This is a genomic window from Ructibacterium sp. SJQ-7, assembly GCF_054696575.1.
In genome coordinates this window covers 922,744-980,414 of sequence record NZ_CP195193.1, presented here as the reverse complement: position 1 = coordinate 980,414, position 57,671 = coordinate 922,744, and the positions used below count along the sequence as shown (strand labels likewise).

General features: G+C 38.8%; 54 protein-coding genes and 1 pseudogene (1 of these 55 running past the window's edge). 35 read left to right on the top strand and 20 right to left on the bottom strand.

Annotation, left to right across the window (positions count from 1 at the left end):
* Positions 1 to 137: 137 nt before the first annotated feature.
* From ACSAMO_RS04360 to ACSAMO_RS04345, 4 genes are all read left to right on the top strand, one after another.
* On the top strand, positions 138 to 344 hold the full coding sequence (locus ACSAMO_RS04360) for a hypothetical protein (RefSeq protein WP_499209923.1): 207 nt from the start codon (positions 138 to 140) through the stop codon (positions 342 to 344).
* Entirely contained in the window at positions 344 to 1,045 is a 702-nt protein-coding gene (locus ACSAMO_RS04355; protein WP_499209922.1) for an AbiTii domain-containing protein, read from the top strand. The genes ACSAMO_RS04360 and ACSAMO_RS04355 overlap by 1 nt, the downstream gene beginning before the upstream one ends.
* 187 nt (positions 1,046 to 1,232) lie before the next feature.
* Entirely contained in the window at positions 1,233 to 1,691 is a 459-nt protein-coding gene (locus ACSAMO_RS04350; RefSeq protein ID WP_499209921.1) for a low molecular weight protein-tyrosine-phosphatase, read from the top strand.
* A gap of 122 nt (positions 1,692 to 1,813) precedes the next feature.
* Entirely contained in the window at positions 1,814 to 3,421 is a 1,608-nt protein-coding gene (locus tag ACSAMO_RS04345; protein ID WP_117968026.1) for an MBL fold metallo-hydrolase RNA specificity domain-containing protein, read from the top strand.
* A gap of 371 nt (positions 3,422 to 3,792) precedes the next feature.
* Here ACSAMO_RS04345 and ACSAMO_RS04340 read toward each other — a convergent pair whose 3' ends face one another.
* The 4 genes from ACSAMO_RS04340 to hisZ are packed head-to-tail and all read right to left on the bottom strand — an operon-like array spanning position 3,793 to position 7,257.
* Positions 3,793 to 4,512 carry a tRNA lysidine(34) synthetase gene (locus tag ACSAMO_RS04340; protein ID WP_022230348.1) on the bottom strand — a complete coding sequence of 240 codons (720 nt, stop codon included), beginning with the start codon at positions 4,510 to 4,512 and terminating at the stop codon, positions 3,793 to 3,795.
* An 18-nt stretch (positions 4,513 to 4,530) separates the two neighbouring features.
* Complete coding sequence (gene hisA, locus ACSAMO_RS04335; RefSeq protein ID WP_308456666.1) at positions 4,531 to 5,244, bottom strand: 1-(5-phosphoribosyl)-5-[(5-phosphoribosylamino)methylideneamino]imidazole-4-carboxamide isomerase; 714 nt, start codon at positions 5,242 to 5,244, stop codon at positions 4,531 to 4,533.
* Complete coding sequence (hisG, locus tag ACSAMO_RS04330) at positions 5,241 to 5,879, bottom strand: ATP phosphoribosyltransferase (RefSeq protein WP_117968022.1); 639 nt, start codon at positions 5,877 to 5,879, stop codon at positions 5,241 to 5,243. The genes hisA and hisG overlap by 4 nt, the downstream gene beginning before the upstream one ends.
* A 22-nt stretch (positions 5,880 to 5,901) precedes the next feature.
* Entirely contained in the window at positions 5,902 to 7,257 is a 1,356-nt protein-coding gene (gene hisZ / locus ACSAMO_RS04325) for an ATP phosphoribosyltransferase regulatory subunit (protein ID WP_022230351.1), read from the bottom strand.
* 278 nt (positions 7,258 to 7,535) lie between these two features.
* Here hisZ and ACSAMO_RS04320 point away from each other — a divergent pair, with 278 nt between their 5' ends.
* The gene (locus tag ACSAMO_RS04320) at positions 7,536 to 8,771 is read left to right on the top strand and encodes an NAD(P)-dependent oxidoreductase (protein ID WP_499209920.1); all 1,236 of its coding nucleotides are present in this window, start codon (positions 7,536 to 7,538) and stop codon (positions 8,769 to 8,771) included.
* 182 nt (positions 8,772 to 8,953) lie between these two features.
* On the opposite strand, the gene ACSAMO_RS04315 is transcribed toward ACSAMO_RS04320, so the two are convergent.
* The 4 genes from ACSAMO_RS04315 to ACSAMO_RS04300 form a co-directional block, all read right to left on the bottom strand.
* The gene (locus tag ACSAMO_RS04315) at positions 8,954 to 9,337 is read right to left on the bottom strand and encodes a metal-dependent transcriptional regulator (RefSeq protein WP_308456669.1); all 384 of its coding nucleotides are present in this window, start codon (positions 9,335 to 9,337) and stop codon (positions 8,954 to 8,956) included.
* Between the two features lie 182 nt (positions 9,338 to 9,519).
* On the bottom strand, positions 9,520 to 11,418 hold the full coding sequence (feoB, locus tag ACSAMO_RS04310; protein WP_499209919.1) for a ferrous iron transport protein B: 1,899 nt from the start codon (positions 11,416 to 11,418) through the stop codon (positions 9,520 to 9,522).
* Entirely contained in the window at positions 11,419 to 11,649 is a 231-nt protein-coding gene (locus ACSAMO_RS04305) for a FeoA family protein (RefSeq protein ID WP_308456671.1), read from the bottom strand.
* Positions 11,650 to 11,652: 3 nt separating this feature from the next.
* A complete protein-coding gene (locus tag ACSAMO_RS04300; RefSeq protein WP_499209918.1) occupies positions 11,653 to 14,229 on the bottom strand; it encodes a calcium-translocating P-type ATPase, PMCA-type in 2,577 nt (858 codons plus the stop codon).
* 141 nt (positions 14,230 to 14,370) lie between these two features.
* Here ACSAMO_RS04300 and ACSAMO_RS04295 point away from each other — a divergent pair, with 141 nt between their 5' ends.
* From ACSAMO_RS04295 to ACSAMO_RS04285, 3 genes are all read left to right on the top strand, one after another.
* The gene (locus tag ACSAMO_RS04295) at positions 14,371 to 14,886 is read left to right on the top strand and encodes a hypothetical protein (protein ID WP_147513751.1); all 516 of its coding nucleotides are present in this window, start codon (positions 14,371 to 14,373) and stop codon (positions 14,884 to 14,886) included.
* A gap of 65 nt (positions 14,887 to 14,951) precedes the next feature.
* Entirely contained in the window at positions 14,952 to 15,704 is a 753-nt protein-coding gene (locus ACSAMO_RS04290; protein WP_412614736.1) for a polysaccharide deacetylase family protein, read from the top strand.
* Between the two features lie 72 nt (positions 15,705 to 15,776).
* A complete protein-coding gene (locus tag ACSAMO_RS04285; protein ID WP_412614734.1) occupies positions 15,777 to 16,718 on the top strand; it encodes a glycoside hydrolase family 43 protein in 942 nt (313 codons plus the stop codon).
* A 60-nt stretch (positions 16,719 to 16,778) separates the two neighbouring features.
* Here the strand turns inward: ACSAMO_RS04285 and ACSAMO_RS04280 are convergent, their stop codons facing one another.
* Together ACSAMO_RS04280 and ACSAMO_RS04275 are read right to left on the bottom strand one after the other, a co-directional pair.
* Positions 16,779 to 17,777, bottom strand: a complete 999-nt coding sequence (locus tag ACSAMO_RS04280; RefSeq protein WP_499210085.1) for an IS30 family transposase — start codon at positions 17,775 to 17,777, stop codon at positions 16,779 to 16,781.
* A 421-nt stretch (positions 17,778 to 18,198) separates the two neighbouring features.
* The gene (locus ACSAMO_RS04275; RefSeq protein ID WP_499209917.1) at positions 18,199 to 19,839 is read right to left on the bottom strand and encodes an oleate hydratase; all 1,641 of its coding nucleotides are present in this window, start codon (positions 19,837 to 19,839) and stop codon (positions 18,199 to 18,201) included.
* Between the two features lie 177 nt (positions 19,840 to 20,016).
* Between ACSAMO_RS04275 and ACSAMO_RS04270 the strand changes: the two genes are divergently transcribed.
* The 14 genes and pseudogenes from ACSAMO_RS04270 to ACSAMO_RS04205 all read left to right on the top strand — a co-directional run bounded on the left by ACSAMO_RS04270 (position 20,017) and on the right by ACSAMO_RS04205 (position 33,515).
* Positions 20,017 to 20,919, top strand: coding sequence for a DUF2238 domain-containing protein (locus ACSAMO_RS04270; RefSeq protein ID WP_499209916.1), 903 nt, complete (start codon positions 20,017 to 20,019; stop codon positions 20,917 to 20,919).
* Positions 20,843 to 21,256 (top strand): annotated as a pseudogene (locus ACSAMO_RS04265) (copper amine oxidase N-terminal domain-containing protein); the annotation flags it as partial. The gene ACSAMO_RS04270 and the pseudogene ACSAMO_RS04265, both read left to right, overlap by 77 nt.
* 126 nt (positions 21,257 to 21,382) lie before the next feature.
* Positions 21,383 to 21,880: a peptidylprolyl isomerase gene (locus ACSAMO_RS04260; protein WP_499210084.1), complete on the top strand. Its 498-nt coding sequence runs from the start codon at positions 21,383 to 21,385 to the stop codon at positions 21,878 to 21,880.
* 77 nt (positions 21,881 to 21,957) lie between these two features.
* Positions 21,958 to 23,490: an AbgT family transporter gene (locus ACSAMO_RS04255; RefSeq protein WP_499209915.1), complete on the top strand. Its 1,533-nt coding sequence runs from the start codon at positions 21,958 to 21,960 to the stop codon at positions 23,488 to 23,490.
* Between the two features lie 326 nt (positions 23,491 to 23,816).
* Complete coding sequence (locus ACSAMO_RS04250) at positions 23,817 to 24,215, top strand: ATP synthase subunit I (protein ID WP_022230365.1); 399 nt, start codon at positions 23,817 to 23,819, stop codon at positions 24,213 to 24,215.
* The gene (locus ACSAMO_RS04245) at positions 24,202 to 24,924 is read left to right on the top strand and encodes a F0F1 ATP synthase subunit A (RefSeq protein ID WP_308456678.1); all 723 of its coding nucleotides are present in this window, start codon (positions 24,202 to 24,204) and stop codon (positions 24,922 to 24,924) included. The genes ACSAMO_RS04250 and ACSAMO_RS04245 overlap by 14 nt, the downstream gene beginning before the upstream one ends.
* Positions 24,925 to 24,976: 52 nt before the next feature.
* Positions 24,977 to 25,231, top strand: a complete 255-nt coding sequence (gene atpE, locus ACSAMO_RS04240) for an ATP synthase F0 subunit C (protein ID WP_022230367.1) — start codon at positions 24,977 to 24,979, stop codon at positions 25,229 to 25,231.
* Positions 25,232 to 25,256: 25 nt separating this feature from the next.
* Complete coding sequence (gene atpF / locus ACSAMO_RS04235; RefSeq protein ID WP_147513744.1) at positions 25,257 to 25,751, top strand: F0F1 ATP synthase subunit B; 495 nt, start codon at positions 25,257 to 25,259, stop codon at positions 25,749 to 25,751.
* Between the two features lie 9 nt (positions 25,752 to 25,760).
* The gene (gene atpH, locus ACSAMO_RS04230; RefSeq protein ID WP_499209914.1) at positions 25,761 to 26,285 is read left to right on the top strand and encodes an ATP synthase F1 subunit delta; all 525 of its coding nucleotides are present in this window, start codon (positions 25,761 to 25,763) and stop codon (positions 26,283 to 26,285) included.
* A 14-nt stretch (positions 26,286 to 26,299) separates the two neighbouring features.
* Complete coding sequence (gene atpA / locus ACSAMO_RS04225; protein ID WP_412577935.1) at positions 26,300 to 27,796, top strand: F0F1 ATP synthase subunit alpha; 1,497 nt, start codon at positions 26,300 to 26,302, stop codon at positions 27,794 to 27,796.
* Positions 27,797 to 27,809: 13 nt separating this feature from the next.
* Complete coding sequence (gene atpG / locus ACSAMO_RS04220; protein ID WP_412577934.1) at positions 27,810 to 28,652, top strand: ATP synthase F1 subunit gamma; 843 nt, start codon at positions 27,810 to 27,812, stop codon at positions 28,650 to 28,652.
* 15 nt (positions 28,653 to 28,667) lie between these two features.
* The gene (gene atpD / locus ACSAMO_RS04215; RefSeq protein WP_022230372.1) at positions 28,668 to 30,062 is read left to right on the top strand and encodes a F0F1 ATP synthase subunit beta; all 1,395 of its coding nucleotides are present in this window, start codon (positions 28,668 to 28,670) and stop codon (positions 30,060 to 30,062) included.
* A gap of 2 nt (positions 30,063 to 30,064) precedes the next feature.
* Positions 30,065 to 30,466 (top strand): ATP synthase F1 subunit epsilon, encoded by a 402-nt coding sequence (atpC, locus tag ACSAMO_RS04210; RefSeq protein WP_484110672.1) that lies wholly within the window; start codon positions 30,065 to 30,067, stop codon positions 30,464 to 30,466.
* Positions 30,467 to 30,569: 103 nt separating this feature from the next.
* Positions 30,570 to 33,515: a glycoside hydrolase family 2 TIM barrel-domain containing protein gene (locus tag ACSAMO_RS04205; RefSeq protein ID WP_499209913.1), complete on the top strand. Its 2,946-nt coding sequence runs from the start codon at positions 30,570 to 30,572 to the stop codon at positions 33,513 to 33,515.
* A 43-nt stretch (positions 33,516 to 33,558) separates the two neighbouring features.
* On the opposite strand, the gene ACSAMO_RS04200 is transcribed toward ACSAMO_RS04205, so the two are convergent.
* A complete protein-coding gene (locus ACSAMO_RS04200) occupies positions 33,559 to 34,584 on the bottom strand; it encodes a sugar kinase (protein WP_308456684.1) in 1,026 nt (341 codons plus the stop codon).
* Positions 34,585 to 34,727: 143 nt separating this feature from the next.
* Here ACSAMO_RS04200 and ACSAMO_RS04195 point away from each other — a divergent pair, with 143 nt between their 5' ends.
* Together ACSAMO_RS04195 and dinB are read left to right on the top strand one after the other, a co-directional pair.
* Positions 34,728 to 34,904, top strand: a complete 177-nt coding sequence (locus ACSAMO_RS04195) for a DUF6472 family protein (RefSeq protein ID WP_022230376.1) — start codon at positions 34,728 to 34,730, stop codon at positions 34,902 to 34,904.
* Positions 34,904 to 36,115: a DNA polymerase IV gene (dinB, locus tag ACSAMO_RS04190; RefSeq protein WP_499209912.1), complete on the top strand. Its 1,212-nt coding sequence runs from the start codon at positions 34,904 to 34,906 to the stop codon at positions 36,113 to 36,115. The genes ACSAMO_RS04195 and dinB overlap by 1 nt, the downstream gene beginning before the upstream one ends.
* A 186-nt stretch (positions 36,116 to 36,301) precedes the next feature.
* Here the strand turns inward: dinB and ACSAMO_RS04185 are convergent, their stop codons facing one another.
* Positions 36,302 to 36,637 carry a DUF3784 domain-containing protein gene (locus ACSAMO_RS04185; protein ID WP_021982867.1) on the bottom strand — a complete coding sequence of 112 codons (336 nt, stop codon included), beginning with the start codon at positions 36,635 to 36,637 and terminating at the stop codon, positions 36,302 to 36,304.
* A 37-nt stretch (positions 36,638 to 36,674) separates the two neighbouring features.
* On the bottom strand, positions 36,675 to 37,094 hold the full coding sequence (locus tag ACSAMO_RS04180) for a GNAT family N-acetyltransferase (RefSeq protein WP_412276157.1): 420 nt from the start codon (positions 37,092 to 37,094) through the stop codon (positions 36,675 to 36,677).
* 162 nt (positions 37,095 to 37,256) lie between these two features.
* Between ACSAMO_RS04180 and ACSAMO_RS04175 the strand changes: the two genes are divergently transcribed.
* A complete protein-coding gene (locus tag ACSAMO_RS04175; RefSeq protein ID WP_499209911.1) occupies positions 37,257 to 39,425 on the top strand; it encodes a putative bifunctional diguanylate cyclase/phosphodiesterase in 2,169 nt (722 codons plus the stop codon).
* A gap of 80 nt (positions 39,426 to 39,505) precedes the next feature.
* Here ACSAMO_RS04175 and ACSAMO_RS04170 read toward each other — a convergent pair.
* The 4 genes from ACSAMO_RS04170 to ACSAMO_RS04155 all read right to left on the bottom strand — a co-directional run bounded on the left by ACSAMO_RS04170 (position 39,506) and on the right by ACSAMO_RS04155 (position 42,956).
* Positions 39,506 to 40,926, bottom strand: a protein-coding gene (locus ACSAMO_RS04170; RefSeq protein ID WP_303693311.1) for an IS3 family transposase whose coding sequence is annotated in 2 segments (ribosomal slippage) — positions 39,506 to 40,404 and positions 40,404 to 40,926 — 1,422 coding nt in all. Because the reading frame shifts where the segments join, the coding sequence is not laid out codon by codon here.
* Between the two features lie 85 nt (positions 40,927 to 41,011).
* Entirely contained in the window at positions 41,012 to 41,704 is a 693-nt protein-coding gene (locus ACSAMO_RS04165; protein ID WP_412332097.1) for an ATP-binding protein, read from the bottom strand.
* Between the two features lie 95 nt (positions 41,705 to 41,799).
* Positions 41,800 to 42,372, bottom strand: a complete 573-nt coding sequence (locus tag ACSAMO_RS04160) for a chromate transporter (protein ID WP_147513735.1) — start codon at positions 42,370 to 42,372, stop codon at positions 41,800 to 41,802.
* Positions 42,372 to 42,956 carry a chromate transporter gene (locus ACSAMO_RS04155; RefSeq protein WP_118446545.1) on the bottom strand — a complete coding sequence of 195 codons (585 nt, stop codon included), beginning with the start codon at positions 42,954 to 42,956 and terminating at the stop codon, positions 42,372 to 42,374. The genes ACSAMO_RS04160 and ACSAMO_RS04155 overlap by 1 nt, the downstream gene beginning before the upstream one ends.
* A gap of 187 nt (positions 42,957 to 43,143) precedes the next feature.
* Between ACSAMO_RS04155 and ACSAMO_RS04150 the strand changes: the two genes are divergently transcribed.
* A complete protein-coding gene (locus tag ACSAMO_RS04150) occupies positions 43,144 to 44,130 on the top strand; it encodes a diaminopimelate dehydrogenase (RefSeq protein WP_022230860.1) in 987 nt (328 codons plus the stop codon).
* A gap of 54 nt (positions 44,131 to 44,184) precedes the next feature.
* Positions 44,185 to 46,689 (top strand): DNA topoisomerase, encoded by a 2,505-nt coding sequence (locus ACSAMO_RS04145; RefSeq protein WP_499209910.1) that lies wholly within the window; start codon positions 44,185 to 44,187, stop codon positions 46,687 to 46,689.
* 20 nt (positions 46,690 to 46,709) lie between these two features.
* On the opposite strand, the gene ACSAMO_RS04140 is transcribed toward ACSAMO_RS04145, so the two are convergent.
* From ACSAMO_RS04140 to ACSAMO_RS04130, 3 genes are all read right to left on the bottom strand, one after another.
* A complete protein-coding gene (locus tag ACSAMO_RS04140; RefSeq protein WP_499209909.1) occupies positions 46,710 to 47,177 on the bottom strand; it encodes a hypothetical protein in 468 nt (155 codons plus the stop codon).
* A gap of 338 nt (positions 47,178 to 47,515) precedes the next feature.
* Entirely contained in the window at positions 47,516 to 48,502 is a 987-nt protein-coding gene (gene mgrA, locus ACSAMO_RS04135) for an L-glyceraldehyde 3-phosphate reductase (protein ID WP_499209908.1), read from the bottom strand.
* A 20-nt stretch (positions 48,503 to 48,522) separates the two neighbouring features.
* The gene (locus ACSAMO_RS04130; protein ID WP_499209907.1) at positions 48,523 to 49,524 is read right to left on the bottom strand and encodes a LacI family DNA-binding transcriptional regulator; all 1,002 of its coding nucleotides are present in this window, start codon (positions 49,522 to 49,524) and stop codon (positions 48,523 to 48,525) included.
* Between the two features lie 275 nt (positions 49,525 to 49,799).
* Between ACSAMO_RS04130 and ACSAMO_RS04125 the strand changes: the two genes are divergently transcribed.
* The 8 genes from ACSAMO_RS04125 to ACSAMO_RS04090 all read left to right on the top strand — a co-directional run.
* Positions 49,800 to 51,692 carry a class I adenylate-forming enzyme family protein gene (locus ACSAMO_RS04125; RefSeq protein WP_499209906.1) on the top strand — a complete coding sequence of 631 codons (1,893 nt, stop codon included), beginning with the start codon at positions 49,800 to 49,802 and terminating at the stop codon, positions 51,690 to 51,692.
* A gap of 134 nt (positions 51,693 to 51,826) precedes the next feature.
* Positions 51,827 to 52,018 carry a DUF6514 family protein gene (locus ACSAMO_RS04120; RefSeq protein ID WP_499209905.1) on the top strand — a complete coding sequence of 64 codons (192 nt, stop codon included), beginning with the start codon at positions 51,827 to 51,829 and terminating at the stop codon, positions 52,016 to 52,018.
* Between the two features lie 207 nt (positions 52,019 to 52,225).
* Entirely contained in the window at positions 52,226 to 52,774 is a 549-nt protein-coding gene (locus ACSAMO_RS04115) for an RNA polymerase sigma factor (protein ID WP_022230867.1), read from the top strand.
* Positions 52,758 to 53,102 carry a hypothetical protein gene (locus ACSAMO_RS04110; protein WP_412276252.1) on the top strand — a complete coding sequence of 115 codons (345 nt, stop codon included), beginning with the start codon at positions 52,758 to 52,760 and terminating at the stop codon, positions 53,100 to 53,102. The genes ACSAMO_RS04115 and ACSAMO_RS04110 overlap by 17 nt, the downstream gene beginning before the upstream one ends.
* Positions 53,083 to 53,718 (top strand): hypothetical protein, encoded by a 636-nt coding sequence (locus ACSAMO_RS04105; RefSeq protein WP_412276254.1) that lies wholly within the window; start codon positions 53,083 to 53,085, stop codon positions 53,716 to 53,718. The genes ACSAMO_RS04110 and ACSAMO_RS04105 overlap by 20 nt, the downstream gene beginning before the upstream one ends.
* Complete coding sequence (locus ACSAMO_RS04100; protein ID WP_412276256.1) at positions 53,703 to 54,344, top strand: PrsW family glutamic-type intramembrane protease; 642 nt, start codon at positions 53,703 to 53,705, stop codon at positions 54,342 to 54,344. Before ACSAMO_RS04105 ends, ACSAMO_RS04100 begins: the two co-directional genes overlap by 16 nt.
* 113 nt (positions 54,345 to 54,457) lie before the next feature.
* Complete coding sequence (locus ACSAMO_RS04095) at positions 54,458 to 54,763, top strand: hypothetical protein (protein WP_337599185.1); 306 nt, start codon at positions 54,458 to 54,460, stop codon at positions 54,761 to 54,763.
* On the top strand, positions 54,760 to 57,671 hold the 5' portion of the coding sequence (locus ACSAMO_RS04090) for an S-layer homology domain-containing protein (protein WP_499209904.1). 2,491 nt of this gene lie beyond the right edge of the window; 2,912 of the gene's 5,403 nt are visible here — the first part of the coding sequence; it begins with the start codon at positions 54,760 to 54,762; its stop codon lies off the right edge, out of view. The genes ACSAMO_RS04095 and ACSAMO_RS04090 overlap by 4 nt, the downstream gene beginning before the upstream one ends.

The window sequence follows — 57,671 nt, the reverse complement described above, 5'->3', positions numbered from 1 at the left end:
AATAATAGAAGTACTGATAACAAAAGTTGCCTAATGAAGATATTATGACAGTATAGTGTTTTTTGGTTTAATAATGAATACATTCTTTAATATATTCAGGATATGTTTCAAGAATTAGGTAAAAATTTGGAGGGAATATGTCTATAAATATTGGTAACAACAATAAAATAAAGAATTCAAATATCATAGAAAAATTAGAAGTAAAAGAATCTCCAACTATAAAGAAAACTTTTTATGAAAAACATCCTGTTATATGTGGATTTTTAATATCTTTAATAGCAGGTATTGTTCTTCTGTTTTCATTTTGGAGTAAAATAATATGTTTTATAGAGGGGGCGTTTTAATGCCTAAAAGCAAAATAATCAAAGAGTTAGCCAATGGAACTGTAGATACACTCACTGCTTTGAAGAGAACTAAAGTGTTATTATCAGAATTCGAAAACGAAGAGTTAAACACGTGGATTAATTATGAAATTACAGGTTATTCTGAAAAATCGACAATACCAGATTACAGAATTGTTCAAGGGCAACTTGTGGGGTCATATTTTAAAGGTTCTATGGTATCTCATATGAAATGGAATAATGTCTCCATACCACTTGGGAAGATGCCAGAGGAACTTAAGGATGATTTATTAACGGTATATTTCAAAGAAGGGGTTGAAGCCTTGAGTCAGCTTGCGAAAAAATGTAATTCTTCGGATGGCAATATTGGTAAAACTGTTAATGCTGATTTTTTTCCTATAATAGCACATTATAATAATGACCCGTATATGATAATTACATCCGCAAGAGTTGAAATAGGTAATCATTGTATACATAATATATTTTCTATCATTGAGAATAAATTACTTGACATTTTAATTCTTTTAGAAAAAGAGTTCGGTGTTTTGGATGATTTAGACATTGATGTAGATTCAAAATCGGCTGATGAGAATGAAAGAATAGTTAATCAATTACAACTAATAATATTTAATGATAATAGAGTAAATATTGGAGACGGAAATAAGATAAAGGATTCTAATATTGCATCTAGCATAGAAAATTGAAATCCCACAGTAGTAACCACCCCCAATTCCTACTACGTTTTTACTACGATTGACGGCATCAATTTGCCGTATTTTGCCCCGTTTCGGATTTTGGTGACAGAGTTCAGGGCAAAATAACCGCTCTGCTACACTCGGCAAATCGGGGCAAATCAGGGCAAAACTTAGCATTTTAGGAGGCACTTGAAAAATGATAAAGATACTATTTGTCTGCCACGGCAATATATGCAGGTCGCCGATGGCGGAGTTTGTGATGAAAGATTTAGTTAAAAAGGCAGGGCTTAGTGATGAGTTTTACGTAGCGTCTGCGGCGACGAGTACAGAGGAAATCGGGAACGGTGTACATTATGGTACGCGCAAAAAGCTTGCGGAATTCGGTATTTCCGTTGACGGAAAATATGCGGTTCAATTAAAAAAATCCGACTATGCCAAATATGACTACATTATCGGTATGGACAGTTACAATTTACGCAATATGAAACGTATGTTACCGAATGATACCGAAAACAAAATACACCTTTTACTTGATTGGTCCGACAATCCGAGAGATATTGCGGATCCATGGTACACAGGTGATTTTGATGTGACATACAATGATGTACTTGAAGGTTACACTGCTTTACTCAAGGAAATAAAAAAAGAGCTTTAAAGCTCTTTTTTTATACCAAACACCTCAAAAATATTATACATTAAAATATAAAAAAATACAATTTATTTGTTACTAAAGCCGAAATCGGTGGTATAAATAAAATAGAAAGGAAGTGAGTTAGTATGAAAATCACATTTTTAGGTGCGGCACACGAAGTTACGGGCAGTTGTACGCTAATAGAAACGAACGGAAAAAATATTCTTGTTGACTGCGGAATGGAACAAGGTGCTGATATATTTGAAAATCAAGAAATCCCCGTAAATCCAAATGATATTGAATGTGTATTGCTTACTCATGCACATATTGACCATTCGGGTAATTTGCCGTTACTTTACAAAAACGGTTTTCGCGGTAAAATTTACGCGACGAATGAAACATCCGATTTATGCGAAATAATGTTGCCGGACAGTGCGCATATTCAAGAAACTGAGGCGAAATGGCGAAACAGAAAAGCAAAGCGTGCCGGCAGGGAAGAATATGTTCCGATTTATGATATGGACGATACTATCGGTGTGCTTCAGCAATTCCGTCCGTGTAATTATGATGAGAAAATAAGAATTTTGGAAAATGTCGAAATAAGATTTCACGATATAGGTCACTTGCTCGGCTCGTCTTGTATAGAAATTTGGATAACAGAAAGCGGTATTACAAAGAAAACAGTTTTCAGCGGTGACGTGGGAAATACAAATCAACCGATTATAAAAGACCCGACTCCGATTTATGATACGGACGATACCGATTATCTTGTTATAGAGTCCACCTATGGAAACAGATTTCATACGGAAGTACCTGATTATATAACATTGCTTGCGGGGGAATTTCAGAGAACATTTGACAGGGGCGGAAATGTTGTTATACCGTCATTTGCTGTAGGCAGAACGCAAGAACTTTTATACTATATACGTCAGATTAAAGAACAAAATCTTGTAAAAGGTTACGGTGATTTTTCTGTGTACGTGGACAGTCCTTTGGCGAATGAGGCTACCGCGATATTTTTACAGTGTGACGTAAAATGTCTGGACGAAGAAGCAAGAGCGTTGGTGGACAGCGGTATAAATCCGCTTACATTCAGCGGATTAAAACTTGCCGTTTCAACTGATGAGTCTGTTGCAATTAATTTTGACGAAAAGCCGAAAGTTATAATATCGTCAAGCGGTATGTGTGAGGCGGGAAGAATACGGCATCACTTAAAACACAATTTGTGGCGAAGAGAATGTTTGATTTTGTTTGTCGGCTATCAGGCAGAGGGAACGCTCGGCAGAATGTTGTGTGACGGTATTAAGAATGTAAAATTGTTTGGTGAGGATATAGAAGTAAATGCCGAAATTAAAATGCTTGACGGAATAAGCGGACATGCAGACAAGAACGGTCTTATAAAGTGGCTTAAAACATTTAAGAAAAAGCCTGAAATTGTTTTTGTTAATCATGGCGAGGAAAAGTCTTGCGATGAATTTACCGATTGTATCAGAAATGAATACGGCTATAATTCTGTTGCACCGTACAGCGGTACTTGTTACGATTTGCTGACAGGTGAAGTGGTTGTACAGACGTACGGCATACGCGTGCAGAAAAAGAAAACTACAAAACGTGCTGCGACTGTATTCGGCAGACTTATTGCCGCGGCGGAAAGATTGCTTGCAGTTGCAAGAAGTTGTGAGGGAATGGCCAATAAAGATTTGGCAAAGTTCGCAGACCAGATTGATATGTTGTCTGAAAAGTGGAAAAGATAGATAACCACCCCACAGTCGACTGCGTCGACAACTCCCCTCAATGGGAGCCATACAAAAAACCTTTCCTTGAGGAGAGGTGTCACGAAGAGACGGAGTGGTGGCAAAAGCATAAAGCATAAGAAAGCCACCCCACAGTCGACTATGTCGACAGCTCCCCTCAATGGGAGCCATACAAAAAGCCTCTCCTTGAGGAGAGGTGTCACGAAGAGACGGAGTGGTGGCAAAAGCATAAAGCATAAGAAAGCCACCCCACAGTCGACTATGTCGACAGCTCCCCTCAATGGGAGCCATACAAAAAACCTTTCCTTGAGGAGAGGTGTAACGAAGTGAAGGAGCGGCGGCAAAAAAACAAGGACGGTCAATGACCGTCCTTATTTTGTATAATCGCTCCAACCGTCTATTGCACTGTCTTGAATTGCTCTGAAAAGTCTTTTTCTAAGTCCGGGATACATTTCCTTTTCAAGACGTTTAATAAGATCTTTCATATATTGACGTTGCGTATATCCGTCAGCAGGACAAGGATTGTGAACAACGGGAATATCATAATTTTTAACCACACCCCTAATATCACGTTCGCGAACGTAAATCATAGGTCTGATTTGATACATATCAGTGCGGTCGAGATATGTAACAGGCGAAAAACAATGTATTCTGCCCTCGTGCATAAGGCTAAGGAAGAATGTTTCAAGCACATCATCATTATGATGACCGAGTGCAACTTTATTGCAACCGTTTTCGATTGCCATATCATTTAACGCACCGCGGCGCATTTTTGCACACAATGAGCAAGGATTGGATTCTTTTCGTATATCAAAAATAATCTCTTTAATATTTGTTTTCTTAACCTTATATTCAACGCCCAAATCATCACACATTTTTTGTACTTTTGAATAATCGGCATCATATCCCATATCCAAAGTCAATCCCATAACGGTAAATTTTTTCGGATAGTATCGCGAAAGTTCCGCAAGCACATTAAGCAGTACAAGACTGTCCTTACCGCCGGAAACACCGACGGCAATTTTATCGCCGTCCTCAATCATATTATACTGTTCAATAGCACGCCTTGTAAGACTTACTACCTTTTTCATATTATTCAGCCTTTCCTGTTATTTTACCGCCTTGATAGCTTCGGTTAAGTCAACCTTATCCGTATAAAGTGCCTTTCCAACGATAACACCCTCAACACCTGTTGTAACAAGTGACTTGATGTGGTCAAGACTTCCGACACCGCCCGAGGCGATAATATCGGCATTTACCGCACTTGCCATTTCAGCCATTGCGTTTACGTTAGGACCGGCAAGTGTACCGTCGGTTGCAATATCCGTATAAACGATTGTCTGTACGCCGATATTTACCATTTTCTTTGCAAATTCAACAGCGGTAAAATCGCTTGTTTTTTCCCAACCCTCGATAGCAACCATACCGTCTTTTGCGTCAATACCGATAACGATTTTTTTGCCGTATTTATCAACGGCACGTTTAACAAATTCACTGTCTGAAACGGCTTTTGTACCTATGATTACTCTGTCAATACCGCAGGCAAGTTTTGCCTCAATATCCTCCATAGTACGAATACCGCCGCCCGTTTGTACGGGAACATTGACGCTTTCGCATATTTCTTTGATTTTTGCGGCATTTACGCCATGACCTTTTAAAGCACCGTCAAGGTCGACAACGTGGATATATTCACCGCCAAGACTTTCCCATTTTTTAGCCATTTCGGCAGGGGAGTCACCGTATACGGTAACGTCCGAAAATTGTCCCTTGAACAATCTCACGCATTTACCGTCTTTTATATCAATCGCAGGGTAAATTCTCATTTTGTAATTCTCTCCTCAAACTGTTTTACAATATTCATAATACGTTCTGTTTCCATTTTCATACTAACCTTGTTTACAACAAAACGTGCACTTAGAGGGCATACATCCTCAAGAACGTCAAGACCGTTTTCGTAAAGTGTTTTACCTGTTTCGACAATATCGACAATGACGTCCGAAAGTCCGACAAGCGGAGCAAGCTCAACAGAGCCGTTTAGTTTTATAATTTCAATAGTCTGACCTTTGTCGTCTTGGAAATATTTCATTGCGATGTGCGGATACTTTGACGCAACACGAAGATTTGTCATAGTGCCAAGCTTACCTTTTAATTCTTTCGGACCGCATACAGCCATTTTACATTTTCCAAAACCCAAATCAACCATTTCATATAGGTTACGGCTTTCTTCCAAAAGTGTGTCCTTACCGACGATACCGATGTCAGCCGCACCGTATTCAACGTAAGTAGGAACGTCAGACGCTTTTACAAGGATAAATTTCATCTTGTTTTTTTCGTCAGTGAAAATAAGTTTTCTTGTTTTTTCTTTCATTTCGGAACAATCCATTCCGATTGAAATAAATAATTCCATTGCAAGTTCGGCAAGTCTGCCCTTTGCAAGAGCAACTGTTAAATATCTCATTATAATCTCTTCCTCCCTAAAATCAGTGTTCGTGACCGCAGTCGCAGTGGTCGTGGTGATGTTCATGCTCGTGGTCATGGTCACAACCGCAGCCGCAATGGTCGTGTTCGTCAAACATCATAGATTCGTCATAGTAGCCTAAAAATTCGTTTGCGGTTGTTTCTATAATTTCGTGTTTTGCAAAATCGTTAATCATAAGCTGACCGTTAGGGAAAACTCTAAGCATTGCACCGATATTTTTACCTTTTGAATATTCCTCTGCTGCTTTATAATCGCCGTCACCGATATACATTTCAACAAGGCAGCCGTTTACACGAAGATTGTATGCAATGTCATAGGCAATGCCTTCGGCGTTCTTTTCGGCAAAAACAAGTGATGCGGAAACATCATGTACCTCCTTGTCGCTTAGTACAGAAATAAGTCTGTTTATACCGATTGCCGCACCGACAGCACCTTTATTGTCACCAAATTGTCCCATAAGGTTGTCATAACGTCCTCCGGCACAAATAGGAAATCCGACACCGTGTGTGTAGCACTTAAAGATTGAGCCTGTGTAGTAGTCGATACTTTCAAGCATACCAAGGTCAATAGAAACGTACTTTTCAAAACCGTACAGACACAAAAGCTCATATATACGCTTTAAGTTGTCAAGTGCGTTTTTGGATTCTTCGTTAAGGCCGTCAACATAAGCCTTTTTGAAAACCTCTTCACCGCCGAAAAGGTAAGGCAAATCAATCATAAGATTTTTGATATTGTCATCAATATCAAGTTTGTCCGTAATTGTCTTAATACCGACAGAGTCTTTTGAATCAATACGTTCACGAAGTTTTTCGATAGATTGTTCGTCAAGTCCTGCTTGCTTTACAAGTCCGTTGAAGAATGCAATCTGACCGATTTCCATTGAAAATTCTTCAATACCTACCGCAAGAACAGCCTCCATAGCTGCTGAAATAACTTCAGCGTCTGCGGCAGGTGAGTATGAGCCGATAAGCTCGATACCGCTTTGTGTAAATTCTCTTTGACGTGCGCCTTGTGTTTGCTCAACTCTGTATACGTTGCCTGTGTATAGGTAGCGCTGAGGCTTGTCTGAATTTGCAACCTTTGTTGCCGCCATACGGGCGATTGATGTTGTAAAGTCCGGTCTTAGTGCAAGAATACGTCCTTGCTCGTCAAAAAACTTGAACATATGCTCTTGTGAAATCTGACCGCTAAGACCTAAATAACAGTCGTAATATTCAAATGTAGGTGTTTCAACTTCTTTGTAACCGATTGAAGAAAAAACAGACCATATTGTTGATTCAATTTCTTTTTTTACTGCACATTCGTCCGGCAGTATATCATTTACACCGTTCGGTGTATGCAATTTCCAATTAGACATAAAACTAATCCTTTCAATATATTTTTGAATTTTAACTTTATTATGCTAAAGCGATAAAGTTATTATACAACTTAATTTGTAAATTGTCAAGTAAACAATATAATTTTATCACTAAAACGGTGTATTTTCAAGGATAAGGAATGTAGTATTAAGTCGAAATTTGTAATTGAGAAAAAATTAACAAATTGTCAACAAAATTTATTATTTAAACTGTTGAATGTTCACATAAAATGTGTTAAAATCAAATTAGTAAATATATTGCAGAAAGGAAATATGAAATGGCGATACACGTTATTAATGAAGCAAAAAGATGCTTGAACTGTAAGAAACCTATGTGCAGAGAGGGATGTCCGATACATACACCGATACCGGATATGATACATACGTTTTTAGAGGGGGATATAAATCAAGCCGGCGAGATGGTGTTTGAGAATAATCCGCTTTCAATCGTCTGTTCGCTTATATGTAATCATGAAAATCAATGTGAGGGACATTGCGTTTTGAACAGAAAAGGCTCACCGGTTCATATAAGCAGTATTGAAAATTATATTTCCGAAAACTATTTTGATAAACTTAGTTTTTCGGGGATTGAAAAAAACAGCTTGAAAGCAGGTATAATCGGCTCAGGTCCTGCCGGTATAACCATTGCGGTAATACTTGCACAGCGCGGATATGATATTACGATATTTGAATCAAGAGAAAAAATCGGCGGTGTGTTGAGATACGGTATTCCCGAATTCAGATTGCCGAAATCAATTTTGGAAAGATATAAGGAAAAATTGATTGAGCTTGGTATTAAAATCAGACCGAATACGGCAATAGGTACGACTATAAGCGTTGACGATATGTTCCGTGACGGTTACAGTGCAATATTTATCGGTACAGGCGTATGGAAACCGAACACACTTCATATAAAAGGCGAAACGCTCGGAAATGTGCATTATGCGATTAATTATCTTACCAATCCCGATGTTTATAGACTTGGCGATACGGTTAATATTATCGGTGCTGGTAACTCGGCAATGGACGTTGCAAGAACTGCTTTAAGACACGGTGCTAAAAAGGTTACGGTATTTTCAAGAAGTGACCATTTGGCAGCAAGTCAGCGTGAAGTGGATTATGCAAAGATTGACGGTGTTGAATTCGTGGTACACGTTGAGCCTGTGGAAATTGTAGATGACGGAGTTATATTTGTTGAACTTGAATGTGACGGAAAAGGAAATCTTTCGCCGATAAGAGGGACGGAAAATCTTTATCAGGCAGATTCAACGATTATTGCGATAAGTCAAGGCCCGAAGGACAGAATTGTTTCAACAACGACAGGCTTGGAAGTTAATGAAAAAGGTTTGCTTGTAACAAACACGTTCGGAGAAACTACGCGTGACGGTATTTTTGCGTCGGGCGATGTTGTCCGCGGTGCGAAAACGGTTGTTGAGGCGGTTGCGTATTCAAAGCAAGTTGCAGACGCAATGGACGATTATATGAAGGGTTTAATGCACGAAAGAGATTTATAAATTCAGGAGGTCGATAAATTGTCCGAACAGTGCAAAATATTATTTTATATTTGAATTTAATTTACGGATATTATAAACAAAGGCAAGCCTATCTTTGATATACGGCTTGCCTTTGCACTTTTTGTGAAAATAAACTCTAACGTACAAATGTACGTCGATGAGTTCATTTTCGGTACTCCTTTTTAGTTTTCCATAAAACTTTTCATTTTTTCAACTGTATTTTGGCTTATATTATGCTCAATTTGGCAAGCCTCTTTTTCGGCATCATCTTCGGGAATATGAAGAACATTTACAAGGAATTTTTTAATCATCGTATGACGGTGATATACTGCTTCACCGAGCTCAAAACCCTTTTCCGTAAGAATTATATCGCCGTAAGGCTCGTGAGAAACAAGACCTTGCTTTTTTAGAGTATTTACCGCTCTGTTCACACTTGGTTTTGATATTTTGAGTGCAAGGGCAATATCCGTTATGCGCACACTCGTCTTTTGCTTTGAAATTTCATATATTGATTCAAGATAATCTTCCAGTGCGCTTGAGATACAAATATCATTATCAACTAACATATTAATCACCATAGCCTTTCTGTCCGCAAACTAATAAAAAAATAAAGAGGGTATAGAAACATTACTGTTTCTAAAACCCTCTTTGGTTTCGAAAATTAATATCAATTAAATTATGCCTTTATTATAACCTAAATCACTTTAATTTGCAATAGCTAACATAAAAAAATTTAATTTTGTGAAGTCTATACAAATAAATTACCGATTTGGAATACAAGCGTTGACATTATCCACGCAACAGAAAGCTGATATAATACCGAAAATGCGGTTAATTTTCGTGAGTTGAGTTCACTGCGGAGTGTTGACACTGCGGCGATACAAGGCACATAAAGCAGTACAAACGTTAAAAACGAATATGCCGACAGGGGAGTGAATGAAGTCGTAAGGCACGATACAAGGTCGGCGGTGTTGTATGCTCCGTATAGGATTGACATAGTTGACACGACTGCCTCTTTTGCGGCAAAACCTGAAATAAGGCTTACCGCAACTTTCCAATTACCGAATCCGCAAGGTTTAAATATCGGTGCGATAAGTTTTCCTAAAGTGCCGATAATGCTGTATTCGCTGTCAGCGGTTAAATGCAAATGAAAATCAAGATTTTTCAAAAGCCAGATGATTATACTTGCAAGCAAAATTACAGTACCTACTCTTGTAAGGAAGTCCTTGACTTTATCCCACATATGATTAAATGTCGATTTGAAAGTCGGCATTCGGTAGGGTGGAAGTTCAAGTACAAAAGGCGGTTCATCGCCTTTGAATACCGTATTTGACAAAATCAATCCCGAAATTACCCCTAAAGCTATCCCTAAAATGTATAAACTGAATGTGACGATACCTGCATTATTCGGAAACAGTGCCGCTGTAAATACCGCATAAACCGGCATTTTTGCACCGCACGACATAAACGGTATCAACAGCATTGTCAGTTTTCTGTCACGTTCGTTGTCAAGCGTTCTGACTGCCATTGTCGCAGGAACACTGCACCCAAATCCCATTATCATAGGTACAAACGACTTGCCCGAAAGACCGATTTTTATAAAAAGTTTGTCCATAATAAAAGCCGTTCGTGCCATATATCCCGAATCTTCAAGAAAGGAAAGGAATAAAAATAACAGCATTATCTGCGGAAAAAATGTTATGACACTGCCTATTCCGGATATTATTCCGTCAAGCAAAAGTCCTTTGAAAAATGCACCGACTTCGGCTGATGTTAAAATATTTTCAAGCATATTTGCAAACTGAACGTTAAACAGGGTGTCGAGCATATCGGACATCATCGAACCAAAAGTTCCGAACGTTATCTGAAAAACACAAAACATTACAAGTATAAAAATCGGTATCGCAAACAATGGGTGCATAGCGATTGAATCTATTTTTTCGGTCAGAAGAAATTGTCTGTTTTGACCGATTATTTTTACGCAGTCGGCTGCGACTGATTTTATGAATTTGTAGCGAGCTTGCGCTATATGTGTTTCGGTATCATTTTTTTCTGTAAGTTGTATGGCGTAAAAACGGCTTATTTTATTTTTTAAGCATAATGCGGAAATTGCCCTTTCAATTTCCGCATTGTATTTAATTTGATTTTGTGTATTACCGCCTAAGTTACATTCTTTGATGAGTTTTTCAATCCCGATACATTTGCTTGCCGAAATCGGAACAGACGGTATATTAAGACGTTTTGTCAACATATTTGCATTAATTTCAAAACCGTTTTTCTTAACTGCGTCCGCCATATTCAGTGCGATTACCATAGGCACGCCTGTTTCGGCAAGCTGTGTTGTAAGGTAGAGATTGCGTTCGAGGTTGGTTGCGTCAACTATGTTGAGTATTAAATCGGGCTTTTCATTTATAATGAAGTCGTGCGTTATAATTTCCTCCGCACTGTTCGGTGAAAGGGAATAGATACCCGGAAGATCGACTATAAGCATATTTTTGTTGTAACGGCATATGCCTTTTTTGCTTTCAACAGTAACGCCTATGCGGTTGCCGACATCATAATTACTGCCTGTGAGTTCGTTGAAAAGAGTTGTTTTTCCGCAATTCGGATTGCCGACAAGAGCAACGACTGTTTTTGTATCGGACATTCATTTCACCACCTTGTGAATAAAAATTTTTTCGGCGTCCTTTTTTCGTATACCTATGTTACAGTTGAGTACACGAAATTCGACAGGATCGCCGAGCGGTGCTAATCTAAGCATTTTTACGGTTGCACCGGGCGTCATTCCCATATCGGAAAGACGGCGTTTAATTGAACCGCTTAACCGTATTGCGGATATAACGCCGGATTCGTTTTTCTTTAAATTGCTTAAATTCATATATCAGTCCTTTCGCCATACAAACGAGCTGACAAACTTTTGAAGCTCAACGATTATAAGAGGCATAACGGACAGTACCGTTACAACAATCCAGCCCATAGCATTGAGCGGAATAACTCCGAAAATATTTGCAAGGTACGGAACGGAAATTACCGACACCTCCAAAATAAGTCCCGAAATCAGTGAAAGCACAAGGTAAGGATTTTTAAATATACCGGCTTTAAAAACGGAGTGTTCACTTCTCATATTAAATGCGTGTACCAACTGAGAAATACTAAGCACCGCAAATGCCATTGTACGACCTGCTGTAATACCGCCGAAGATGTTTGCACCTATGGTGAATGCCAAAAGTGCGAGTGCACCTATCATCAAGCCCTCAAATATGATTGTCAGCCAAAGTCCGTCGGCAAATAAACCTTTTTTCGGTGAACGCGGCGGTTTATCCATTATATCGCTGTCGGGAGTGTCAAGTCCCAAAGAAATAGCAGGAAGTGAGTCGGTGACGAGATTTACCCATAAAAGCTGTATAGCGGTAAGCGGTGACGACCAACCGAACATAATACCCGAAAATACGGTCAGAATTTCGCCTATGTTGCTTGAAAGCAAAAATTGTACCGCTTTTTTGATGTTTGAAAAAATACTTCTGCCCTCACGGACTGCATATATAATAGTAGCAAAATTATCGTCCGTAAGCACCATATCAGATGCTGATTTTGCAACGTCCGTACCTGTTATGCCCATACTGCATCCAATATCGGCGGCGGAAAGTGCAGGCGCGTCATTTACACCGTCACCTGTCATTGCGACAATTTCACCGTTGGCTTTAAGCGCTTTTACAATTTTCATTTTATGGCTCGGAGTAACGCGTGCAAATACGTTGTATTGATTTATTGTGAGTGCAAGTTCGTTATCCGATATTTTTTCAAGAATATCGCCTGTCATAACCTTTGAATTATCGTCCGCAATTCCGATTTTTTTCGCAACAGATAAAGCCGTTTCTGCGTGATCGCCTGTTATCATAATAGGACGAATACCTGCTCTTTTACAAAGTTCTACGGATTGCTTTGCCTCTTTTCGCGGCGGGTCTTCAATGCCGATAAGACCGATAAATACCATATTGTTTTCGTTGATTGCTGTCTTTGTGTAATCATCACGATAACAAACGGCGATTACACGCAAACCGTCCGAAGTCATTTTTGAATTTTCGGATACAATTTTTCGCTTGCTCTGCGAAGTAAGCGGAATAGCCTTTTTACCGTTATAAATATCGGTGCATAGCGGAAGTACAAATTCCAATGCACCCTTTATTATTGTTTTATAACCTTTTATGTCCCTGTGCATTGTAGTCATTCGTTTGCGTGTTGAGTCGAAAGGAATTTCGTCAATACGTCTGTATTTTTTGTCAAGTACGGACTTGTCAAAACCGTGTTTTTTTGCAGCGGCGAGTATTGCACTTTCTGTCGGACTTTTGTGTCCCTCATCACAGTCGCAACACATTGAACAAAGTCGTATCAGCTTTTTTTCATCGTGCGTATAAAATGAAGTTACGGTCATTTTGTTTTGCGTTAAAGTACCTGTTTTGTCGGAGCATATTACGGATGCACTGCCGAGCGTTTCGACAGACGGAAGGTTTCGTACTATTGCGTTATGCTTTGACATACGCATTACGCCGATTGCAAGCATAATCGTAACTATTGCCGGAAGTCCCTCCGGTATTGCGGCAACCGCCAAAGAAACGGCTGTCATAAACATATCAAACGGCGGAAGATGACGGAACAGTCCGACAATAAAAATAACAAGGCATACGAAAAGTGCGGCAATACCGAGCGTTTTGCCTGTATCGGCAAGCTTTAGCTGAAGCGGTGTCTGCGGTGTTTCATCATCAAGGAGCATATTCGCAATGTGTCCGACTTCCGTATTCATTCCCGTACCCGTAACTATCGCGGTGGCTTTTCCGCCTGTTACGGAGGTGGAAGAAAGGATTATATTTTTTCTGTCCCCAAGTGCCGTGAATTCTTCAAGTACAACCGATGCGTCTTTTTCGGCGTTTACAGATTCACCGGTAAGAGAGGATTCGTCTGTTGTGAGGTTGTTAGATGTGACAAGACGGCAGTCTGCGGCAACAAGATCGCCTGCCGATATTATAAGTATATCACCGGGAACAACGTTCGCGGCAGGAATATTAAGCTCATTGCCGTTTCTGAGTACACAGGCATGGGGTGAGGATAGTTTCTTTAAAGCCTCAAGACTTTTTTCGGCACGTTTTTCTTGAATAACTCCGAGCAATGCGTTTAATATGACGATTGCAAGAATTATTACAGGCTCTGTTACATCCGCGTCACCTTGCATAATTGACGTTATAAATGATACCGCAGCGGCGGCAAGAAGTATAATTATCATAAAATCATTAAATTGTTCAAGGAATTTTATAAATATGTTCTTTTTCTTTTTTTCGATAAGTTCGTTTTTGCCGTAATGGTGAAGTCGTTTCTTTATCTCGTCATGTGTAAGTCCTGTTTTTATATCCGTACCGAGCAATTCGGCGGTTTGCTGTACGGTTTTATTGTGGTATGTCTGCATTTTTATACCTCCTCTGTTTTATACGATATAACTATTCCGTATTGCCTGTATTTATAACCAACTTGTCTTTAAATTGTAATTAAAATGTTTTAGTGTCCCCTCCGAAAATGTGTTATAATATAAGAAAAGGAGGGACACTAAATGGCAAGAAAGGCAAGAGAGATAAGTAAAAGTGGTAATTATTATATTACGCTGAAAGGCAATGAACTTTTTGTGACAGACGAGGATAAAAAAATGTTTGTTGAAATTCTTGAAAAGAATTTCGCAACAGGTATTGTACATGGCTATTATCTTACAAAGTCGGAAATTCGTCTTGTTGTAAAAGAGGGTGAAAAGGGAATTTCAATGACAATGAAACCTGTCACGACAAGTTATGCGAGATATTTCAACAGAACGCACGAAAGAGAGGGCAAGCTTTTTGCGGACAGATTTAAAAGTGAGCCTCTTGAAACTGACGAAGAAATAGAAGAATGTATCAAAAATTTAGAAAACGATACACCGAAAAAGCAGGCAAAACCTAAGAGAACCGCACCGAAGAAAAAAGACGTGACAAAGGTTAAAAAGACTGAAATTAAAATCGAGAAAACAGAAGAAACAAAGCCGATCGAGGAAAAGAAAGAAGAAAAGAAAAATAAACTTCCGTCATGGCTTTTGTGATGTCATAAACATATGCCGACGCGAATAAGATATATTAAGCAGATATATTTTAGGAGGTCGGCATTTTGAATTTTTATGTTATTAAATTAAAGCATATTATAATAGCATTACTGATTTTTGCGGTTATACCGATAATTTGGTTTACGACTTCAAGAGCGGTAAGCGTGTTTAACGTAAACGGCAGAGAAATTCCGATTTACAGCGTAGAGAGGTGCGACAATAAAATCGCACTGACATTTGACTGTGCGTGGAACGATGATGATATTGACTCGATTCTTGATACGTTGGACAAGTATAATTGCAAGGCAACGTTTTTTGTCGTGGGTGATTGGGCGGAAAAGTATTCCGAAAGTTTGAAGAAAATTTATGACAGGGGACATGAAATCGGCAATCATTCATATAATCACGCGGATTATACGAAAATGTCGGCAGAGGCGATTACAGCCGACCTTGATAAATGTGACGGAACTGTTGAAAGCATAACCGGTGAAAGACCGTACCTTATGCGTGCGCCGTCAGGCGGATATAATAACACTGTCGTGAAAGCGGCGGAGGATAGCGGAAGAATGTATATTCAGTGGTCGGTGGACGGAATTGATTACGGTGATGCGGAGGCACAGGATATATATGAAAGAAGCGTAAGACGCACGCAAAACGGCGACATAATTCTTTTGCATAACGGCACAAATAATACGGCGGCAATTCTGCCGAAAATATTGGAGGCATTGGAGTGCAAATATGAATTTGTAACAGTGTCGGAGCTTATTTACAAAGATAATTATGTGATAGACAATACAGGCAGACAATTTCAAAAATAATTATTTACAAAACCGTTGTAAGCTATTATAATAGATAATATGAAAATATAAAAGCGAAACGGAGAAAATAATATGGATAAGAAATATGAATATAACAGTCCTTTGGTGTATCAGCGAGCAGATCCGTTTGTGTATCTGCATACTGACGGATATTACTATTTCACAGGTACAATGCCGCAGTATGACTGTATTGAGATAAGACGTGCAAAGACTCTTAACGGACTTTTGACAGCTGATTCGGAAGTAGTGTGGAAAAAGCATCCGACAGGTGAAATGGGCTCACATATTTGGGCGCCTGAACTTCATTATATAGACGGTGTGTGGTATATTTATTTCACCGCCGGTGACGCAAAAGACGTATGGGAAATCAGACCGTATCTGCTTATGTGCGAGGACGAAAATCCTATGACTGGTAAGTGGATTGAAAAGGGCAGAATTGATGTGGGAGCGGAAAGCTTTTCGCTTGATATGACCACATTTATACATAAGGGTGAACAATATGTACTTTGGGCACAAAAGACAGAGCCTGCAGATGTATCTGACGTGTATATTGCAAAAATGAAAAATCCTTGGACTCTTGCAACAAAGCCGATGATTCTTACAACACCGGAGTATGATTGGGAAGTGCAGGGATTTAAAGTAAATGAAGGTCCGGCGGTACTTGTCAGAAACGGTAAAGTTATCGTTACATATTCGGCGTCCGATACAGGTTGGAGATACTGTATGGGAATGCTTTGGGCAGATGAAAACAGTGATTTGCTTGATATAAAGTCGTGGCATAAGAGCGACAAGCCTGTATTTAAAACGAGCGAGGAGAATAAGCAGTACGGACCGGGACATAACTGTTTCACGACCGATAACGGTAAAGACGTGCTTATATATCACAGCCGAAACTATAAGGAAATCAAAGGCGATCCGCTTCACGATAACAACCGTCACGCAAGAGCGAAAGTGTTTGAATATGATGAAAACGGACTTCCGATATTTGGTGAACCTGTTCCGAAGAATATATAAATTTGTAACAGCACAAAAAAGCAGAGCCTTAATGGCTCTGCTTTTTTATGACTTGAATTGTCAAGTCAAATGCAACGATATATCAAAATAAACTTCAAAAGGCGATTTCCAGTTCAAGCATTTGCGTGGACGCTGATTTAAAATAAGAGTTTTATCTCTAATTAATGATGATTTAATTTCTGTCAAATCCTGTTTTTTAGGAAAATATTCGCGTAGAAGTCCATTAGTATTCTCATTAGTACCTCTTTGCCATGGTTGATGTGGTTCAGGAAAATAGAATTGCACATCATTTAGAGCTTTGCTGATTTCTTCATGTCGTGAAAATTCTTTACCCCTATCAGGTGTAATTGTTTTTGTTTGACTATCTTTTAACATATGAATTATCGCTTGTTTTACACTGATAGAATCTTTTTTTGCTACTTTTTCGCACAACAAATAACGACTCTTTCGGTCAACAAGCGTTACTAAACACGCTTTTCCTGTTACGCCTGCAACAGTATCAGCTTCCCAATCGCCTATTCTCTCTCGTTGATTTGCTTGTTCTGGTCGTTCTGAAATGTGATGACTAATTTTAATTTTGCCTCTCGTTTCAATACTACCATTTTTATGTCTGGTTTTTCCTTTATGTCTTAACTTTCTTGCAACTCCACGTTGACCGGGAGATAATTTCCCTTCTTCTAAAAATCCTCGATATATTCCACGATAAATTGTAGCATAACTAATTTGTATAGGATTTTTCTCATGTTTTAAACGAAATGAAATTTGCTCCGGAGACCATTGATATTGAAGAAACAAGAATTGAACAGTTTTATGAATATCAGCATTTAATAACAATGGTTTTCTACCACATTTGCGTCTTCGAATTTCATATTGCTTTTGTGCGTATGATGGCGAGTAAATGCCTTCAGTATTAGTATTACGCTTAATTTCACGAGATACCGATGATTTATCTCTCTGCAATTCTTTGGCTATAAAACTAATTGTTTTCTCTTGTGCAAGAAAAAACAGTATCTTTTCTCGTTCTTTTGTGGTAAAATGTTTGTAGTGGCTCATGGGAATCATCCTTTCAATAATAGTCGTTGCAATTCTATTATACTGGATTTTTCCCTTTGAGTCATTATTTTTTTACTTGTTGCACTTATATTGTAAATTCAAGGAAGAAAAAAATGAAAAAATTATCGTGAATTGATTTAATAATTATCAATTCTTTAACTGTATTATAATATTGAAACCTTAAAATAACCTTAAATTTAAAGAGTTTGTCGAAAAAATTTTCGACAAACTCCAAAAATCACATCTGACGATGTAATTTTTGAGTATTTCCAGAGAAAAAATCATAAAGTTCCTCCCAAGTTGAAACTTTAGATTTTAAGCCCTTTCTGCCGCACATGTCGTCAGAAAGGATTTTTAATGAGGTTACACCTCAAACTCCCAAAATAAAGTAGACAAAACCTTAGCGGTTTTGTCTACGGTTTGTAAATTATTTTACCAAGTTTTTTAAAGATTTTTTTACTTCTCTGAATGATTTCGGTTTGCTTTCAAACATTTTTCTGTTTGTTTTCATAAGTTTATATGATGCGGTGCGTGCGGTTGAAACGATATATTCTTCCGAGAATACTGTATCGTTATCCGATTCGGCAAAATCGCCGGAAACCGCAAAATTCTTTATACCTGTCGGAATTATTTCAAGTTTTGAATTAACAGGTGATAAATATGATGTACCGTAACGTCTGTGGCAAGGAATTACGTTTACTACCGTTTCGCGAATATCGTCCCAAACTTCATCAAGGTTAAAGCATGAAACAAGTTCATATAAAATTTCGGCACCGCTGCATTCAGTCATAGTTTTACCGCTTCTGTCACCGTCACAATTAGGACGCATAGCACAGCCCCACAAAACTGTAATATCTTCGCTTTGGTCTTTAAAATAAGTTGACGGTACCGCACAAACTGTCATTTTCCAATTTGAATCGTCAAGCACGATAATACCGTTGCAACCCAAGGCACCGCAAGTAACTTTGTCAATAAGCTCAGGCAAAAGTTTATTTGAAAGAGTAATTGTAAATTCCTCTGACATATTACCCTCAAATTCATCAAAGAACAAGTCAGGTGATTTGAATGACGGGTGCTTTTCTGCAAGCTTTTCCCAAAGTTCAAACGGCTTTGAATAAAGTTTCGGAGCAGGTTCGTTGAAGCTGCCGAAAGATTCGCAGTCAGCCATTTCGTCGGTAGGCATAATACAAATATCGCCGTCATTAAGATAGAAAGTCTTTCTTGTTGCACCGTCCGTAAAGTGAATTGAGTCGGCATTGTCGTTTTCAAAATCAATATCGGTAACAACCGCATTTTCTCTTACGTCAACACCGATTTTCTTCAAATGCTCTTTTAGAGGGTTGACAATTTCTTCGTATCTGTCAAAATCATTCGGAATGATACCCGAAAGCATATTATCCATATTTGCAATACAGTTTACAAATTCATATGCACTCGATTCTTCTGTAAAACCGTATAATGCGGAAATAAGTTTCCAGAACGGCGAAAGAAAGAAATCGCTGTCCATAACGTCAAATATCGACACAGACTGAATTTGCGGACGTTTTGACTGCATAAGTGCAAGTATTGCGTTTCTGTGTGATTTTGAAATCTTGATTTTTGAACTGTCTATAACGTTCTTGTCTTGATCAATCAAAGTCACACTTCGAGGATAAATATTTGCACGATAAATATTAAGTATTTCATCGCATACCGTCAAATCAGGAATATCCAAAGAATCAACATCGCTGATAAGGTCAAAGAAATTCATACTGTCTTTGATGCTTATAGTTTTTCCGCGACGGCAGATAAAGCCTGTTTCGTTGTTGCCGCAGTCGCGAGTACCGTTTGTAAATATATGAATATTCTCCGGAGTGAAACCGCAGTCACGCACAAGATAAAGTGCTGACGCAAATGCGGAAAGTCCTCCGCCTGTGATATATGCCTGCTTTTTCGTAAGAGTTTTTGTGTGTTCTGCAAGCATTGTTTTGTGTTTTTTGTGCTTTGAAATAACAATCGCAGTAGTGGCGGCAGCCGCTGTTACAGCCGCACCGATTGCAATAAGTTTTGTAAGATCGCTTTTTTTCATAATAACACGCTCCTAAAAATCGTTCAATCAATTCTATTTACTTATTATATCACAAAAAACAAATTTTGTACAGTAAATATTACCCTGCAAAAAGTGAACATACTGTAAACATTTTGATTGAAAAAAATGTCGGATTATGATATAATAATCTATACTATCGTTAAAGGAGAATATATTATGAAGAGGATCGGAAAAAAAGGTAGGTTTGTACTGCTGCTTGTTCTTCAAATTCTGGTTGTTTTAACAATGGTTGCGGAAATATTCAACAGAAATTTCTACAATGTATTTCTGTGTCTGCTAACTTTGGTTTTATTTAACATTCCGAGATTTGTAGACTTAAAATTGAACATAAAATTACCGACAATGCTTGAAGTTGTAATTTTACTATTCATATTTGCGGCGGAAATACTCGGTGAGATACAAAGTTTTTATACGATTTTTCCGTATTGGGATACCGTACTCCATACAATTAACGGATTTATAATGGCGGCGATAGGCTTTGCACTTATTGATATTTTAAATCAAGACCCGAGATTTCATATTAATATGTCACCGTTTTTTGTAGCGTTCGTGGCATTTTGTTTTTCTATGACGGTCGGAGTTGTTTGGGAATTCTTTGAGTTTGGTATGGACCAAATTTTCGGAATGGATATGCAGAAAGATTTTATCGTGAATGCAATACATTCCGCAACGCTTAACCCGAACGGACTTAACGGCACAGTCAGCTTAAACGGCATAACAAGTACGATTGTGAACTATAACGGAGGACAGTACGTTATAGAGGGAGGGTATCTTGATGTCGGAATAATCGATACAATGAAAGACCTTATGGTAAACTGTATCGGTGCGGTTGTATTTTCGATTATCGGAATACTTTACATAAAGCACAGAGGTAAAGGAAAGATTGCGAAAAGTTTTATTCCGCTTATGAAAACAACAGAGGAAATTGAAGAAACACAAAAAATGATTGAAGAATTTAAGAGTAAGAAAAGGAGAAATAAGAATGAGAAAGTTAAGCTTAATATTGGCGTCAATAATGACGGTGACAATGGCATTGGTTCCGACAGTACAGGCGAGTGATATTACGGTAAAGGTAAACGGTGAGGAAATTCATCCCGAAATGGCGCCTGTAATTGTTGAAGAAAGAACACTTGTACCTCTTAGAGTCGTTTCGGAGACACTTGGCTGTGACGTGTCGTGGGACGCAGATACAAAGGGCATAACACTTTGCGACGGAAGTAATCTGTATTTTACTTGGATTGACAAAGATCACGCATTTAAAACTTCGGCAACTGCACTTGAAGATACAACTGTAATGGACGTATCGCCGACTATAATGAATGACTACACAATGGTACCGCTAAGAGCAATATCGGAAATGTTCGGCGCAACGGTTAATTGGGACGGAGGTACATCAACCGTTACAATCGATTACACGAAGAAAAATGTAGAAGAAGGACTTGCAAAGAAATTTGAATCATATGAAAAGGCTTTTGCCGAAAAATATGACGCATATAAAAATTATGCGGATGATACGGGAAATATCGTAAGAGCTGAAATTCAACTTGAGGACGGCGGCAATATCGAGCTTGAACTTTATCCGGATATTGCACCGAAAACGGTTGCAAATTTTGTTAAACTTGCAAACGAAAATTTCTATGACGGGCTTGTGTTCCACAGAGTTATAAAAGACTTTATGATTCAGGGCGGCGGCTATGATACCGATATGGCACAGCACGAAACGGATACAATAACAGGTGAATTCTTGCAAAACGGAAGTTTTAATATGATACCTCACGAAAGAGGTGTTATATCAATGGCAAGAACGGCGATAAGTATGGACAGTGCGTCAAGTCAGTTCTTTATTATGCACCAAGACAGTCCGTCGCTTAACGGTCAGTATGCGGCATTCGGTAAGGTAACATCGGGTATGGAATATGTGGATAAAATTGCGGAAACCGAAACTCATTCACTAACTGATATGGGTATGGACGATGTACCTGTTCAAAATCAAATCATCAAGACAATAGTTATCAAATAGCTTTTGGCATATATTGTTCGTTGAATTAAATCACTCCCGTATGGTATAGTATCATACAGAAGGGAGTGATTTTTGTTTTGCGTAAAAAAGATAAAATCGGAATAATTGAAAAACTCGGACAGAAAATACCTGACCCTGTTATAATTTTTATATTGCTATATATATTGGTACTTGTTGTAACGGGGATATTCGGAGGAAATACATTCTCTATGACTTCGGCTGACGGTACAAGCGTGAGTTATGAGATTAAAAATATGTTCACTGCCGAAAATGTGAGGTGGATATTCTCGAATGCGATACTCAATAACTGGCTCGGATATGCCGGAGGTATAGTAGGTACTATATTAATAGTAATGTTTGGTATAGGCATAGCGGAAGAATCGGGACTTTTGTCGGCACTTATAAGACGTATGGGTACAAATATATCGGATAAACTGCTGCCGTTTGTGCTTGTATTTCTCGGAATAATGAGTAATATTGCGACAGATGCGGGATATTTGATTTTGATACCGCTTGCCGGACTTTTATATGTCGGTATAGGGAAAAATCCGCTTATAGGTATGGCGGCGGCGTTTGCAGGCGTAAGTGCCGGATTCAGTGCAAATTTGATACCGGCAACGGTTGTTGACGTTATAATCGGTACAAATGCGGAGGCTTTTGCAAGCAGTCAGAATATACCGTTCGTTTCGTATCTCGGAAAAGCGATAAATCCTGTGACAATGCACTATTATTTTATGCTTGCGTCAACAGTAATGCTTGTAATAATAGGCGGATTTGTTACAATAAAGTTTGTAAAACCTAAATTTGAAAAACAGAAATATATAATTCCGTCAGATATAAATGTAAGTGAATTTGCCGTTTCTGATAAAGAAAAAAGAGCACTTTGGTGGTCGGTTGCAGGACTTTTGACAGCACTTGTAATAGCAGCATTGCTTGGATTCGGACCGCTTTCGTCATACGTTGACGAAACAGGTAAAACCGTAACACCGTTTCTTGATAACATCATATTGATAATTACATTCATATTCTTTGTCCCGGGAATGTTTTACGGATATGCCGTGGGTAAGTTCAGAAAACTCAGCGATATGGTCGGAGCTATGTCTAAGCAAATCGGTACAATGGGATATGCTATTGTTTTAACGTTCTTCAGCTATAACTTCCTGTCACTTTTGACTTATACAAATTTGGGAACGTATATAACGTATATCGGAGCAATTGGTTTACAGGCGGTCGGTGCGTCAAATTCGCCGATATTTCTTATAATCGGCTTTATATTGATAACGGGATTTATTAATCTGTTTGTCGGCGGATTGAGTTCAAAATGGATGTTGCTCGGACCGATTTTTGTGCCGATGCTATACCGTGTAAACAGCTCAATGACGCCCGATGTTGTCGCGGCGGCATACAGAATTGCCGATTCGTCAACGAATATCATAACACCGCTTATGACGTATGCGGGAGTGGTGCTTATGTATATGCGAAAGTATAAACCGGAATTTACGGCAGGTAACTTAATATCAATGATGATTCCGTATTCGGTTATATTTATGGTATCATGGACATTGCTGTTAATGGCATTTATTCTGTTCAAAATTCCGTTGGGATTTTAAAAATAAAAAGCGCGAATCTGTTTAGATTTGCGCTTTTTTGATTTGAAAAGGTTATGTTTGAATAAATGAATAAAAAATAACATAATATATAGGAAGGTTTGAAATTAAGACAATTAAACAAAAAGTGAAAATATACTTATTGTTCTTTGTGCAAAGTGCAACAAAGAAAAGGATAAATTTGTGTATAAGTGAGAAAATAAAAGAATAAACGACAAATAACGATAAAATTGTTTAAAAATATATATTTGTCGGAAAACTAAGGGTTGAAAATAATAAGTATTATGGTAAAATAGATATAGTATCAAAAAGAGAAAGAGGGGAAATATGTGTCAAAGACTTTACTTGTCGAAATAAGAAATATTGCAATAGGTGTAATCATACTCGGAGCGGTGCAAGTACTTGTTACTTTGCCGACAAAGTTTTTTGGTTTATCTGCAATATTCGGAACACTTCTCGGATGTGCGGTGGCAATTTTAAACTTTGCACTTATGGGAATTATCCTTGAAAGATGTGTGTCAAAGCAAAAAGGTGCGTCCGGACTTATGGGAGTCGGTTATATAGGTAGGCTGGCACTTATTGCACTTGCGGTAATTTGGGCAACAAAGGTTGATTATCTAAACTATGTATGCGTTATAATTCCGCTTATATTCCCGCAGATTTCTATATTCATACTAAATCTTACGAGAAAAAAGGAAAGGGAAGTGTCAGAAGATGAACGGACCTAAGGTTTTATTTGAGATACCGCTTTTCGGTGGAATTAAAGTAACCGAAAGTATAGTCAATATGTGGATTATAATGGCGGCACTCGTGATAGTGTCTGTATGGCTGACACACGGTATGCGAGTAAGAAATCCGTCAAAAAAACAACTTGTGGCAGAAAAACTCATTACAATGCTTTACAATCTTGTAAAGGATACAATGGGTGAAAAATATATGTCGTTCGCACCGTATATAGGAACGCTTTTTATATTTTCGATAGTCGGAAGTTTATCGTCGCTTACGGGTTTAAGACCGATAACGGCTGATTTAAGCGTTATACTTTCGTGGTCGATAGTGACGTTCCTTATGATACAGGTGACGAACATCAAAAATCACGGTGTTCTCGGTTGGCTTAAGTCGTTTACCGAACCTGTACCGGTTATAACGCCGCTCAACCTTATAAGTGAAATCGCAAACCCTGTTTCAATGACGTTCCGTCATTTCGGTAATATTGCCGCAGGTCTTGTTATAACATCACTTGTATACGGCGGTTTGGCGAGTCTTAGCAGTGTTATACTTTCGTGGATACCAAATGATTTCTTTGCAACAATACCGATTTTACAAGTCGGTATTCCGGCAATACTTTCGGTTTACTTTGACCTGTTCACAAGCTTTTTGCAGGCATATATAATCTGTATGCTTACGATGGTGTTTGTTCAAGGTGCAGGCGACTAAAAAACAACAATAAAAAAACAACAATAAATATAAAACAAAGGAGATTTTTAAAATGGAAAGAGCAATTATATTAGCGGCGTCGGCAATAGGTGCGGGACTTGCAATGATAGCAGGTGTCGGACCGGGTATAGGACAAGGTTTTGCGGCAGGTAAGGCGGCAGAGGCAGTCGGCAGACAGCCTGAGGCAAAAGGCGCAATTACTTCAACAATGTTGTTTGGTTGTGCGGTTGCGGAATCAACAGGCATTTACGGTCTTGTTGTCGCATTGATTTTGTTATTTGCAAATCCGCTTATAGGACTTCTTTAATCAAACAGCGAAAGGATGAGAGCAAATGAATGAATATTTGCCTTTTGTATCCATAGACACATGGACAATGATTTTTACATGGGCAAACCTGCTCATATTGTTTCTGCTTTTAAAGAAGTTTTTGTTTAAACCTGTAACGAAGATACTTGATGAACGCGCAGAAGAAATCGAAAATTCGTATAAACAGGCAGAGGAAACCAACGATAAGGCACTAAGCCTTAAAAGTGAATACGAAGAAAAACTTTTGTCTGCCAAAAATGAGGCTGACGGTATAATAAAATCGGCGGTTGAAACGGCGGACAGACGCTCTGAATCTATTGTAAATGAGGCAAATGAAAAAGTTCGGTATATAATGGAAAAGAGTCAAAAGCAGATTGAACAAGATAAGCAGAACGCAGTCACTGACGCAAAGAGAGAGATTGCGTCTATGGCTGTCGATGCGGCAGAAAAAATTATAGGCAAAAAATTAACTGACAGTGATGATGAAGAACTAATTTCTGATATTATTGATAGAATGTAGGTGATTTATATGTCTGCACCACAGACTTACGGTGCCTCGCTTTACGACCTTGCAAAAGATGAGGGGATGTCAAGAGAGATTTTGGTTGAACTTGAGGGGATTGTTTCGTTATTTAACGAACACCCTGCATATGTTAAAATACTTGATGCACCTCAAATCGAACGAGATGACCTTATGGAGATACTTAACGAAGATTTCTTGGGCAAGGTGAACAGATATGTTTTGAATTTCTTAAAGTTACTTTCGGAAAAGCATATTGTACATCACATCGGGGAATGTTTTAAAACATATGAAAAGCTGTATAATGAGGACAATAATATAAAAATTGTTAATGTTACAACAGCAAAGCCTATCGGCAAGCATTTGGAAGAAAAACTATTGCAGAAACTTGAGAAGAAAACAGGCGGAAAAGTAGTTTTGAAAATGCACATTGATAAAAAATGTATAGGCGGAATTATAATTGAAACAGATGGTATGCGGATTGATTCAAGTATAAAATCAGGACTTGAAGATTTAAAAAAAGCTTTGATATAGCATAGGAGTAGAAGATGCAGGATTTAAGCAAAGTTATAAAGGACAGAATTAAAAATTACGATAATATAATACGCGAAACAGAAACGGGTTACGTTGTAGAAGTCGGTGACGGAATTGCGCGTATACACGGACTTGATGCGTGTATGGCCGGTGAGCTTATCGAGCTTGACGGCGGAGTTATGTCTATGGCACTGAACCTTGAAGAAGATAACGTCAGCGTTGTTATTCTCGGTGATGATACGGGAATAAAAGAGGGCAGTATCGCAAAACGTACGGGACGTGTCGCAGACGTTCCCGTTGGTGATGCACTTTTGGGGCGTGTTGTTGACGCTCTCGGAAACCCTATTGACGGCAAGGGTGCAATAAATACAACCGAAACACGCCCCGTCGAATCTCCGGCGTCGGGAATTATCGAACGTAAGTCTGTAAGCGTGCCTTTGCAAACGGGTATAAAGGCGATTGACTCTATGATACCTATCGGCAGAGGTCAGAGAGAACTTATAATCGGTGACAGACAAACAGGTAAAACGGCGATTGCGGTTGATACCATTATAAACCAAAAAGATACGGACGTACTTTGTATTTACGTTGCGATAGGTCAAAAGCGTTCAACGGTTGCGTCAATCGTTGATACGCTTGAAAAGGCCGGTGCGATGGATTATACGATTGTCGTTTCCGCAACGGCGTCTGAAATGCCGGCACTTCAATATATTGCACCGTATGCAGGTTGTGCAATGGGCGAATATTTTATGTATAAAGGCAAGGACGTTTTGATTGTGTATGACGATTTGTCAAAACACGCAGTCGCATACAGAGCGTTGTCGCTGCTTTTAAGACGTTCACCGGGACGTGAGGCGTATCCGGGCGATGTATTCTATTTACATTCAAGATTGCTTGAAAGAGCGGCGAGATTGTCGGAGGATTTGGGCGGCGGTTCGCTTACGGCATTGCCGATTATAGAAACACAGGCAGGTGACGTTTCGGCATATATACCGACAAACGTAATTTCAATTACGGACGGACAGATATTCCTTGAAACGGAATTATTCCATTCGGGCATTATGCCGGCGGTCAATCCCGGTATAAGCGTGTCGCGTGTAGGCGGTAACGCACAGATAAAGGCAATGAAAAAAGTTGCCGGAAGTCTGAAACTTTCGTATTCACAGTACAGAGAACTTCAAGCATTCGCACAGTTCGGCTCGGACCTTGACAAAGACACAAAAATGCGTCTTGCAAAGGGTGAGAGAATAGTTGAAGTGCTGAAGCAAGGAAGAAACACGCCGATAAGAGTATCATTGCAAGTGGTAATTATTTATGCGGTTATAAACGATTTGCTTGAAGATATACCTGTTGAAAGAATACAGGAATTTGAAACATCATTATTTGAGTATATTGAAAATAATGCACATGATATAATAGATACGATTGAAAACACAGGTGAAATGAATAAAGAATGTGAAGAAAAAATCCGTTCATCTGTTGAAGATTGTAAGAAACGTTTTGTAAAGTAGGGGGGATGCTCTGATGTCTGCTTCATCAATGAAGACAATAAAAAACAGAATAAAGAGTATAAGCTCAACTATGCAGATAACAAAAGCTATGGAGCTTGTTGCCGCGTCCAAAATGCGTAAAGCGTCCGAGGGTATTGAACGTTCAAAGCCGTATTTTAATATACTTCACGAAACGCTTGAAGATATTGCAAAGGATAATAAGGATTTCAGCTCTGTATTTACGCGTGAGAGAGAGGGAAAAACGTGTCATATTGTTATAGCCGGTGACAGAGGTCTTGCGGGCGGATATAACAACAATTTGTTTAAATCTCTTGACATAAAAGACGGAGATATAATTTTTCCGATAGGTAAAAAGGTTGTGGAGCATTTCGGTGAAGATAATGTGTATACCGACACATATGCCAAAGCAGGCGATATAAAAATCTCCGATTGTCACGCAATAGGAAGCTTATTGGCAAAGGCGTATGAAAAGGGCGAATTTACGCGCCTTATTCTTTCGTATACAAGCTTTGTCAATATGCTTACGCAAGAGCCTAAGACGGAAAATGTTCTGCCGATAAGAGTTGAGCATACAAAAGAGGGTATGCGTAATATGAATTACAGCCTTATTGTGTATGAGCCTGATGCAGAGGAAACTTTTGCACAGATAATACCTTATTATATTTCCGGAATGGTGTACGGTGCTGTGTCGGAATCGGTTGCGTCGGAATTATCGGCACGAAGAAATGCGATGGAATCCGCAACGGACAATGCGTCGGAAATGATTGAAAATCTGAGCCTTGAATATAACAGAGCAAGACAGGCGTCAATCACGCAGGAATTAACAGAGATAATATCAGGTGCGAATAATATATAAAAAGGATTTGAAAATATGAATAACGTTGGAAAAATAGTTCAAATAATAGGTCCTGTCCTTGATATAAGGTTTGAGGACGGTGAATTGCCTAATATTTTAAATGCCATTGAAATTGACAATAAAGGTCAAAGGCTTGTTGCGGAAGTTGCACAGCATATAGGTGACAATGTTGTCAGATGTATTTCGATGGGTTCGACGGACGGACTTGTCAGAGGTATGGACGCCGTTGACACAGGTGAGGGAATTAAAGTGCCTGTCGGTGAAGAAACACTCGGAAGAATTTTTAACGTTTTGGGTGATGCGGTTGATAATATGCCAAATCCCGAAACGAAAGAAAAATGGTGTATACATCGTGAGCCGCCGACATACGAAGAACAAAATCCGACAACGGAAATACTTGAAACGGGTATTAAGGTTGTCGACCTTATTGCGCCGTATGCAAAAGGCGGTAAAATAGGTCTTTTCGGCGGTGCCGGTGTCGGCAAGACTGTTCTTATAATGGAGCTTATAAATAATATTGCTAAAGAACACGGCGGTATCAGTGTTTTCGCCGGTGTCGGCGAGAGAACGAGAGAGGGTAACGACCTTTATAATGAAATGAAAGAGTCGGGCGTTATCAATAAGACTGCGCTTGTTTACGGTCAGATGAACGAGCCGCCGGGTGCAAGAATGAGAGTTGCGCTTTCGGGACTTACAATGGCTGAATATTTCAGAGATAAGCAACATCAGGACGTGCTTTTGTTTATTGATAATATTTTCAGATTTACACAAGCCGGTTCGGAGGTTTCGGCACTTATCGGACGTATTCCGTCGGCAGTTGGTTATCAGCCTACACTTTCTACTGAAATGGGTGCTTTACAGGAGAGAATTACATCTACAAAGAACGGTTCTATAACTTCGATACAAGCTGTCTATGTGCCTGCGGACGACCTTACAGACCCTGCTCCCGCAACGACATTTGCTCACCTTGACGCAACAACTGTTTTGTCAAGACAGATTTCTTCGTTGGGTATTTATCCGGCGGTTGACCCGCTTGAATCAACATCAAGAATTTTGACACCAGAAGTTGTGGGTAAGGAGCATTACGAAACAGCCAGAGCGGTACAGCGTATAATTCAAAGATATACCGAATTGCAGGATATTATTGCGATTATGGGTATGGACGAGCTTTCGGAAGAGGACAAGAATACCGTAAACAGAGCGAGAAAGGTTCAGAGATTTTTGTCACAGCCGTTCTCTGTTGCGGAACAGTTTACAGGTATGCAAGGTAAATACGTTCCGATTAAAGAAACAATTCGCGGTTTTAAGGAAATTATCGAGGGTAAATGTGATGATATTCCCGAATCGTGTTTCCTTTTCGCGGGCGGTATTGACGAAGTTCGTGAAAAAGCAAAGAAAATGGGTGAATGATTATGAATACATTTCATTTGCAGATAGTAACGCCCGACGGACTTATGTTTGACGGTGATGCGGAAAAATTACTTGTTCGTACAACGGAGGGTGACGTCGGTATTATGAGCGGTCACTGCGATTATGTAACGCCTGTCGATACGGGCATGGCAAAAGTTACAACAAACGGCGATGTAAGAACGGCGGCGTGTTCGGGCGGACTTTTGAATGTGAAAAAAGGAACGGTCAGACTTGTTGCAAGTACGTTTGAATGGTCCGAAGATATCGACGTTGAACGTGCGTTGAGGGCAAAAGAGGCTGCGGAAAAGAAAATTAAAGAAGCTTCCGACTACGAAGAAAGAGCCGCTGAAATAAAATTAAAAAGAGCACTTACGAGAATACGTGTAGGTGAAGAGGGACACTAAAAATTTAGTGTCCCTCTTTGATTTGCAAAATTAAAAATTTGTCAATCATATTGACAAAAATCAGACACTCGGATATACTAAAATATGAATAGGAGGACAAGGTATGCAGATTGAAAAATACTACAATGATTTAAACACATTGCATATTAATACAGAAGAAAACAGAGCGTATTATATGCCGTGTTCGGATATAGAAAATGCAAGAAAGGGAACGAATGACAGAAAGCAGGATTTAAACGGTGAGTGGAACTTTATGTATTACACTTGCATTGATGATGTTCCTGATGATTTTAAGGACGGAAATACAGACGGCTTTGATAAAATTCCTGTACCGTCATGTTGGCAAACGCAAGGTTATGACCGCCATCAATATACAAATACAAGATATCCGTTTCCGTATAATCCACCGTATGTTCCGTATGACAATCCGTGCGGTGCGTATGTAACTCATTTTGAATCGGATAATGATTATAGGAAGTATTTGAATTTTGAGGGTGTGGATTCTTGTTTTTATGTGTGGGTGAACGGCGAATTTGTCGGTTACAGTCAAGTATCACATTCAACATCTGAATTTGATATTACAGATAAGGTTAAAAAAGGCGATAATATACTTTGTGTGTTGGTTTTTAAATGGTGTGACGGAAGTTATCTTGAGGATCAGGATAAGTTCAGAATGAGCGGTATTTTCAGAGATGTGTATATTTTAAATCGTCCGCAGAAGCATATCCGCGACTATAAAATCGAAACAGATATTCAAGGAAAAATTAATATTGAAATAGATTCGGACACTGATGTGAGCTTTGTTCTTGAAAATGAAAAAGGCGAGATATACAGCGGGGACAGTAAAACTATAACGGTTGAAAAACCGATACTTTGGAACGCGGAATATCCGTATTTATATACATTGTATCTTGTAACGGAAGATGAGGTTATACGCGAAAAAATCGGTTTCAGAGAAATAAAAATTGATGACGGAATTGTTTTTCTTAATAATAAACCGATAAAAATGAAAGGTGTAAACCGTCATGACAGTGACCCTGTAACAGGATATACCATAAGCCGCGAGCAAGCCGAAAAAGATTTAAAACTTATGAAACAGCATAACATCAATGCACTTCGTACAAGTCACTATCCAAATGCTCCGTGGCTTATGCAGTTGTGCGATGAATACGGCTTTTACGTTATTGCGGAATCGGATCTTGAAATTCACGGAACAGCATCATTTTTCGGCGGTTCACAAGCCGTTACATTCGGATTGCTTGCACAAAATCCCGATTGGGAAAATGCAATTTTGGACAGAGTTCAGAGAAATGTTATACGCGATAAAAACAGAACAAGCGTGTGTATTTGGTCGCTCGGCAATGAGGGCGGTTACGGCGTGAATTTTGAGAAAGCAGGCAGATGGGTCAAGGAATATGACTCCACAAGATTGACGCATTACGAAAGCAGTATGTGGCAGATGGAGGGACATATAAACGATACCTCAATGCTTGATGTTGAAAGTACAATGTATGCGGATTATAAGTGGATAGACAAGTATTTTGAAAATCCGGGTGAAGTGGTTTGGCACAGAGTCAGTCTTGGAAAAGGCAGTGAATACGGCGGTGCGGGCGAATGGATAAATCTTTCGGAGAGTAAACTCGGCAAGAAAGAAAAGGAACAAATGGCGGTTGTAAAACCGTATATGCAGTGCGAATTTATACACGCAATGGGTAACGGTCCCGGCGGTATAAAGGAATATATAGACCGCCTATACAGATATGACGGATTTTTCGGTGCATTCGCTTGGGAATGGTGCGACCATGCTATTGATATGGGGGACAGTAAATATTTTTACGGTGGTGATTTCGGCGAATATCCGAATGACGGTAATTTCTGCGTTGACGGACTTGTTTACCCCGACAGACGACCTCATACGGGACTTTTGGAATACAAGCAGGCTATTAAACCGTTTGCGATAAAATCATACAGCAATATTATGGTGGTGGAAAATCGTTACGATTTTGCGGAGCTTGACGATAAACTTTATTTTGAAGTCAACGGTGAAAGAATGGAATTTGATGTTCCGCCGAGAGGAAAAAAGAGCTTTCCGCGTCCGAATGGTGATGTCGTAATGGTTAAGGCATATCAAAAGAGCGACACGCTTTGGGCGAAAAAAGGATATGAAGTAGGCTTTGAACAACTTATTGTAAATGACACTGTGCTGAAACTTGAACCTGTAAATGCAGACGGAAGTTTTGAGGTATCGGAGCAAGGCAGAAACATTACGATAAAAGGCAATAATTTTGAATATATCTTTGATAAATCAACAGGTAATTTCAAAAAACTTTCCGATGCGGTTACAAGACCTGTTGAATGGAATATGTGGAGAGCACCGACTGACAACGACAGAAATATTATGCGTGATTGGATAAATGCTGATTATCATAGAGAACAAAGCTACGTCTACGACTGTACTTATGATGTGACTGATACAGTTACGATAAAGTGCCATAATGCGCTTATTCCCGTTGTGCAGCGCAAGCATATGGATATTGAAACCGTATGGACGATTTATGCAAACGGTATTATTGATATGCAGTCGAGCGTTAAAGTGGGCGAAAATCTGCCTGTAATTCCGCGATTTGGTTTGAGATTTTTCACTAAAGGCGAGAACGTCAAGTATTACGGCTACGGCCCGTATGAAAGTTACAGTGATAAGCACCTTTGCACATATATTGATGAATTTAATACAACCGTTTCGGATATGTATGAACCATATATAAAACCACAGGAAAACGGAAGTCATTTCGGTACAAGATATGTTGAAACGGAAAATATCAGAGTAAGCTCGGATACTCCGTTTTCATTCAGTGCGTTGCATTACACGCAAGAGGAATTGACCGAAAAGAAACATAATTTTGAACTTGAAAAATGCGACGATACTGTTTTGTGTATTGATTATAAGCAAAACGGTATAGGTCAAAACAGCTGTGGACCGCTTACACAAGAAGAATATCGCTTTGATGAAAGTGAATTTGAATTTAAAATAAGAATTGAAATTAAATAGGGACACAAAAAAGGATAGCGGCAATATGTCGCTATCCTTTATTTTATCTTACCATTTCATCTTGATGACCTGTAGCTTTGTGTGATTTAATAACGCTTTCGATTTCTTCAATACTGCTTGCTGACATATCACCTGCAACAGTGTTTTTAACAGCTGAAAGTGCGTTACCGATTTCGATTGCTCTTTCAGGAGTACCGTACTTGATAAGTCCGTAAAGCACACCTGCAAGATATGCGTCACCCGAGCCTATGCGGTCGATAACTTCGATATTATTGTAAGGTTCTTCTTCATAGAAATTACCGTTCATATATATTTTTGAGTTGAAATTATGGTGCGTAGGGCTTACAGCCTCACGTCTTGTTGTTGCAATAAGTGTGCAACCGTAAGTGTCGGCATAGCCTTTCATTATTTCTTCCAAAGTACCTGTTCTCTGCAACATCCTTCTTGATGTTTCTTCCGAAACGAAAAGAAAATCTACATATGGGAATATCGCCTCAACAGTCTTTTTAGCCTCTTCTTCAGACCACAAACTTGCACGGTAGTTTACGTCAAATGAAATATATGCACCTGCCTCGTGGAATTTATGTATCATTTTAATAGCCGTTTCCTTTAGTGATGGGTCAAGTGCAAGCGTAATGCTTGAAATGTGAAAAATCTTAGTTTTTGCGTATATATCCTCCGGAAGTTCGTCAAGAGAAAGTGAACAAAAACTTGAATTTGCTCTATCATAAATTACCGATGATTTTCGCGGATAAGCACCGCTTTCATAGTAATAAACGCCCAATCTTTTTTGAGGTGAGTGGTCGTATATAATATAGTCATCGGACACGTTTCCGTAACGAATTTTATTTCTTATAAAATGTCCCATCTTGTTTTCGGGCAATTTTGTAACTATCGCCGAACGAATACCGAGCATTGCCGCACCCGATACAACGTTAAGTTCACTTCCGCCTGCATTTTTTTCAAATGTTTCGCTTTGAGAAATCTTTTCTTTGTTTGGAGGTGAAAGTCTTAGCATAACTTCGCCTAAACCGATAAGGTCAAAATCAGTATTTTCTTTAAATTCCATAGTAAAATCCTCCATCATAATGAATAATTTTATTATACAATACAACAGTGCATTTAGTCAATAATTGTTATTATTTTGACATAGACAAATTTGTTGTAAAGTGCAGGCCGTTATGATATAATCATATTCAGAGGTGTTAAAAAATGAAAACCAACTGTGAATTTTGTATGAATTACTATTATGACGATGAATATGAATGTTATTGCTGTGCGATAAATTTGGACGAGGACGAAATGTACAGATTTACGATGGGCAATAACGATAACTGCCATTATTTCAGAATGGGCGACGACTATACGATTGTAAGGAAGCAAAACTGATGGACAGAACAATACTTCATTGCGACTGTAATGCATTTTATGCGTCGGTGGAATGTGTATTAAATCCGGAACTTAAAAAAGTGCCTATGGCGGTCGGCGGTGACGAGGAAAGCAGGCATGGTATTATATTGGCAAAGAATGAGCTTGCGAAAAAGTACAACATACAAACTGCCGAAACAATTTGGCAGGCAAAGAAAAAGTGTCCCGATTTAGTCATAGTCAGACCGCACCATGATTTGTATTACAAGTATTCAAAGCAGGTTATGGATATTTATAAACGGTACACCGATTATGTCGAGTCGTTCGGACCTGATGAGGCTTGGCTTGATGTTACGGGAAGTAAAAGACTGTTCGGTGACGGTGTGAAGATTGCGAATGAGCTTAGAAAAATTGTAAGAGAGGAAACAGGGCTTACAATTTCAGTCGGAGTGTCATTTTGCAAGGTGTTCGCAAAACTTGGCAGTGACTATAAAAAACCGGACGCGACAACTGTGTTTTCAAAATCAAATTGGAAACAGTTTATATATCCGCTGTCGGTAAGAGATTTGCTTTTTGTCGGCAAAAAGACGGGTGATGAACTTGAAAGATTAGGCGTTAAAACTATCGGTCAGCTTGCAAAATATGACGAACATATCCTTATCAGGCATTTCGGTAAAGCGGGAAATATGCTGTACAGATACGCAAACGGACTTGACAGTGAGCCGGTTAAATCAATATACGAAAAAGAGAAAGTTAAATCGGTCGGCAACGGTATGACGTTCAGACAGGACCTTGTCGGTGAAGAAGATGTACGGAGCGGTATATATGCACTTTCGGACAGTGTTGCGGCACGTTTACGCCGAAAAAATATGAAATGCACGACAGTGCAAATATTGATAAAAGATCCGCAATTTAAGAGTATAAGCCGTCAGAAAAAACTCGAAAAGCCTACATATGTTTCAAGAGATATACGCAATGCGGCGATGGAACTTGTAAAAAAATCTTGGAATTTAAAATTACCGATACGAATGATATCTGTAACGGGAACAAACCTTGTCGGTGAGAATGACGTATACGAACAGATGAGTTTGATTGAGGACAATACGGAAAATACGAAAAAAGTCGAGCAGTTTGAAAAAACGGTTGATAATTTGAAAAATCGTTTCGGAAATGTGGTTTCACTTGGCGGAAGTATAAAAAAATATGAGGGCAGTATAAGGAAAAAACCGTAAAAGTCATAAAATCGAAATTTAATTCATATCTCGATAGGGGAGATATGAATATGTATAAAAGAAATCGTGCGAGCGGTAATTCCGGTGAGAAAATCGCTTGTGGTAAGATAACGCGTGTAAATTAAGAGGAACAGATTTTAAATCTGCTCCTTTTTTTAGTAAGTGTATTATTCGATAAACCGAAATTTACTTTAATAAATATTTTTCAAACGCTTTATGATTATCAAAGTGGACTTCTCTAAAAAACAGAACTAACCAAATAATATAGGTTGGTATAGCTATATATGGGGTTAAAAAGCAGGATAATAATGCTCCTGCCAACATTATAATAGCCCACATAAAGCACTGATTTCTTATATCACGAGAGATATGAGCTTTATCATACAATGCCTGTTCTTCTTTAGAAAATGAATTAAATCCTGAAACAAATTTTGCTGCTTTTTCCTTAAAAATCGCAAATAACACACCTATAATCAGAAATGGTATTACCAAAATTATACACGACCAAAATCCTATATTCATAATACATACCTCCGCTTCAAATTCCGATTTATCTAAGTTATTTTAAATCCTTAAACATTTTTATATGCGGACAAAATTCTTCTTTATATATTTCGCCGATTTCGGTGTAACCGAGTTTTTTATAAAAATCTTTTGCCTGTATTTGAGCGGAAAGCTCGATATGATGTGCACCCGATTCAAGTGCTTTTTCTTCAAGTATGGCAATAACTTCACTGCCGAGCGACTGACCTCTGTATTCTTTCATAACGGCGATACGGCCGATTTTCATGCAACCGTCGAAAAACAGTCGTCCCGTTGCACAAGGATTATCGTTTTCATCGTACAAAACAAGGTGCAAAGCGGTTTCGTCAATGTCGTCAAATTCGTATTCAAAACCTTGCTCTTCCACGAAAACGGACTGTCTTATCGCTCTTGCATCCGGACTGTTATTGAGTCCTTTGGATAGTGTATATTTCATAAATTCACCCCTAACATTTCTATTATATCATACATATTGCATAAAAACAAGTAAAATTTTAAAAATCAGAAAAAAATTTAAAATGCTATAATTAAGTATTGCAAAAACAATAAAAAGTGATATAATATAGTTGAAAGTTACACAGCGGGGGAGGCGAAGAAGATGTCAGAGGGGACAGTGGAAGAACTTCAAGAAAAAGTTCATCAACTGGAAGAAAGTTTACGAAAAGTAAAGAGTGTTGATGAACTTACCGGACTTTACAACAGGAATACATATTATGACCGTGTCAGGTGCAGATTTGAAAATGAACCGGACAGAGAATATGTTATTGTTTGTTTTGATGTCGAGAAATTCAAATTTGTCAATGACAGATTCGGTTTTGTCGAAGGTGACAGACTTCTTAGCTATATAGGCAAGAAATTGCAAGAAAGAGCCGCAAAATACGGTCTTGTAGCCGCAAGGCTTTCGGGTGATGTATTTTCTTTTATGGACTTTGAAGAAAATATTCAGCCGGATGCATTGGGTGCGGAAATTCAAAGTTGGGTAAAGGATTATCCGATTGATTTTGAAATAAGAATGACTGTGGGAATTTACCACGTTAAAACAAAAAATATCCCCGTAAGACTTATGTGCGACAGAGCAAGTTTTGCGTGTGAGTCAATAAAAAACAATTATCTTGTTAATGTTGCGGAATATAATGAAAGTGTGAAAAACTATGTTTTCTCGCAACACGAACTTTTAAACGAAAGTGAAAGGGCATTTGAAAATCACGAATTTAAAGTGTATCTTCAGCCTAAATACGATATACGAACAACAAAGGTAATGGGTGCGGAAAGCCTTGTAAGATGGCAGCATCCCGAAAAAGGTCTTATCTTTCCGAAAGATTTTATTCCGATGTTTGAGCAGAATATGCTTATTACAAAACTTGATGAATATATATGGGAAGAAAGTTGCCGAATTTTACGTGATTATATCGATAAGGGATATACCGCGGTTCCTATATCGGTGAATGTTTCGCGAATGGATATTTATTCTCTTGATTTGTCAAAGATTTTTGTAAATCTTACGGATAAATACAATATTGATAGAAGATATTTGGAGATAGAAATTACCGAAAGTGCGTTTACAAGTGATGAAGAACAGATTTTGAAAGCTGTTGACGAACTTCGTGAATTGGGTTTTATTGTATTGATGGACGATTTCGGCAGTGGTTATTCCTCGCTTAATATGTTGAAAGATATAAGCGTTGATGTACTTAAAATAGATACAAGATTCCTTGAGGCAGGTCGTGACGGAAATACAAAGGGTAAAGAAATTCTTGAATCGGTTATAAAAATGGCAAAGTGGATTGGTTTGGCGGTAATCGCCGAGGGCGTTGAAACGGATGAACAGAAGAATTTCTTGCTTGACAGAGGCTGTAATTATGCACAAGGATTTTATTTTTCAAGAGCGATAGATGAAGAATCTTTCGGAAAATTAATCAGTGACCCAAATAATGTTGCAAGTGAAAATTTGGACAACGTTTTTGACAATACGATTGAAATTGAAGAATTACTTAATTCCGATTTTATGACTGAGGGGTTGCTTAACAATATTTTGGGCGGCGTTGCACTGTATTCGCTTAGTAATGACGGAAATAAACTTAATGTTTTAAAAGCAAACGAATTTTATTATTCGATAACTAAGAATTATCCGAAAAATGTTACTGCAGGCGGATATGACGGATTGGAAAATCTTCACCCCGATGACAGAGAAAAGGCAATAGAGGCATTTCGCGAATCGAAAATAGCGGGGAATAAAGGTGTTTCCGTACAGGTTAGAAATGTATTCGGTGAAGATGTTATATGGCTGTCGATTAAAATTTTCTACCTTGCAAGCCGTGAAGATTGTTCAATTTATTATGCGTCTGTTTCGGACAGCAGTGAACAAATGGGTGTTTTGAGTAAACTCAATATGCTAAGACGCAGTTTTGAAACGGCACTTGACCTTATTGACGCCATTGCACTTGAGTATTATTTTATAAACAATACCATTGATGTAAAGACAAAACTTGCCGAAGGACATTCCTATATGTTTGGCACTTACATACAAAATGCACTTGAATATATTTTGGACAATAAGATTGTTCATCACGATTCGATGGACGAATACAAAATATTATGTAAGCATTTAAAGAAAAGTGATAAGCCGATTAGTGTTGTGCTTGACCTCTTGTATAAAGAAGGTATGTATAATCGTTGTAAAGTTACGGCGAAAACAGTTTATGGAAACGGGAAGAGAATTAAATCGGTTATTGTAATTGAAAGTACAGGATTGGATGTAAAACCATAAAAAAGAGAATGCGACATGATGTGACCCCCAAAAGTTAGACTTTTTATAGCGTAGTAGTTTTAACGACTGCTACGCTATTTTTATGCAGCCAAGGTGTTGAGCCGATACTCAACCGGACTCATCCACCCAAGTTTTTCTTTTATTCTTTTCTCGTTGTAATATTTTATATATCTTTCAATAGCATCTTTAAGCTCTTCAAAGCTGTAATATGTAGTTCCATAATACATTTCCTGCTTTAATATTCCAAAGAAATTTTCCATCACAGAGTTATCATAACAATTTCCTTTCCGAGACATACTTTGAAATATTTTGTTTTCTTTAAGAACAGAGGAATATGCACCCATTTGATATGCCCAACCTCTGTCTGAATGGAATGTTCTTCTGTATGGGCAATCAGATGTTATTTCTATTGCTTGTTTCTGTGCCGATAAAACACTTGCCGCTGATGGAGTTTTGCTTATACCATAGCTTAACACTTCACCATTAAACATATCAAGAAATGGGTCTAAATACAATTTCTTAATTACCATTCGGCCTTTGTTGTCAATCTCATAATACTTAAATTCGGTCGTGTCAGTAGTTATCTTTTGATGCGGTACAGATGTATTAAATCGCCTGTTAATTCTGTTTGGTGCTATTTTACCAACATTGCCTTTGTACGAATTATATCTGCGACTTTTTCGAGTAAATGATGTGACCTGGAAACATAATTTTTGCATGATTCTTTGAACTTTCTTTTTATTCACAAAAATCTTTCTGTTTCGTAATTCTCTATATACCCGTCTGTAACCGTAATCCTTGTTTTCTATATGGATTTTAGTGATTTCATCCTCCAACTGTTTATCAGGATTTTCTCTGTCAAATCGTTTTTGCCAATACATATATGTTGCCTTTGGAAAACCGACTACTGCGAGAATGTCTTTTAATTTGAACTGTCCTCGGAGACTGTGGACAATTCTCGCTGTTTTTTCAGAAGAGTTTCCTCCTCTAAACGCAGTCTCCTCAATTCTTTTAAATATGCATTTTCTATTCTAAGTTTAAGTAGTTCGTCTTCAAGTTCTTTGACATGCTCGGCACTTGTATCCACGGGTTTTTCTCCGTCATATTTAGAAGGCTTTTTACATTCTCTTATATCCAATGTTTTCTTACGACCTTTCTTTTTAGGTCTCAAAGCATCAGGTCCGGCAATTCTGAAATCATTGACCCATTTTACAATCAATGATGGATTACTAATTCCTTGTGATAGTGCTAATTCCTGATATGAGACCTCACTTGATAGATACAATTCTACCATAGAAAGCTTAAATTGAAAAGTATATTTCTTATTTTGTCTCGAACGCATTAACCCTTCTTCACCAAATTCTCTGTATGCGTGTACCCATTCTTCAATTCTCCTCTTTGCAGGAATGTTATATTTACTTGCTAAATATCTATACCCACCTTCAGCATTTAGATATGCCTGCACAACCTCCATTTTAAATTCAAAACTATATTTTGCCATGAAAAAACCGACCTCCCAATAGTTAGATTTTTGGTCTAACTTTTGGGGGTCGGTTCAACAGCATTCTCTTTTTTATGTTAATAAATTAATCTAAAATTTCACCGTTTGTACCGATTGTATAAACTTGCCACGGAATGAATTTACCGCTGTTTTGCAACGCTGTTTTTGCGGCATACTCAATACCGCCGCAACACGGAACTTCCATACGAACTATCGTAACACTCTTAATGTTGTTGCTTTCGATAATCGCTTGCAATTTTTCGGTGTAGTCAATATCGTCAAGTTTCGGACAACTAATTAGTGTAATTCTGTTTTTTATAAACTTGTTGTGAAAATTGCCGTAAGCGTATGCACTGCAATCTGCCGCAATAAGAAGATTGGCATTGTCAAAATACGGTGCGTTGACAGGTACAAGTTTGATTTGTACCGGCCATTGTGAAAGTTGGCTCGTTGAAACAGGCGTGCTGGTTTCGGTATTGTGCTTTATAGCCTTTGCCATACTGCCCGGACAGACAAACGCAGGCTTTTCTTGTTCTTTTGCTTTCTGCATATTTTGCTTTACCGCATCTTCATCAAATGCGGCGGCTTCACGGGTTTCAAAAGAAATCGCATTAGTCGGACAGGTAGGTAAGCAGTTTCCTAAACCGTCACAGTAATCGTCACGCAAAAGCTTTGCCTTGCCGTCAACAATCCCTATTGCACCTTCTTGACAGGCATCGGCACAAATACCGCAACCTGTACATTTATCTTCATCTATTTTTATAACTTGTCTTATCATAATAATCCTCCGTTTTAATATGTTTTTCGACAATCACTATTATAATACAAAAATCAATAAAAGTCCACTATTTTAGTGTAAATTTTAAAGAAATATTATACCATTCCAAAAAGCATATAAATCAACGTTCCGACAACACCACTGCCAAGAATAATTGTAATTGCGTTCGTTTTAAATTTTCTGAGTAAAAACAGCGCCACAAGGAATATACCGAGTTCGACAAAACGAATATCTTTTAACGATGCAGAAAAAATATCGGTTTGGAAAAGTGCGAGCATTAGTATAGATGTGCCTGCAGAGGTTATAAGTGCGACAACAGCAGGACGAAGGGCGGATAAAACCGTCTGAACTCCGCCGACAGTGCGGTATTTATAGTAGAAATACGCGAGTATAAAGCATATGACAAATGACGGAATGATACATCCGAGCGAGCAAAGCAACACACCGCCTATACCGGCGATACGCATACCGACAAATGTTGATGAATTTATGGATATAGGACCCGGGGTCATTTCCGCAACAGTGATAAGGTCGGAAAATTCCTCCATAGTCATAAGGTGGTGTATGTTTACTATTTGTTCCTGAATAAGCGGAATTGCGGCATAACCGCCGCCGACACTGAACAGACCGACTTGTATAAATGAAAAAAATAATTTCAGTAAAAGCATTATCCAATCTCCTTTTTATGTTTCTCTTTTAAAACCGACACAAGTAAATCGAGTAGGCCTATTCCAAGACATACGAGTATGACTATCATAGCGCTTACCCCTAAAAAATAAGTACATACAAACGCAATAATCATCATTGCGATATATAAAATTCTGCGGGTTTTGAATACGTTTTTCGCAAGATTTATAACAACGTCAAATATAACTGCCGCAACGCCTGCACGCATAACTTGAAGTGCAACGGCTATGTATTTGTTTGTTCGGAATTGGTTATAGAACAGAGATATGATTGAAAGTACAATCATAGGAGGCAATATTGTGCCGAAAACAGCTGAAAGCGAGCCTAAAATTCCCGCCATTCTGTAACCGATTATAACAGATGCGTTGACGGGCAGCGGACCGGGTGCGGACTGAGTTATTGCGGTCACATCAAGCATTTCGTCCTCATCAAGCCATTGCAGCTCCTCAACAAATTTTTTCTTCATTAATGAAACGATTACAAATCCGCCGCCGAATGTACATGAGCTTAAAACAAACATAGACTTAAATAATGTCCATAATATCCACGCTTTACTTTTTTTCATTATGTAAATTCTCTCCTATTTTATTTTTAACGATTACATTATATCATTCTTTTTTGTGTTTGTAAATTCATAGGTCAGAATAAGATGTTAATAATTTTAAAAAAATTATAAAAAAATATTGTTTTTTGAAATAAAATCTGATAAAATGTAAGGCGGAATTAATTTTTAAAACAATGGAGTGATACAAATGGCAATTAAAATAGGTATATTGGGATACGGCAATCTTGGCCGCGGTATTGAATGTGCAATCAAGCAAAACGATGATGTTGAGCTTGCTGGTGTATTCACAAGACGTGATCCGTCAACTGTTAAGATTATGACAGAGGGCGTTAAGGTTTATTCGGTTGATGACGCTCCTAAGATGAAGGACGAAATCGATGTTATGATTCTTTGCGGCGGAAGTGCGACAGACCTTCCGAAACAAACACCGGAATATGTTAAGTATTTCAATGTTATAGACAGTTTTGATACACACGCAAAAATTCCTGAACATTTTGCGGCAGTTGACGCAGCTGCAAAGGCTAACGGCAACGTTGGTATAATTTCAGTAGGTTGGGATCCGGGTATGTTCTCACTTAACCGTCTTTATGCAAATGCTATACTTTCAGACGGTAAGGACTATACTTTCTGGGGCAAAGGCGTGAGCCAAGGTCACTCAGACGCTATCAGAAGAATTGACGGAGTTAAGGACGCAAAGCAATATACAGTTCCTGTTGACTCTGCACTTAAGGCAGTAAGAAACGGTGAAAACCCTGAACTTACAACTCGTCAAAAGCATACGCGTGAATGTTATGTTGTAGCGGAAGAAGGCGCAGATAAGGCTCGTATAGAAAATGAAATCAAGACAATGCCTAACTATTTCTCAGATTATGATACAACTGTAAACTTCATTTCAGAAGAAGAATTAAAGGCTAACCACAGCGGTATTCCTCACGGTGGATTTGTTATCAGATGTGGTAAGACAGGTTGGAACGGTGAAAATAGTCACATTATTGAATACAGCCTAAAGCTTGATTCAAACCCTGAATTTACTTCATCAGTGCTTATTGCATATGCAAGAGCCGCATATCGTATGAGCAAAGAGGGACAAAGCGGTTGTAAGACTGTATTTGACGTTGCACCGGCTTATCTTAGCAAGCTAAGCGGAGAAGAACTTCGCAAGAATCTTCTATAATAAATAATACAAGCAAAAGCCGTCTTAGGACGGCTTTTTTATCTGAGAGGGAATATGATTTTAGTAATAGCCGAGAAACCGTCATTGGGCAGAGATATTGCGGACGCACTGCCGGGACAGGTTACAGAGAGAAATAACAGATTTATACGAAAAGGCGACTATGCGGTCACATGGGTATTCGGTCATATGCTGAGCCTGAAAGAACCGGAAGACTATGATATGAAATATAAAAAGTGGTCGCTTGACGATTTACCGATATATTTCGACAGTTGGGAACTCAAAATGGGTGAGGACAGTAATTCAAACAGAAATTACGAAACCAAAGCACAGCGTGTCGGACTTATAGGCGAGTTGCTTGAAGAATCGGAATCTGTTATACATGCAGGCGATCCCGACGAAGAAGGACAGCTTTTAATTGATGAAATTCTTAGGTGGTTTGATTATAAAAAGCCTGTTAAAAGACTTAATACCGGTGATACGACACGCGGCGGACTTGTAAAGGCGCTGTCACATATGACAGATAACAACGACAGCTTGAATGAGGGTTGGTCGGCATATGCGAGAAGTGTCGCAGACCTTATGATCGGCGTCAATATGAGTCGATTTTTTACATGCTCAAATTCAGGCGTTTTGCTTGCGGTCGGTCGTGTTCAGACACCGACTTTGGGACTTGTCGTAAAACGTGATATGCAGATTGAGGGACATATAAAGACTGTGTATTATGATATTTTTGCCGATGTAAATGTTGAAACGGCTGACGGAAATAAAACCGTTACCGCAAAATATACAAAGAAAAAACAAAAGGGTACTGAAAATAAGCAAATAACTGAGCTTGACGAGGCGGAAAAGATAAAAAATGACCTTATAAACAAACGGTTTGACAATATTAAAATCGAAAAGAAAGTCGTAAATGAAGACCCGCCGTTGCCGTTTAACCTTGTAAAATTGCAAAGTTATTGCAGCAGCCACTTTGGGTATAACCCTGCCGATGTTATGGATATTACGCAGTCACTTCGTGAAACACATAAGGCGATAACGTATAACCGTTCGGATTGTCAGTATCTGTCGGAGGAACATTTTAAAGAGGCACCTAAAACGTTGGCGCAAGTTGTGCAGAATATTAAATTCAAGCCAAGTGAACTTGACCCGACAATTCACTCAAAGTGTTTTAATGATAAAAATATCACCGCACATTTTGCGATAATTCCGACAAATAATAAGGTTGATTTGAACAAGCTTACAGAACGCGAGAAAAATGTATATCTTGCGGTGTGTAAATATTATATGGCACAATTTTTGCCTAAGGCTGTTAAAGAAAAAACAAAAATGACGATTGAACTTGACGGAGAATATACGCTTGCGGCATATTCGACAGTCGTTTTGAAAAAAGGATATACGGCGATATTCAAGGATATAAAAGCCGAAGAAGTTACGGAACTTAGCACTATTGCGGACGGTATGTATTCAGGGACTGCGATTGACGCGCGGCTTGAGGAAAAAGAAACAAAGCCGCCGTCACGATACACAAAGGCGACCTTGAATGAAGATATGACAAGGATTGCGAAGTATGTAACTGATCCCGAGGTCAAGAAAATGCTTTTGGAAAAGGATAAGGATAAAAAAGGTGAAAACGGCTCAATCGGAACTTCCGCAACGCGAAGTACGATTATTGACAGCCTTATAACAAAAGGCTATGTTGCCGAAGACGGAAAACGGCTTATTTCAACGGAGCTTGGACGTGAACTGTACCGCATATTGCCCGATGAAATCAAGAAAGCTGATATGACGGCAAAATGGTGGGCGATACAAGAGGATATTCGTTCCGGCGATAAGACGTATAAATCGCTTACGGACAATGTGCTTGATACCATAAAAACAGTAATTTCTAATTCATATCCTGCGGTAAATCAAGCCGTTATGACAAAGGCGGTAACGGAAAAATATCACGAAGTAATCGGAACTTGTCCGCTTTGCGGCGGTAACGTTATAGAGGGAACAAGGGGATTTGGGTGCAGTAATTGGCGTGAGCCGATGAACTGTAAATTCACTGTTTGGAAAAATCAAACAAAAGGTATGTTCTCAAATGTCACAATAACTTTGCCTATGGCTAAAAAATTGCTTGCGGGTAAAAGTGTCAGAATGAAAAAACTGTTGAAGAACGACGGCACGACATTTGACGCTGATGTTGAATTGAAAGTAGATAAAGAATCGCAATATCCCGTACAATTTGTTTTTGCGCCGCCGAAACCGCTCGGAAAATGTCCGAAGTGTAACGGTGACGTTGTGGAAAGTATGAAAGCATTTTCGTGCAATAATAACTGCGGATTTATTATATGGAAGAAATCCGATAGGGGATTATTTAAGAAAACAACAATAACTCAAACAATGGTCAAAAAATGGCTTGCGGGTGACAAGGTGCGATGTAATAAGCTGATGGGTAAAAACGATACGGAATTTAAAGCGGACGTAACTATGAAATATAACCCCGACAGCGTGTATAACGCACCCGATTTTACATTGGAATTTGTGAATGACGAGAAAAAAGACGTATCTCAATAAAATGAGATACGTCTTTTGTTTTAAATCAAAACAGAATGACCGCATTTTTTGATAATTCTTTGGTTAAGCTCAGTTGCAAAATTGGTCATAACATTTTTGTTTGAAGCACAAATCGATGTTTTAGCACCGGATTTTAATGTGATTTCTAATTTATGATTAGAACCGGCATATAAAAACAACAAAGGTAAAATTATTGTATAGCAAGTGAGAATTGCCAAACATATATGATACCAAGTAAATACTTTTTTGACGTGCATAGCGGCTATATCGTCATATCTGACAATAGACATTTTGTTTGCTTTTTTGGGGAATGTCTTGACTTCCATACAATCATTCTTTGCAAGAATGGTATATTGAATGTAGGTAACAAGTAAAGCGAAACGCATACCTTTTGTGGTTGAAAAAGTGTATTCGGTATAGTCGTCGCTGTTGTCAACGGCTGCGTCGGAAACTGTAGGTTGTTCATAGTTTAAATCTTGTGTACTCATTATAAATTCCTTCTTTCATTTGTATTGAATTTATAATACCATATTTAAGGATTTTAGTAATGGACCTGTGGTGATAAAATAAACCCCATCTATAAAACAGATGGGGTTGGATACTGTAGACAAAACCTCTATGGTTTTGTCTACTTTATTTTTGGGAGTTTGAGGTGCAACCTCAAGTTTCAATCATTTCTGGTGACATGTGCGGCAGAAATGGCTTAAAATCTAAAGTTTCGACTTTGGAGGAACTTTATGATTTTTTCGATGAAAATACTCAAAAATTACATCGTAAGATGTAATTTTTGGAGCTGTCGACATTTTGTCGACAGGCTCATTGCAAATTATTTCAATGCGTCTTCGATTGCGTTAAGTTCGTCTTGTGTGAAGTCAAGATTATTTAGTGAGTTGACATTCTCAATAATCTGAGAAGCTTTTGACGCGCCAAGAAGAACACTTGTAAGTTTGCCGCCTCTCAAGTTCCATGCACAAGCCATTTGAGCAAGTGACTGACCTCTGTTTTCGGCAATCTTATTTAGCTTAACAATCTTTTCGATTTTATCGGCTGTAATGCCCTCTTTTGTAAGGAACGGTGAACTCTTTGCGGCTCTTGAGTCGGCAGGAATACCGTTTATGTATTTGTTTGTAAGAAGTCCCTGTGCAAGCGGACAGAATGAGATTGAACCTATACCCTCGTCTTTTAGAACGTCCTGCAAGCCGTTTTCAATCCAGCGTTCAAACATATTGTAACGCGGTTGATGAATAACAAGCGGAGTGCCAAGTGACTTCATAATTTCAGCCATTTGCTTTGTCTGTTCTGCGTTGTAGTTTGAAATACCTACATAAAGCGCCTTACCGCTTCTTACGATATGGTCAAGTGTCGACGCTGTTTCCTCCATAGGGGTGTCAGGATCGGGACGATGATGATAGAAAATATCAACATATTCAAGTCCCATACGTTTCAAACTTTGGTCAAGACTTGCGATAAGGTATTTTCTTGAACCGTGGTCGCCGTAAGGTCCGTCCCACATGCCGTAGCCTGCTTTTGTTGAGATGATTAATTCATCACGATACGGTGCAAGTTCGTTTTTCAAAACCTTACCGAAATTTTCTTCGGCACTGCCCGGATACGGACCGTAATTGTTTGCAAGGTCGAAGTGAGTAATGCCAAGGTCGAAAGCTGTTGTAAGCAAATCAACCATATTGTCGTAACTGTCGTTACTGCCGAAGTTGTGCCATAAACCAAGCGAAAAAGCAGGGAGTAACAGACCGCTCTTTCCGCAACGGTTATATTTCATTGTTTCATATCTTTCTTTGTTTGCAATATACATTTTCAAAATCCTTTCTTATTTTATATGTTGATTTTTGCGGAGTTTCTTGCAATAATGTTTTGTTCGATTATCGAAGAAACGGAACTTTTTTTATTAATTAAATCCATCAGCATTGAAAAACAACGCTTTGCCAATTCGTCGATGTTTTGACTTACTGTAGTGACCGATGGGATAAAGTACGCAGATGAAAGAGAATCGTCAAAACCTGTGATTTGCATATCGTTTGGGATGTTAATTCCGTTTTCGTGTGCGGCACTTATAATTCCCTGTGCAATTAAATCGTTGGACGTGATAATTACATCGGGGAGTGAGGTTATAATTTTTTCTGTGAACAGTCTTCTTGCGGTTTTCAGTTTGTCACCGTGCAGGCTTTCTTCTAAAAATATCACCGAAGTTGTGTCGCTGTATTTTTTTAATGCATCGGTATATCCGTTGTATCTGTCTAAAAGATTGCTTTGACCTGTCGGAGTTTCGCCGACGTACATAAATTCTCTGCAACCCGATTTGTAAAGTGAGTCAACCATTTTTTGAACGGTTTCCCTGTTGTTGAAAGTAACAGATGGAATATTGCCGACTTTTCGGTCGCCTGTAACTATAGGAATAGATTGTGCGGCGATGCTTTGAATAAGCGGAATGTCGGAATTGTCACCGATAAAAATAATACCGTCAATACGTCGCTCCAAAAGTGCTTTTATACTGTCCTTCTCTGCTTTTAAATTGTGTCCGCTTTCGGTAAAAAGTACGGTATAGTCAGACATACGGGCGTATTTAAGTATCGCTGACGCACACGTTGCGTAAAATTCACCTGAAATGTCGGGGAATACAACACCTATACTTTTGCTTTTTTCACAACGCAGACTTCTTGCAGTTGTGTTGGGTGTGTAATGCAGTTCTTTTACGGCGTTTTTTACGCGTTTGCAAGTATCGTCCGAAATTGAAGGATTACCTGAAAGTACGCGTGAAACGGTTGAAGGCGATACTTTTGCGAGTTTTGCCACATCTTTTATTGTTACTTTTTGCAATATTTCACCTCCTGTGCAATCGTTTGCGTAAATAGGTGTTTAAAATGCACAGATTAAATTTTGTATCTGTGCAATCGTTTGCATAAATAATATCATATGATTTCTAAATTGTCAACAGTTTTTATGAAAGCATATATTTTTAGAATATATCGTTAATTATTTAAAATGGTTGATATTTTCACAATATTTATCAAATATTGTGAAAATGAAACAATCGGATATATTTTTAAAAATAATTACAAAAATACTTGATTTAATAGAAAATGGGTGATATAATGACAACAACATTTATAAGAAAAATAATGAAAGGAAAGAAAATAATGCAAAAGGAAACTAAGAAAGAAAGATTTGACAGAATTTCAGAGGCAAGAAAAATTAAAATACTTGACGGAATTCGCCTGCTTGAAAACTGCTCAAACAAATCAAATTACGAATACACAAATGATGAAATAGAAAACATATTTGCAGACATTGAAAAAGCCTTACATTCGGCAAAAGCAAAATTTACGGCAGATACAAAGCAACAACGTATAGATATGTTTAAATCTGAGTTTGAAAGAGAATATACGTGGCTTAACGGATTTATGAGAAATGTTTACAGATTTGCAGATAAAGAGGCTATGATTTCTCCCGAAACAAAGACTGCTTGGACATATTCTGAACTTAATTCAGAAGCAAACCGTTTTTCAAATGCGATTTTGGACGCAGGAATAATAAAAGGCGGAGTAGTGATGTTCCAACTTTTGAATTGCCCGGAATTTGCGTTTGCATATATCGCTTGTCATAAAACAGGTACAGTAAGTTGTCCGATAAATTTCAGATTGTCAGCCGGTGAAATTGCAATAACTATTGAGGACAGCAGACCGACAGTATTTATATATGAATCAATCAACAAAGACGCTGTTGAACAGGCACTGAAACTTTCAAAATTCACACCGAAAGTGATAATTATGGTGGACGAAGAAGGAGTGGCTCCTATACCTGGTACGGTAAAATATTCGGATTTTGTGAAGAATGCATCGGCAGAAAATCCGAATTTGAATTGGAATCTTTCTATATATGATGAAACGACAAGACTTTATACATCGGGAACAACAGGCAAACCAAAAGGTGTTTGTATAACAAGCATAAACGAAGTGCTTTCGGCGCACGATGTTATGATACATTTCCCGTTCTCGTCAGAGGATAAGTCTATGAATACAACACCTTGGTTCCACAGAGGCGGTTTGCATTCGGGCGGTCTTACACCGACATTTTATGCGGGTGGCTGTGTTACGATAATGCGTAAATTTGACGCGGCTTTGACGCTTAAATATGTGGAAGATTATAAGCTTTCGTTCATAATCGGTGTACCGGCTGTTTTGGAACGTCTTACGGAGGCTCAGGAGAGAAACGGCAGAGATTTGAGTACACTTCACGGTATCGTTACAATGGGTTCGCCGCTTGAACGTGCGGCTTGTATGCGTTATCAGAGAGTGCTTACACCGAGAATATTCAATGGCTACGGAACAACCGAAACTTTCTGGAATACATTTCTTAGACCGAATGATTTACCTGAAATGGCGGGTACAGCGGGCAGAGCTTGTACTGATGATGACGTGCGAGTAGTAAAGGTATTTGAGGACAGACGTGCCGAACCTCACGAAATTGTTGCTAAAGATAATTGCGAAGTGGGTGAAGTGATTATCCGCTCACACGCAAAATCAGCGTATTTCTACTATAATAATGAGGGTGAAACAGAGCGTAAATTCCATAACGGATATTTGTACACAAACGACCTCGGTACTTGGGATGAAAATCATTTTATTACTATTGCCGGAAGAAAAGACGATATGATTATTTCACAGGGTGAAAATATTTATCCTACGCAGATTGAAGAAGTGCTTAATTCACATCCGAAAGTTGCGGACAGTATCGTTACAGCCGTTCCCGATAAAGCACACGGCGAAATTGTTACGGCTTATATCGTAAAAGCAGATGAATCGCTTACTGTTGACGAACTTGAAGAATTTTGTAAAAACAGTCCTATGATTTCAAACTATAAACGTCCGAGATATTATAGATTTACAGCGACTATACCGACAAATGTTACAGGTAAGAAACTTCATTATAAAATTAAGGAAATGGCAAAGAATGATCTTATAAACGGACTTTTAATTCGTGCATAAAATAAGGGTGGTGTAATACCACCTTTATTTTTTCGGTAATTTACAATTTATTTACAAAATATCAAACAATATTGTAATTTAGTGGCATATGTTGTATTATATAACATAGGGGGGAGAAAGGACTAATATACAATATGTATACAATTTTGCAAGAAGAAAAGAGTGTTGAGGGAGTGGTAAAGACTACATACGGCATCAAATGTGAGGAAATGTCTGTTAATGACGTGTCACCAAATAAAAAAGAGGTGACAGAATTAATCGACAGACTGAACAAATACGAATTGTCACCCTGTCATCTGCAAGATGTAATTGAAGATTTTATCTAACAGAAAAAGCAAGCATTGTTTGTAGCAGTAGCTTGCTTTTTTTGTAACTTTAATCGGAGGTGTTTGTTACTCGAAATACTAAACAGTCGCTCATTGACGGAAGGGAAAATGTATGATACAATTCAATATAGATTTCTTGTATCGCATAACGTCACATTCTGTCAGAAAAGTTAGCTGACAAATAAAACTGAGAAAGGGATTTGTTTAATGATGGATACAACTATAATTTATAACGATTACCTTTCGGGCGATGCAAAGGCTCTTGAAAGGCTTATGGAGATTTACGGTGACAAGCTGACGCTGTACATAAACGGATATATAAAAAATCTCCACGATTCGGAGGACTTGTTGATAGAAGTTTTTGCATATCTAATCAGCAAACGGCCGAATATTAAAAGCAGTTTTGAAAGTTACATATATAAAGCGGCTCGAAATCATGCACTGATGTTTTTGAGAAAAGCAAAAAGACATATCATTCTTACAGAGGAAGAAATGAATTTTTGCATAGAAAATACATTTGAAGATGAAGTGTGTATTGCGGAGCGAAACAAGCGGATTTATGATTGTATGGAATATTTGCCGTCCGCTCAAAAAGAGGCTCTTTATCTTGTATACATTGAGGGAATGAGTTACAAAGAAGCCGCTGCTGTTTTAAGAAAGTCGGCAAAACAGATTGATAAGCTGTTGCAGCTCGGCAAAAAGAAATTAAGACCTTTACTTGAAACGGAGGGGATAAAAAGTGCGTTCAACGACTGAAAGAATAAAACTGGTGAAAAAACAGGCTGATGAAATAAAAAAACAGCGTAACGAAAAAAGACATAGACTGGCGGTCATCTCGTGCTATTCGTTTGGCATTGCTTTAATTGTAGTTATATCGGCACTTGTATGTAATTTGAATTTTGCGGGGTTTGAGCAGACACCGATGCATGACACAGCCAGTATTTTTGCGAACAAAGGCTTTTTGGGTTATGTCGTTGTAGGAATTTTGGCGTTTTTACTTGGCATTTCGGTAACTTTGATGTGTGACATTCTTCACAAAAGAAATAAAGAGAGGAATGAGGAAAATGACAGAACTGACAGATAATCTTTTACAGCTTTTCTGCGTTTTTATCTGCGGATGCTACTCCTGCATTTCGGCAATACGAAACAGAAGTTACAATCGCCTTTTGGTATTGCTTTTTTACCTGAGCTTCGGAATGGGGCTTGCCTATTGGGTACTGTACCTTATATTGTTAGGCACTTCTCCGCTTGTGTTCTGTGTTTCGGAACTGAGTTGGACGGCATCGTATATTTTTCTTGCTTTACGTCTTTATGCAGATGTACCGAAAGAAAAACATAAAAATAAAGCGATATTTTGGATTTTACCGTTGTTTTCTCTGGGTATTGGTATTTTCTTTTGTTTGCGAGGCAGTTATTTTGAGAACATCTTAATGGGCACAGCGATGGGAATATTGGGTTTTTATGCGGTAAAAGGTATATATTTTGCAAAAATTCAAAAACAGACGGGTAAGCTGTGGATTTTTGCGGCGGCTTTGATTTTTTATGCGGCGGAATATCTTTTGTGGGGTTCTTCGTATTTTATTACGGAAAACACCTTTATAAATCCGTATTATTTGGTTGACATATTTATAATGAATCCGGCTCTTATTCTGATAGCCGTTGCACAGAACAGGGAGGAAAAGCTATGCCGTACAATATAGAAAATATATTTATATGCCTTGCGGCTCCGTTTTTACTTGCCGCACTCGGTACAAATACCGGCAACAGAAAAAATTACATTTTTATAGTTCTCGGATTTGTCTGCTGTATTATATCCGCCTATTTGAATACATTTTTTTCGGTGCTTTACGGTGCACAGGAAACATCTGCTGTATTGGAAATATCACCTGTTATAGAGGAAACGGTAAAACTCATTCCTCTTTTGTTTGGTTTGATTGTTTTTGAACTCCAACCGCAGGAGGGGGATAATATTATTTTTAATATTGCAGTGGGATTTGCTACCTTTGAAAATATCTGTTACCTTTTGGAACACGGAACAGGTAATTTGTTTTATTTGTTAGTACGCGGTTTTTCGACCGGGGCTATGCACATTACATGTGCTTTTATAATCGGGTACGGACTTAGAGTATTCCGCCGACCCGCTGCGTTAAAGGCATCCGGCATTTTTGCACTGTTGTGCGTCGCGATTACATTTCACGCAATGTTTAATATGCTTATGAAAACCGACGGTTTAATAAAGCAATTTGGATATGCGGTTCCGATTGTTTCTTGCCTTATTCTGTTTCTGCTGAAATACCGTTTCAGAAAAATAACTGATTCAAAATAACTCTGTTTTATTCAGACCGGAAAAAAATCCGGTCTTTTTTTGTTTTTTTAGGGGGAAATTTTATATTTTCAAGCACCTATATAATAAAAGGGTGGATTGAGGAGGTGTGTGAATTGAAATCTAATGCGGAAAGAATGAATTTAGTTTTCGCACGTGCGAAAAAGATAAAATATTGCAGGGAGACAAAAAAGCTGAATTTCTGCAAAGTGGCAACCGCCCTGCTTTCCGTTCTTTTGCTGTGCTGCACCGCATTATTTCCGACATCGTACAAAAGTGCGGCGGTTGCAGGTTACTGCGGTGCAATTCTGCTGATAGACGGAATGGGCGGATATGTACTGACAGCGGTTGTGACTTTCATAATCGCAACGGTGATTACCGTAATTTGTATCAAAATAAAAAACAGGAGGGACAGAAAATGAGAAAAAAAATAGTGTCTATGATATTATCACTTTGCATCATAGTTTGCGCACTGCCGATGAATATTTTTGCGGCGCCCGAGCAAAACGAAACACTTACCTTTAACGGCGGTAAAACGCTTCTTCTGCAAAACGATTATATAAGCTTTTATTTCTACGATTTGCAGTATCAAACCTATACGGCAACGGTTCCGAGGGCAATCGCAAAGGAAACAGGCGAGGTTTTTACACAGGATATTCAAGCCCCAGACTGCCAACTTAATGTTTATACCGGCGGGGGAAATAAGAAGAAAATCTATCCGTATATCACACTGCAAAAAGCGGAATTTGTGTCCGAAACGCCGAACGGAAAAAATACCGCAATTAAGGCAGAATACAACATGGAAATGGTTCTGAACGATATTCCCGGAACTCCGTACGGCACAATAATGCCGGCAAAAGCAACGGTTTATCACGAGCTTGTATGTCTTGACAAAAAGGATAAAACGGCTTGGGGCGTTTTGACAACCGTCAGTGAAATACAAATGAACAGAGATGATTTCCCCGAACATGATTTGTACTTTGAGTGGCGGTATGTGATGAACAATTTTACCGGAATGGGTCACAGTGAAACCGCAAACAGCTCCGGAGGTCCGGCGATTAAGATGGATCGCACAACAGTAACCGAAAGCGGTGAAATAACAACGAAAAGTTCGGTTGTAACAGGCAAAATTGATGATGTGTCAACAAAGCACGTTCCGAAAGGCTATACCTTGTGGGGCGATGTAGACGGCGTTTATGTTAATGAAATTTACACAGACGCATATCCGTGGGCAAATCCGTTTGTCGGTTTGTCCGATTACTACGATAACTTCGATATTGTGTATTGCGGAGATTCTCCGCTGCGTGTAAGCTTGCCGCAGACAGTTACCGTGAGGCCGAACGATTTTCCTGTTCTTACATGGGTGGAAAGCAAAAGCTACTGTGGCTTTGACCTTGACGCAAATACGGAAATGTCGGTCGGTGCGCAGTATCTGTGGGGTTATCGTAATCTGAAAACACTGAGCGAGGAGCTTCCGACAAAACCTGACGAAATATCATCAAGTTTTTCCGCAAAGCGTCTTGCGGTATTTGAGTCAAACGGCGCAATTACCGTTGAATATGTCTCGGATGACGCCACACTTGAAAGTTTAAAAAAGAAATATAATGCGTCTCCTGTTGCACAAATAGCCGGCGAGTATAAAAGCACAAACGGTTCTTCTTTTGAATTTACCGGCGGAGCGGCAACGCTTTCTCCGTCTGTGACGGCAACGTGGGACGAAAATAATGGCGGAAAGTTGATTGTTTACAAAGACGGACGAATCGAACAGCATGGCGTTAATTTGAACGCTCCGTCATTCAAATTCTATCAGCCGCAAAACGGTGCGGAAGACTCTTTGAAAATTACAATGTCAAAAGAAGGTCTTTCGTTTGATATTGAACCCGACAAAAACAACGCAGTGATTTTTGTCGATATTCCATATGCGACGACAAAGTTGGAAAAAGCAACCGCAGATGCGGACGGCAACCTTGTTTTTAACGGTGAAATCGGATTCAAAACAGTATTTGACGGTGCTGAATTTTCGCTTGAAAAGTTGGGTTACGGTTTAGAAGAAAAGACGGTAAACGGCAAAAAGAAATATGAATTTAAGGTAAACGGCGTAAAAGCAAAAGGCAGCTTTGACACCGCCAAGATGATGGCGTTGGAGCTTGCAAAGGTTGAGGGTGAAGTAAACACCTTTAAGGGCGAGGAGCGATATGCGTTCAGTCTTGAACTGAATGCCTTTGACCTTTTTGAAACCGAGGCGGCACTTGCTCTTGAACGTAGCAATAACGGCGCTCTTATCCCTGACGAATTATGGTTTTATGTAAAATCATCACCGGGAATTGTGCTTGTTCCGCCTGTTCCTATAGGACAGCTTAACGGCGGAGGTGCCGGTTTTAAGGATCTTGCCGCAACGGTAAATGGCAATTATCTTGCCATTCCTCCTGTAAAATTACGCGGTGCATTGACGGGAACATATTTGCATCTTATCGAAGGAACAGGTAACATTATTATAGGACCGAGCGAGATTTCACTAAAAGCGACCGATGTTAATCTTGTAGGTGCAGGGGCGGCAACGCAGATTGTCGACAGCTTCGGCTATTCCTTAAAATTAAACGGACAGGAACGCAGTTATAAAGGTAATACATATGAAGGCATTTATTTCGGCGGCTCAAAGAAGCTTGCATTAAATCTGCCGAGTAAACAGATAGACGTTATAACGTTTGATTCTTCTATTGAATTGGGTGCTTTCGGCGGAGTGAATAACAGTAAGGATTATCTGTATCTTGCAATCGGTGCAAACGGCACGGTTGCAGGCAGAGTTCAGATTCCAAAAAGTAGTCCTGTTCTTGCCGGCAAAGGGTTTAACGTCGGAAATATTAATCTGATCGTAGGCGGTCAGACGGCTTTCCCAATCAGAAACGTCACAGTTGAGGAGGGTATGAAGCAAGCCTTCCAAAATGTCGATGTGTACCTCGGCGTGGTGGCTGAGGTGGGCGGTTGGTTAGCCAGCGCGCGAGCATGGGTACTTGTGCCGAAAATCGTAGAGACCGACTTCCGCAAAGGCGGCGGCTGGGATATTGAGTTTAAGATGTTAGGCTATATGCCTGAATGGAACTGGGCGGATAAAGGTGTGTCACCGGTTGTAAGTATGCTTGCGGAAGACAGCGATGCGAATTTTGCGGCGGTGCGAGATGAGAACTTTGTGCTTGCAAACACCGGCGTGAGTCGGACGGAAATCTCAGCAAGTGCCGGTACAGACGAAGCACCGTATATCGTACTTGCCTTTGACGGAAATCTAACCGAGGAGCAGATCAAAGAGAACCTAAAGATTTTCAATGACAGAAA

What these genes read in the sequence shown, in the direction of transcription:
- ACSAMO_RS04360 (WP_499209923.1), top strand. Translation starts at nt 138, where the DNA reads ATGTCTATAAATATTGGTAACAACAATAAAATAAAGAATTCAAATATC.
- ACSAMO_RS04355 (WP_499209922.1), top strand. Translation starts at nt 344, where the DNA reads ATGCCTAAAAGCAAAATAATCAAAGAGTTAGCCAATGGAACTGTAGAT.
- ACSAMO_RS04350 (WP_499209921.1), top strand. Translation starts at nt 1,233, where the DNA reads ATGATAAAGATACTATTTGTCTGCCACGGCAATATATGCAGGTCGCCG.
- ACSAMO_RS04345 (WP_117968026.1), top strand. Translation starts at nt 1,814, where the DNA reads ATGAAAATCACATTTTTAGGTGCGGCACACGAAGTTACGGGCAGTTGT.
- ACSAMO_RS04340 (WP_022230348.1), bottom strand. Translation starts at nt 4,512, where the DNA reads ATGAAAAAGGTAGTAAGTCTTACAAGGCGTGCTATTGAACAGTATAAT.
- hisA (WP_308456666.1), bottom strand. Translation starts at nt 5,244, where the DNA reads ATGAGAATTTACCCTGCGATTGATATAAAAGACGGTAAATGCGTGAGA.
- hisG (WP_117968022.1), bottom strand. Translation starts at nt 5,879, where the DNA reads ATGAGATATTTAACAGTTGCTCTTGCAAAGGGCAGACTTGCCGAACTT.
- hisZ (WP_022230351.1), bottom strand. Translation starts at nt 7,257, where the DNA reads ATGTCTAATTGGAAATTGCATACACCGAACGGTGTAAATGATATACTG.
- ACSAMO_RS04320 (WP_499209920.1), top strand. Translation starts at nt 7,536, where the DNA reads ATGGCGATACACGTTATTAATGAAGCAAAAAGATGCTTGAACTGTAAG.
- ACSAMO_RS04315 (WP_308456669.1), bottom strand. Translation starts at nt 9,337, where the DNA reads ATGTTAGTTGATAATGATATTTGTATCTCAAGCGCACTGGAAGATTAT.
- feoB (WP_499209919.1), bottom strand. Translation starts at nt 11,418, where the DNA reads ATGTCCGATACAAAAACAGTCGTTGCTCTTGTCGGCAATCCGAATTGC.
- ACSAMO_RS04305 (WP_308456671.1), bottom strand. Translation starts at nt 11,649, where the DNA reads ATGAATTTAAGCAATTTAAAGAAAAACGAATCCGGCGTTATATCCGCA.
- ACSAMO_RS04300 (WP_499209918.1), bottom strand. Translation starts at nt 14,229, where the DNA reads ATGCAGACATACCACAATAAAACCGTACAGCAAACCGCCGAATTGCTC.
- ACSAMO_RS04295 (WP_147513751.1), top strand. Translation starts at nt 14,371, where the DNA reads ATGGCAAGAAAGGCAAGAGAGATAAGTAAAAGTGGTAATTATTATATT.
- ACSAMO_RS04285 (WP_412614734.1), top strand. Translation starts at nt 15,777, where the DNA reads ATGGATAAGAAATATGAATATAACAGTCCTTTGGTGTATCAGCGAGCA.
- ACSAMO_RS04275 (WP_499209917.1), bottom strand. Translation starts at nt 19,839, where the DNA reads ATGAAAAAAAGCGATCTTACAAAACTTATTGCAATCGGTGCGGCTGTA.
- ACSAMO_RS04270 (WP_499209916.1), top strand. Translation starts at nt 20,017, where the DNA reads ATGAAGAGGATCGGAAAAAAAGGTAGGTTTGTACTGCTGCTTGTTCTT.
- ACSAMO_RS04245 (WP_308456678.1), top strand. Translation starts at nt 24,202, where the DNA reads ATGAACGGACCTAAGGTTTTATTTGAGATACCGCTTTTCGGTGGAATT.
- atpE (WP_022230367.1), top strand. Translation starts at nt 24,977, where the DNA reads ATGGAAAGAGCAATTATATTAGCGGCGTCGGCAATAGGTGCGGGACTT.
- atpF (WP_147513744.1), top strand. Translation starts at nt 25,257, where the DNA reads ATGAATGAATATTTGCCTTTTGTATCCATAGACACATGGACAATGATT.
- atpH (WP_499209914.1), top strand. Translation starts at nt 25,761, where the DNA reads ATGTCTGCACCACAGACTTACGGTGCCTCGCTTTACGACCTTGCAAAA.
- atpA (WP_412577935.1), top strand. Translation starts at nt 26,300, where the DNA reads ATGCAGGATTTAAGCAAAGTTATAAAGGACAGAATTAAAAATTACGAT.
- atpG (WP_412577934.1), top strand. Translation starts at nt 27,810, where the DNA reads ATGTCTGCTTCATCAATGAAGACAATAAAAAACAGAATAAAGAGTATA.
- atpD (WP_022230372.1), top strand. Translation starts at nt 28,668, where the DNA reads ATGAATAACGTTGGAAAAATAGTTCAAATAATAGGTCCTGTCCTTGAT.
- atpC (WP_484110672.1), top strand. Translation starts at nt 30,065, where the DNA reads ATGAATACATTTCATTTGCAGATAGTAACGCCCGACGGACTTATGTTT.
- ACSAMO_RS04205 (WP_499209913.1), top strand. Translation starts at nt 30,570, where the DNA reads ATGCAGATTGAAAAATACTACAATGATTTAAACACATTGCATATTAAT.
- ACSAMO_RS04200 (WP_308456684.1), bottom strand. Translation starts at nt 34,584, where the DNA reads ATGGAATTTAAAGAAAATACTGATTTTGACCTTATCGGTTTAGGCGAA.
- ACSAMO_RS04195 (WP_022230376.1), top strand. Translation starts at nt 34,728, where the DNA reads ATGAAAACCAACTGTGAATTTTGTATGAATTACTATTATGACGATGAA.
- dinB (WP_499209912.1), top strand. Translation starts at nt 34,904, where the DNA reads ATGGACAGAACAATACTTCATTGCGACTGTAATGCATTTTATGCGTCG.
- ACSAMO_RS04185 (WP_021982867.1), bottom strand. Translation starts at nt 36,637, where the DNA reads ATGAATATAGGATTTTGGTCGTGTATAATTTTGGTAATACCATTTCTG.
- ACSAMO_RS04180 (WP_412276157.1), bottom strand. Translation starts at nt 37,094, where the DNA reads ATGAAATATACACTATCCAAAGGACTCAATAACAGTCCGGATGCAAGA.
- ACSAMO_RS04175 (WP_499209911.1), top strand. Translation starts at nt 37,257, where the DNA reads ATGTCAGAGGGGACAGTGGAAGAACTTCAAGAAAAAGTTCATCAACTG.
- ACSAMO_RS04165 (WP_412332097.1), bottom strand. Translation starts at nt 41,704, where the DNA reads ATGATAAGACAAGTTATAAAAATAGATGAAGATAAATGTACAGGTTGC.
- ACSAMO_RS04160 (WP_147513735.1), bottom strand. Translation starts at nt 42,372, where the DNA reads ATGCTTTTACTGAAATTATTTTTTTCATTTATACAAGTCGGTCTGTTC.
- ACSAMO_RS04155 (WP_118446545.1), bottom strand. Translation starts at nt 42,956, where the DNA reads ATGAAAAAAAGTAAAGCGTGGATATTATGGACATTATTTAAGTCTATG.
- ACSAMO_RS04150 (WP_022230860.1), top strand. Translation starts at nt 43,144, where the DNA reads ATGGCAATTAAAATAGGTATATTGGGATACGGCAATCTTGGCCGCGGT.
- ACSAMO_RS04145 (WP_499209910.1), top strand. Translation starts at nt 44,185, where the DNA reads ATGATTTTAGTAATAGCCGAGAAACCGTCATTGGGCAGAGATATTGCG.
- ACSAMO_RS04140 (WP_499209909.1), bottom strand. Translation starts at nt 47,177, where the DNA reads ATGAGTACACAAGATTTAAACTATGAACAACCTACAGTTTCCGACGCA.
- mgrA (WP_499209908.1), bottom strand. Translation starts at nt 48,502, where the DNA reads ATGTATATTGCAAACAAAGAAAGATATGAAACAATGAAATATAACCGT.
- ACSAMO_RS04125 (WP_499209906.1), top strand. Translation starts at nt 49,800, where the DNA reads ATGACAACAACATTTATAAGAAAAATAATGAAAGGAAAGAAAATAATG.
- ACSAMO_RS04120 (WP_499209905.1), top strand. Translation starts at nt 51,827, where the DNA reads ATGTATACAATTTTGCAAGAAGAAAAGAGTGTTGAGGGAGTGGTAAAG.
- ACSAMO_RS04115 (WP_022230867.1), top strand. Translation starts at nt 52,226, where the DNA reads ATGATGGATACAACTATAATTTATAACGATTACCTTTCGGGCGATGCA.
- ACSAMO_RS04105 (WP_412276254.1), top strand. Translation starts at nt 53,083, where the DNA reads ATGACAGAACTGACAGATAATCTTTTACAGCTTTTCTGCGTTTTTATC.
- ACSAMO_RS04100 (WP_412276256.1), top strand. Translation starts at nt 53,703, where the DNA reads ATGCCGTACAATATAGAAAATATATTTATATGCCTTGCGGCTCCGTTT.